This is a genomic window from uncultured Parolsenella sp., from assembly GCF_934660935.1.
In the GTDB taxonomy this organism is placed as follows: Bacteria; Actinomycetota; Coriobacteriia; order Coriobacteriales; family Atopobiaceae; genus Parolsenella.
This window is the reverse complement of sequence record NZ_CAKUIH010000004.1, coordinates 1-57,671: the sequence shown is the minus strand read 5'-3', so window position 1 is coordinate 57,671 and position 57,671 is coordinate 1. Positions and strand designations below refer to the sequence as shown.

Genomic DNA, 57,671 nt, shown 5'->3' with positions numbered 1-57,671 from the left:
GTGAGAAGATCATGCCCGTTGCCGAGGCCGCGTGCGCGCCGGGCGACACCATGGGCAACATGCCGTTCGACGTGACGCCTGACATGGTCGCCGATGCCATCCTCGGCGCCGACGCGCTAGGCCACTATTATCTTGACTAGGCGTCAGGACGCATAGGAAAGATTGGGCGCGCTGGCCATATGGCTAGCGCGCCTTTTTTCAGGGAGGATGCCATGGAGATCAAGTCGATCATGTGTTGCTGCGGCGGAGGCGTGGGCAGCTCCTTCATGGTGCAGCTCAACGTGCAGAGCCTGCTCAAGAAGCACGGCATCGAGGGCGTGAGTGTCGACCACGTCTCCGTGTCCGAGATCTCCATGGTGCCGGTCGACCTCTATGTGGTGGGGAGCGACCTCGCGCCGTTCTTGAAGGACAAGCCCCGTGTCATCGAGCTGGACAACATCGTGTCCATGCCGGAGCTCGAGGAGAAGCTCCTCGCCGCCTTCGAGAAGGCACGGAACGAGTAGGGTGTCGAAACGCGAGAGAACGCGGAACGAATAGCGCGACGAGGCGCGAGGCAGCGCGTTAAAACATGAGGAGGGCCGACGTGGCGTCCGCGTCGGCCCTCCCTTTTATGTGGCGCTCTGTGTCGTTGCTGGCGCTGCCGTCGTCATCGTGCGTCGGCGGCGGTTCCGTCCACTAGTTCCCGCTTGAGACCATCGGAGCGATTGCCGCGGCGAGGCTTGAGATGGGCATCGTCTGGAGCCAGATGCGGCCTGGGCCGGTGAGCACGGTGTTGAACATGCCCTCGCCGCCGAGCAGGATGTTCTTGGCGCCCTTGACCATCTGGGCCTCGATGGAGACGCTCTCCTCGAAGCCAGCGACGTTGCCGGTGTCGACGACCATCTGCTGGCCTGCCGCGAGCTGGTACTCGACCAGGTCGCCGTCAATCTCCGCAAAGGCGATGCCGTTGCCGGTGAGCCTCTGCATGACGAAGCCTTCGCCGCCGAAGATGCCGGTCTTGGCGCTCTTGTTGAAGTGAACGCTGAGCTCGACGCCGCGCTCAGCGGCCAGGAACGCCCGCTTCTGGAGGATCCAACTCTGACCGGGGGCAATCTGGATCGGCATGATGCGGCCGGGGAAGCTCGAGCCAAAGGCAATCATTGCGTTGCCACGAGCAGTCCAGATGTTCTGGAACAAGCTCTCGCCGGAAACGGCCTTCGAGAACATCTTGCCGATGCCGCCGCCCGTGGTGCTCATCTCCATGTTGGGCGTCATCCATACCATGGAACCGCCCTCGGTGATCATGGACTCGCCGTCCGCGAGGGTGCACGTGACGACCGGGAAGGTCCCTCCGATGATGTTGTACTGCATAGCGAGCTCCTCTCTTCCCCTGGGGGAGTCGACCTGGATGTTAGGGTGTACGAGCGCCCTACCAGCTCTTTTATCGAGTCTTAGCAGTCGCGCCCGGAATCTGACTCAAGCATACGCGAGGGGTTCGAATTCGATGGACGGAATGTCGGCGCCATCGGCGGACGGTTGGCTCGTTCTGCGGGCGCCGGCTTCCTAGCGCGGGCGTCGGCCTCACGTTGGCGGACGGTTGGCTCGCCGCTCGGGTGCCGACCTCCTATTGGCGGGCACGTGACCTGTCGCGCAGGCGTTGCCTCGCTACAAGAAAAGGGCCCGCCGCCGGATGGCGACGAGCCCAAGTGTGCTCAGAATCTGCGAGTGGCCACTAGGCGCTCGGGCAGATCTTCTTGAAGAGGGCGACGACGTCGTCGTGGTTGGCCTCACGCGGGTTGCCCGGGAAGCAGGCGTCGGCCATGGCGTCGGTGGCGAGCTGGTCGATCTCGTCGGCCTTCATAGCCTCGCAGACGTGCGGGATGTTGACGTCGGCGGAGAGCTGCTTGACGGCGGCGATGGCGGCGTCGGCGGCCTCGTCATCGCTCATGCCCGTGGTGTCGACGCCCATGGCGACGGCGACCTCGGCCAGGCGCTTGGTCACGACGGGCTTGTTGAACTCCATCGCGATCGGGAGGAGCATGGCGCAGGCGACGCCGTGCGGGGTGTCATAGTGAGCGGAGAGGGTGTGCGCCATGGAGTGGTCGATGCCCAGGCCCACGTTGGAGAAGCCCATGCCGGCGACGTACTGGCCAAGGGCCATGCCCTCGCGGCCGCTGCCGGGCTTGCCGCTCTTGGCCTCGGCGACGGCGTCGCGGAGGTTCTGGGAGATGAGCTGGATGGCCTTGAAGTGGAACATGTCGGAGAGCTCCCAGGCACCCTTGGTGGTGTAGCCCTCGATGGCGTGGGTGAGGGCGTCCATGCCGGTGGCGGCGGTGAGGCCGGCGGGCATGGTGGCCATCATCTCAGGGTCGACGACGGCGACGTCGGGGATGTCGTTGACGTCGACGCAGACGAACTTGCGGACCTTCTCCGGGTCAGTGATGACGTAGTTGATTGTGACCTCGGCAGCGGTGCCGGCGGTGGTGGGAACGGCGATGGTGAAGGTGGCGTGCTTCTTGGTGTCAGCGACGCCCTCGAGGGAGACGACGTCGGCGAACTCGGGGTTCTCGACGATGATGCCGATGCCCTTGCAGGTGTCCATGGAGGAGCCGCCGCCGATGGCGATCATCATGTCAGCACCGGAAGCCTTGAAGGCCTCGACGCCGTTCTTGACGTTCTGGATGGTGGGGTTGGGCTTGATCTCGCTGTAGAGGGTCCAGGGGATGCCGGCGGCATCGAGCTCGTCGGTGACCTTGGCGGTGACGCCGAACTTCACGAGGTCGGGGTCGGAGCAAACGAAGGCCTTCTTGTAGCCGCGACGCTGAATCTCGCCGGGAATCTCCTTGATGGCGCCGGCGCCGTGATAGGAGATGTTGTTGAGGACGAAGCGATTGACTGCCATATTTACCCTCCTAGGGTGTTGGTGATCCGGAGCAAGCCCCCTTGCCGCGGATCAGCGCGCCCGGCCGTATGCCGTGCTTTTCAAGCAAAAAGGATACCCAGCGTCAAGCGCTTTTAGCGCATCAATTGGGTGAGCGGTAGAAAAATGGAACATCGTTCGTATTGACGAACACTCGTCTCGTGCGGCCGTGGCCGTCTTGTGCGAGAAGCGCGGCGAGCGGCGCTGGCTACCGCGTCCGATCGCCTAAAACGGTGCCTTCGTGACGCGATGGAGGCGGATCTCGTCGCAGACGGCGTCCGTGCGGTGGCAGAGCAGGTACTCGACCGCGTCCGCCATGTCGTCCGGCACGATCATCGGCGTGCCGACGAGGTCCGGGCGCGTGATGGCGACCATGTCCGTGAGGACTCCGCCAGGCGCGATGACGTGGACGCGGACACCGTCGTCGTACACCTCGTTCGCGAAGGACTTGGAGAGGCCGTACAGCGCGTGCTTGCTGGCGACGTAGGCACTCTGGTTGGGGTAGCCCTCATGGGCGACGACCGAGCAGATGTTCACGATCTCCGCCGCCTTCGAGGCGCGGAGGAGCGGGAGCGTTTCGCGCATGAGGATGAACGGCGCGCGGACGTTCGTCGCCATGACGGCGTCAAACTCGTCCGTGGCGACGCCCTCGAGCGGGCCTGCCTGGACGATGGCCGCGTTGTTCACGAGGATGTCGAGACCACCCTGTTCCTTGAGCGCTTCGACGAGGGCGAGGATGGAGGCCTCGTCCTTGAGGTCGCAGGCGCGGACGACGGCGTGGGTGTCGAAGCCTGCCTCAGCCGCGGCCTCGTCGCAGGCCTTCGCCGTCTCGACCAAGCGCGCCTCGGTGCGGCCCACGACCGTGACGATGCAGCCGAGCGCCGCCAGCCTCTTGGCAATCGCGGCGCCAATGCCCGTGCCCGCCCCCGTGACCAGCGCCCTCTCGCCCTCGATGCTCGTCCTCATACGATCCCCTTTCGCTTGAGTCCTGCGTGCTGTCGCGCGTGCTACCGCCCAAGATACAACTGTCTGGTCCTCGTCACGGCGCCGAGGCGGAACTCGCTGAGCCCGGACCCGTCTGTGCCCGTCGCGTCACTGCGACGGTCCCGTCTGAGCTCACCTCGTCGCTGAGCCCGGACCCGTCTGTGCTCAGCGCGCCGGGGCTCGCCCGCACGCGCTTCGCAATTGTGAAAAATCCGTTTCCCATCTGTCTTGAAAACGAGAAGTGCGAGTATCATATGCTCGTTAGTTAAGTTGTTAAGTAAGCGGGTATGACCGCTTTCGCAACGACAACGGACGCGACAGAGAGGTGTTTCGCATGGTCAAGGCATTGGTTGTCTGCCGTGCTGGCGTTGGCTCCAGCATGCTGCTCCAGACCAAGATCGAGCAGATCTGTGCCAAGCGCGGCTACAAGATTGAGGTCAACCACGGTAAGCTCGACGATCTCGTCGGCTTCGACGGTGACGTCATCGTTACGATGAGCGACCTCGCCTCGGAGATCGAGGGCAAGTTCCCGCACATCGTGAGCATCTTTGATATCACCAACGAAGAGGAGATTGGTCAGAAGATGGGTGAGTTCATCAACGCCTATGACGGCATGCCTTCCGCTGCCGACGACAAGGCCCGTGTCGATGTCTTCCTGGGCATCATGCAGGAGCAGGTCAAGGCCTTCATTGACAGCATTGACTACGACTCCATCACCGCTGCCAAGCGCCTGATCCAGGATGCCGAGGCCAAGGGTGGCCGTCTGCATGTCACCGGCATCGGCAAGCCCGGCCACGTCTCCGGCTATGCCGCCTCGCTCTTCTCCTCCACTGGCACCCCCACCTACGAGCTTCACGGCACCGAGTGCGTCCATGGCTCCGCTGGCCAGGTCATGCCGGGCGACGTCGTCATCGCCATCTCCAACTCGGGCAACACCTCCGAGCTCAAGGCCACCGTCACCTGCCTCAAGGGCAACGGCGTGAAGATCATCTCCCTCACCGGCAACCCCGACAGCTGGCTGGCCAAGGAGGGCGACGTCACCCTCATCGCCGGCGTGAAGGAGGAGGGCGACCCGATGAACAAGCCGCCCCGTGCCTCCATCATCGTCGAGATCCTCATGCTCCAGAGCCTGTCCATCCTGCTCCAGGAGGACTTCGGCCTCGACCCGAAGCAGTATGTGAAGTGGCACCCGGGCGGATCCCTCGGCGCTTCCATCCGCGAGGGCAAGTAGCTCGACATTTGGCTTTCGTGCCCGGTTGCGTAAGACGCGGCTCCGCGTGAGGGCCGGCGTTCGCTTCGTGACGGCACGGCGCAGTCGAAGAACGTAAGACGAGAGACCCGTGGCGCTAGGGCGGCGCTACGGGTCTCTTTTTCGCCCATCCGCCGACAGGTGTGGTTGTGCGGAGTTCGCCGGGATACACTTGAACATATGAGTAACGAGCGCCCGACAGTTTCGCTGTCGTGTGCCGAGAAAAAGGGGGAGCACGCAATGGACGACAAGATCGCTGTCACCGCGCAGCTTTGGAAGGACAACGTCACCGAGCCTGATCTCGCGGCCGAGCTCGACGAACTCATGGCAGATCCCGATCCCGAGAAGCTCTCGGATGCGTTCTATCGGAGCCTCGCCTTTGGCACCGCGGGCCTGCGCGGCACGCTGGGCGTTGGCACGAACCGCATGAACGTCTACACGGTGTCGCAGGCCAGCCAGGGCCTCGCCACGTACCTCAACGCCCACTATGAGAACCCCACCGTCGCCATCGCGCGCGATTCCCGCAACAAGGGCGAGGACTTCGTGAAGGCCGCCGCCGGCGTTCTCGCCGCCAACGGCATCAAGTCCTACGTCTATCCGCGCATCGAGCCGGTGCCGACGCTCTCCTTCGCCACGCGCGACCTCAAGTGCTCCGCGGGCATCTGCGTTACCGCCAGCCACAACCCGGCGCCGTACAACGGTTACAAGGTCTACGGCGAGGATGGTTGCCAGATCGCGAACGAGGCTGCTGACGAGATCCAGAACACCATCAACGAGACCGACATCTTCACCGGCGTGAAGCACATGGACTTCGACGAGGCCGTGGCCAAGGGCCTCGTGGAGTGGACTCCGGACGAGGTCCTCGACCGCTTCATCGACGCCGTCGCGTCCCAGTCCATCGGCGCCAAGCCCAATCCGGACTTCTCCGTTGTCTACACGCCGCTCAACGGCACGGGCATCGAGTGCATGAACAAGATCCTCGCGCGCGTTGGCATCACCAACGTCACTGTGGTTCCCGAGCAGGCCGAGCCGGATGGCAACTTCCCGACCTGCCCCTATCCCAACCCCGAGTTCCGCGAAGCGCTCGAGAAGGGTCTTGAGCTCTGCGATAAGGTCCACCCTGACCTCATGCTCGCGACTGACCCCGACGCGGACCGCATGGGCGTCGCCGTGCCGCACGACGGCGACTACAAGCTGCTCACGGGCAACGAGATGGGCATCCTTCTCATCGACTGGCTCGCACGCATGAAGGCCGAGGCGGGCGAGGACGTGAGCCGCAAGGTCGTCGTCACCACGATCGTCTCCACCGCCATGCCGGACGCCTTGGCCAAGCACTATGGCTTCGAGGTCCGTCGCGTGCTGACCGGCTTCAAGAACATCGGCGGCCAGATGGACCAGCTCGTCGAGGCCGGCGAGCCCGAGCGCTTCCTCATGGGCTTCGAGGAGAGCTATGGCTACCTCGTTGGCCTTCACGCTCGCGACAAGGACGCCATCGTGGCGAGCATGCTCACCTGCGAGATGGCCGCTTGGTACGCCGAGCGCGGTATGGACCTGTACGAGGCCATGGAGGCCCTCTACCAGGAGTATGGCTACTACCTGAACGGCGTCGTGAACGTGAGCTTCCCGGGTGCCGCAGGTGCGGATAAGATGGCCGCCATCATGAGCGGTCTGCGCGAGAACCCGCCCGCCGAGATTGCCGGCATGCCCGTCGAGGGCTTCGTTGACTACAAGGCCGACGTCGAGATGGCTGTTGCCGGTGGCGATGGTAGCTGCCCCAAGCAGCTGCTTCCCAAGAGCAACGTGCTCGAGTTCCAGCTGGGCGAGGGCGTCAAGGTTATCGTTCGCCCGTCTGGCACCGAGCCGAAGATTAAGGCCTACCTGTTCAGCAACGGTGCTACGCGCGAGGAGTCGCAGGCGCTTAACGACAAGCTCGCCGAGGTCGCGAAGACGCAGCTCCTGGCCTAGCCTGCGCAGACGCTGCCTTTCGTTCGCTCATTGAGCTAACTGTCAAGAAGGTGCGGGACGTCAACATGGCGTCCCGCGCCTTTTCGTTGTTTGGGCGCTTGAGGTCAGGTATTGGCGGCTCGAATGCTCCCGTTAGCGCTTCAATTGCTGCCTAGAAATAGGGGATAGCGACAGTGAGCAGCCAAACCAATCTCGCCGAAGTAGTCCCCCTATTACGCACATTGCTGACCTGTGGTTTTGCAAATCCGAAGGCGGGGTCTACTCGGACGAAGGCCAATTGGCTGCTCACAGTCGCTATCCCTAAATAAAATGACCGGTTTGAGAGGCCGAAAGAGAGCTATTTGAAGCGAGATTTGCCAATCGAGAGCCTCGGACGCCCAGAATGGAATGCCGTCGGGAGCCTTGGGCACTCGGATTCGCGTACTGGCGAGAGCCTCGGATACCCAGAATGGCGGGCGCTGGGTGCAAAGACCAGGTGCTTTTCTCCAGATTATGTGAACCGGCAAGCTACGGGTCTATCCTCTTGGATGAAAAACCGAGTGATGCGCATATTTGGGAGTGTGGCATGAAGGGTCTTATCGAGCAGTTCCTTAAGTTCGGCGTGGTGGGAGCCATCGCGTTCCTCATCGATTACGGCGTGCTCATGCTGCTCTCCCAGGTCATCGGCATGGATCCGGTCATTTCGGCGAGCATCTCGTTCGTCGTGTCCGTGGTGTTCAACTACGCGGCGAGCATGCACTATGTCTTCACACGCCGCGACGACATCAGCCGTCGCCGCGAGTTCACGATCTTCGTGATCCTCTCCGCGATTGGCCTTGTCATCAACGAGGTCATCATGGTGATCGGCGTGAACGTGCTGGGTAACTCCGCGCTGATGGTTACCGTCACCAAGCTCGTCGCGACGGCGATCGTCATGGTCTGGAACTTCGTCTCGCGCAAGAAGTGGCTCGACGCCGGCGACTCCGCGGAGTAGGGGCTGCCTGAGCCGGTCTTGGCCGAGCGTAAAGCGCAAGAAACAACGCGCCCGCCGAACATGTCTCTCATGGGAGAGCTGAGTTCGGCGGGCGCGCTTTTGTGTGTCGTGGCTGCTATTGGATTGCTTGGCGAGTGATACCTGGCGTGGCGGCTGCTGAGTGGCCCGGCGTCCGCCCTACTCCTCCTCGCCCTTCTCCCAGGTGCGCTCGGAGATGACGTAGCGGGGCCTGTGCTTGCTCTCGAGGTAGATCTTGCCGACGTACTCGCCGATCACGCCGAGCGACAGCATCTGGACGCCGCCCATGAAGCACACCGCGGCGGTGGTGGAGGCCCAGCCGGCGACGGTCGCGCCGGCGGCGTGGGCGACGAGCACCCACACGATGGCCACCAGGCTCGCGAGCGCCACGGCGAGGCCCGTCCACGTGATCAGGCGGATCGGCTTGACCGACAGGCTCGTGATGCCGTTGACGGCGAGCGCCAGCATCTTGGAGAGCGGGTAGTGCGACTCGCCCGCCATGCGCTCGTGGCGCTCGTAGTAGACGCTCGTGCTCCTGAAGCCCACGAGCGGCACCATGCCGCGCAGGAACAGGTTGACCTCGCGGAACTCGGCGAGCGCGTCGAGGGCGCGGGCGCCCAGGAGGCGGTAGTCGGCGTGGTTGTAGACGCACTCCACGCCCATCGAGGAGAGCAGGCGGTAGAAGGACTGCGCGGTGAAGCGCTTGAAGAACGTGTCCGTCTCGCGGCTCGAGCGCACGCCGTAGACGACGTCGCAGCCGTCGAGGTAGGCGTCGACCATGGCCTCCATCGTCGCGATGTCGTCCTGGCCGTCGCAGTCGATCGAGATGGTGGCGTCGCAGCGGCCGCGCGCCTCCATGAGGCCGCCGAGCAGGGCGTTCTGGTGGCCGCGGTTGCGGGAGAGCGAGCAGCCGCGGAACGCCGGGTCCGAGGCCGCAAGGCCCTCGATGAGCTCCCAGGTGCGGTCCCTCGAGCCGTCGTTGACGAGCAGGACGTGGCTCGCCGGGTCGACCTTGCCCTTGGCGACGAGGTCCTCGAGCTCGGCCTTGAACAGGCCGCTCGTGATCGGCAGGACCTCCTCCTCGTTGTAGCAGGGGATGACGATGGCTAGGACAGGCGGCTTGCGCATGGGTGCTCCATTGGTTGCGTGTTGTTGTGGGCGCGGGGTTCGTGCGTCCGACGGCTAATTGTACCCGTCGACGTCAATGTTCCATCTGCGGCCGGTAAGTCTCCAGTCAGAGAAGTCATTGGCGTCGCCGTCAACCTCGTACTCGAGGAAGCTCAGGTCATGTTTGCCGTCGTGGTTGTTCCAGAAGAAGTAGCGGGGGCGCGGGTCGTCGGAGACCATGAAGACGGGCGTGCTGCCCGCGAGGACAGATGAGTTTCCGCAGGCACCGTCCGTGTCGGTTTCGTCCCAGGCACCCACGGCCCACTCGAGCGTGGCCGGCAGGTCGACGTGACCGGTGGGGACCTCGCTGATGGCGAGCGGCTGCGAGGCGTCCGCGCCGGCGGGCTTCACGAGTAGGATCGGCGAGGTGGTCTTCGTGAGCTCTTCGTGTCCCCAGGGCCAGACGCCGTGGTCCGCAGTGATGACGATGGTGGTCTGGTCATACACGCCGAGCTCCTTGAGCTGCTCGATGTACTCCTCGACGATGTCGAGCGAGCCGCGACCCTGCGCGATCATGGACGCGTGGTCCTGCGTGGTCGTGACGGTGTTGCCGTTCTCGTCCATGGTGTAGGGCCAGTGGGTGCCCTGGCAGTGAATGACGCGGTAAGCGCCGCCGGCGGAGTCGTCGGTGGCGGTGAGGCAGGGCTCGGAGAGGAGCGCGTGCATGCCCTTGTCATCGAAGACGTAGGGCGTCTTATCTGCGGATTCGGTGTCAGAGGGTGCGATGGCCTCGTTGAGCTGGTCCGTCGTGAACCAGAGGAACGGCTTCAGAGCGTAGGGGAGATCGCGGTAGAGGCCGCATCCGCCAAGGGCCTTGGCGCAGCTCAGGAAGTTGGCGATGTAGGGCTCGACGGTGTGCACGTTCATCGTCTTGCTCGCGAGGGCGTTCGCGCCGTAGGACACGGAGTCCGAGTAGACGCCCACGGAATAGCCCTGCTCGGCTGCGACGTCGAGGAGATTGCGGTCCGAGAACCAGGACTCGAGGTCCGCCGTGGTGAACTCGTCCAGCGAGGGGTCGAAGTCATGGCCGGTGACGATGAAGGGAACGCCATAGCGCGTGGGGGTGACGGAACCGAGGGAGTTGCGGTACCAGGTGAATCCACCGAGGTCATCCGCGGCGTCCGGGTACTGCTCCATGACGTCGTCCATGTCCTTGGTGTCGAACATGTCGAGGACGAACACCACGACGTTGCTCTTGGTCGAGACGGTGGTGAGGCCCTCCTTGGTCACCGTTGGGCGAGTTAAGGCCTCGGCGTTCTGGAAGCCGAGGGCGCAGAGGGCGACGCTCTGGGTGATGACGATGACGAGGCAGCACGTCACGGCGGTGACGCGGCTTGCGAGGGGTCGCTTCCAGGCGAGGAGCGCCGCCGCCGCGAGAATGACGATCCAGGCGATGCTCGAGATCGTTGTCCTGCGGTGATAGGAGGCCCAGTCGACGGGCGAGCCGTCAGCCGTGGGAAGCGACTTATTGAGCACGAGTTCCTGGAGCAGGGCACAGAGGCAGATGGCTGCGACGATGGTGAGGACGACGTCGAATGCGCGGCCGCGGGTAAGCGAGGTGGCGAGCGCAAGCGCCGTGCCCGTCAGCGCCACGAGCGCGATGAGCGGCAGCCAGACGTTGGCCAGGGTGAACGAGAGAGACTGGAAGCCGGGGATGACCACCTCGAGGGGCGACACGAAGAAGAGGCAGTACGTAAGCGAGAGCGAAACGATGAGCGCGAGCATGAGGCGAGCGCGCCAGGAGAGGGTGGGCGCGGGGTGCTCGACGCGTGCGGAGAGCATGGCGCGGGCGCGTTCGTCAGCGGAGACGAGGGATGCCTGGTCCGAGCAGGCGTGCGCCTCGGCCTCGACGCACTTGCCCGTGTTCTCGTCGACGTGGAGGGCGCGCAGCAGCGCGCGGCGGGCGCGACGCCACACCACGCCGAGAACGGCGGAGAGTGCGACGGCGACGCCGGCGAGCGCCTGGATGGTGTAGGTCATGACACTCGGGTCGACATAGGCGAGCGCGGGGGTTGCGAGCGCGAGCCAGACGAGGGCGCATGCGGCGAACGCGAAGCAGGCGTCGAACACGGCGACGGTGGCGCGTCTCGAGGCGGGCATGCAGCGGGCGGGGGAGTGGCTCATGCGGGCTGCGTGAGAGGGGCTGAACTCCAAGTGAGGTCCAATCGGCGGAACGGCGACAAACAAACCTTAATGATAGCCATTGCCGCTACGTGGACCGCTTGGGATGGGTCCCGCGCCCCGTCTCGCCATCCCGGCTACGCAAAACCCATCGGGCGCTTGATCGGGTTTGCCAAGGCGTCCTCGGCGAGGGCCGCCTCGAGCGCCGCGTCGGTGAGCGTGTCTCCCGCGCCGAGGGTCGCCTGCTTGATGAGCCAGCGCTCGAACAGAGTCCTGGCGCTGCGAGCGTTGGCGTAGTCGTCTGAGCGGGTGAGGGCGCGGCAGGCGCCGGCGAGGCGCGGCAGCGCATCCGGCGCGACCTGCACGCCGCGCTGACGGGCGAAGACGTCGACGAGTATGTGCCCGAGGGCCTCGGCGTCGTAGTCATCGAAGTCGAGACGAAGGGAGAAGCGCGAGGTGAGGCCGGGGTTGATATCGAGGAAGCGAGACATCTGGGTGGGGTATCCCGCTGCCACCACCATGACATCGCCTCGCCCCGCCTCCATGAGCTCTACCAGGGCGTTGATGGCCTCAAGGCCAAACTCGGCAGTGTCTGCCAGCTTGTAGGCCTCGTCGATGAAGAGCGTGCCGCCGCGAGCGCGCTGCCATGCCGCGCGGACGAGGTTGGCCGTGTGGCCCACGTAGCGGGCCACGAGATCGTCGGCGCGCGCCTCGACGAACTCGCCGTCGAGCACCTTCTCGGCACGGCCGAACTCGTGCAGCTCGCGGGCGAAGGTGGTCTTGCCGGATCCGGGGTTGCCGAGCAGCATCGTGTGGAGGCAGATGGCGTCGCGGCCGTATGCCTTGGCGGCGCACATGCGCTCGACGACGCGGTGGACTTGGCTGTCCATGCCCGCAAGGCGCGAGAAGGGCTTGGAGAACGCCTCGTTTTCCGGCGTAATCTCTGACATCGAGATGGCACGGCATTCCTTTGCAAGCTCGAGCTCGCGCGCGATCTCGAGGGATGCCTTGTCCTTGACGTTGGGGTTAATGGGGCGCGCCTCGAGCGTGGCGCCCTTGAAGACCTCCTCCACCTCCTCGATGGTGGGGCAATCGCTGCCAAGGACGAGGCCCTTCTTCTTGCCCTGGCACTTGAAGGCGAGCGGGAGGGCGGCCTGTCCGCCCTCCACCTTCGCGTGGCCCACCACGAGCGGGCAGTTCTTCGAGGCGAGCAGGTTGAGGGCGTCGAGGACTGCCTCGAACTGCTCCTCCGTGAAGTTGAGCCTGCCGCCGTAGTAGGCCGCCATGCTAGTCCTCCTTTTCCATGAGGTTGTCGATGCTGTAGGGGTTGTTGACGTTCTCGCCGCGCTCGGCCGCCACGGCGACGTACTGGTTGATGACGGGGAGGAGGCGGCGCGCGGCCGCGATGTGGCGCTCTATGACGGACTTGAGCTCTTCGGCGCTGTCGTATTCGAGAGCGCTGGTGAGGAGGGTCTCGCCGTCGACCGGATCGGCGGAGAAGTCGAAGTTCTCTGGCATCTCCTGCACGGCGAAGAGCAGGTCGATGGCGCTGGTGCCGGGAACTACCTGTGGGAGGTTCATGACTACGTGGAGCTGGCCCTTCTTGTCGCCGTCGTCATAGGCGTTGACGGTGACGGGATAGGTCTCGCCATCGATCTCGATCAGGGTGCCCATGCTGTCGCCGTCGTAGGGGACGAAGGCATAGTCGCTGGAATTGAAGGCGAAGCCGAGGCGGTCGAAGTTGGGGTTCTCGCAGAGCATGGTGGTCCTTTCGTTTGGATGCTTGTGGGTGTTGCGCCGAGCTCGTGGCGTCGTGGCAGGTCTCGCGAACGATCTCGCGACTGGCTAGTCGCTTTCGCCGGAGAAGAGCTCCGACATGAAGGCGAACTTCATGCGGCGCTTCGTGTTCTCGAGCCAGACGTCGTGGACGCTCTTCTCGCCGTTGCGGATGTCGAGGGCGTCGCGCAGGGACGAGCACAGGGTGTGGTTCGTGACGGTGATGAGGCGATCCAGGTCGAGGTTGTCAGTGACGGCGTGATGGATGACGGAGGCGAAGGGCTCGCCGGGCATGGCGCGCCTGAAGCCGCGAATCTTGTAGTTTGCCTGGCGGAGCATCTGGAAGACGCGAAGAGCGGCGACGTTCTCCTCGTTGACGCCGATGGGCACGCTCGCCTCGACCTCGACCATACCGTCCACGAGGGAGACGGTCGTGGTCACGGGCTTGCCGAGGTGGTTCTCGTGGGCGGCCCAACGGTTCTCTCCTACCGGGTAGAAGGTGAACTCCTCGTTCTCAGAGAGGACGTTGCGAATCCAGGCCACGGGGTCTTCCGTGGGGCTGATGCCAGGGTTGGATGCCGGACGCTCGTCGTTGTCGTTGCTGGTGCCAAAGAGCTCGTCGATCTTGCCGAAGTCCATGTGTTGTCCCTTCTCTCGGGTGGGCGGCCATCTGTTGGGCTGGCTGCCCGGTTGGATGGGCTTGTCAGCCCGCTGGGCTGGCTGCCCGCTTGGATGGGCCTCCGTCCTGCTGGGCCGGCTGCCCGCTTGCTGACAAACACAATGACCGAGACGACAGCGGCCCCCGGGGGTATGCCGGGGGCCGCTTCAGGGATTGATTGGGGATTCGGTTTGTCGCGTTACTCGAGCGTGCGATTCTTCAGATGCGCCCTGCTGCAGGCGACGTCGAAACGCTGGCGAATGAGCTCGCGCGTCTCCTCGTCGTCAGCCTGTCGGTAGGCGATCTCATAGGCGTCGAGCAGCTGTGTCACCTTGGTCTCGTTGCCAAAGCCGTCGGCGTATTCGCGCTGGTTCGATATCTCGGAGTCGAGCGCGAAGGCCTCGTAGAGGAGAAACGCGCTGGCGCTTGCGCTCTGATGGTTCTGCGCGAGGCTGGCGTATCCGCGCCTGGCAACGTCGCCGATCTTCCTCGCGGCAACCGTAGAGCCAAATAGCTGCAGGTAGGTCATGCAGCACTGGGAGGCGGGCATGAGGGTCATGCTCTTGTCGATGGGCGTGCGCTGGGGCGAGAAGATCGCGTCCTCGAGCTCCTCGGCCGCCTCGGCCATGTGGTTGGCGGCAGCGAGGACCTCCGCCTTCTGGTTGCGCACGCGTTCGTCGAAGGCGTGGCATGCCTCGTAGGAGTTGAGGATGTCGACGGCCTTCGAGACGAGCGCCTCGCACTCGTCGTCGGGGAGGGAGTCGAGCGCGTACTTGAAGAAGGACGCAACCCAAACGACGAGGTACCAGTCCCAGCGATCCATGCGAATCTCGAGCGCCTGGTTGACGAACGCCATACCCTCCTCGACGTGGCCGAGTCTGGCGCAGGCCTGGACGGCGTCCGCCAGATGGGTGACGGACCTCGGGAAACGGTCAAGGCCGAGCTTCGCGAGGTTAAGGGCGTACTCGAAGTCATGGCTCGTGAGGAAGACGTTCGTGAGGTTGTGGAGGCTGACGCTGTCAATCGAGATGTCGTCGAAGTTGAGGACGAGATCGGCGATGGAGCGCCTCAGCCCGCCGGAGCTTGCCCCCTCGACGAGGGCGAGCGCCTCCGTGGTCGACACGATGGGGAGCCCTCCGTACCAGCTGCCGTCTTCTTCCTCGGGCTCGCAGTCCTGATCGGCGGCGTTCTGGCCGTCAGCGTCGGTCTCGTCGTAGGACATCTTGTCTTCTTCGAGCATGTGGTTCCCTTCTTCGCGGGTGGGAGGAGCGTAGCCGTGAACTTGCGGTGCGGGTTGCGTCTGTGGCGCGGGTCGTGCGGGCGCGTGATCGTGCGGGCGTGAGGCCTGCGGAGCAAAGCGCCCGCTTGCTAGAGGTTGGTCTGGGCGATCTTCGGGAGACCCTCGAACGATGCCGTGCCGAGAAGCGCGAGGGCGAGCAGAAGCACGAGCGCGAGCGGAGCGTCGTCTGTCGATGCGCGCGAGATGGCAAAAATAGCTCGTTTGAGCTCGCCATTCGTTGATGACTTAAGACCTGCGATCATAGCCCACGTCGCGTCGGGATCAATCCCCGGAAGCGTCGCGAGCTGCTCGCGCCATCGGCCGAGGGCGAGGCCATTCGATGCCGTGAGTGCGTTGCGTGCCGCCTGGCGCTCGATGGGCGAGAGGGCTCCGGAGAGCACGCGCTCGCGGCCATCCTCATCGGCGGGCAGCGCCTTGATCAGCGCTGCCGGGAAGAGGGCGTCGAGCGCCTCCGTCTCGCTCCAGGCGCGGACGCCGAGAGGGGAGGAGGGACCGCCCGCAAGCAGGGCAAGCAACGTGCGAAGCGAGGGCGCATCTGACGGCGTGGCATCGGCACCTGCCGGCGCGTTGGCGTCTGCGTTTTTGATAGGGCTCGCTGTGGGGGCGCCCTTCGCCTGCGGCTCCAGCTCCTCGGAGGGCTTGCGCTCTGCGCGCGCGAAGAGGAGCCTGCCCAGGGCGAGCGTCGTCAGGCCTGCAGTCTTCTCGTCAGCGTTCTTGCAGCGGCGGATGGCTTCGTCGATGTCGTCGCGTGCGATGCCGCGCTCCGCCAGCGTGGCGGCGATCTTGTCGAGGCGGCTCGCGCGGTTGCGTTGATCGGCAAAGCTGCCCAGCACCGTCTGAAAAGCGGTCGCGTAGGCGTTCTCGTTGAACCAGGCGTCTTGCTCGGCGAGGACGTCGTCATAGCTCAGACGGGGCGTTTTCGTGCGCGGCAGGTACTGGGTCTTCGTGCGCTTCACGTATTTGAAGGGGTCCTCGTTGACGACGAGGCACATATAGTCACGCTCGGTGTTGCGGTCGAGATTGACGGAATCATCCTTGCTGCGGACGGGATCTCCGTAGGCGTCGAGCAGGGGTCGGCCCTTGTTCTCGAAGAGGTGGCGCAGCATCGCGTCGTTGTTGTATGGAGTGCCCGCGGCAGCGATGGCGAGGAGCTTGAGAAGGATGTCTGCCGAATAGGCCGTGCCTGCCATGCGCCCTCCTGACGTCTGCCGCCGCGATAGCGAGGGCGTGGTTTTGAGCCAGCGGCCGGCACTTAGCCGCCGCGATTTCCCGCACGAGAGCCATCGCGCTGTGCCTTGGGCGGCTTTGGCCGCGAGTGGTCTCTAGAGTCAAATGTAACACGCGTGTCAAGGGTGACGGAGTGCCGCCCAGAGAGCTGAGTAGCGCTATCTACCTGGGATTGCGTGAGGTGGTGAACGCGGTGCCCGCACCATCGCAATCGGTGGCCGGCGATGCCTCCCTGCCGCTTTGGGCGGATCCGGGTGCCGCTTCCATCAAACCCTAAACAATCCCCGCCGCTGCCCCGAGCGACCCCTCGAGGCGGCGATGCCCCCGCGGTTGAATGTGTGACAACGAGCGGGGACAAGCCCGCTCGCCCAAGGTTTTGCCGGATTTGGCGAAACGTAAGGATGCGACGAAAGGAACTGCCATGATGTGCTGGGGATGGGCCTCTTACGATGTCGACGCGAGCGACGAGAACGGCAACTCCTACGAGGGCCACGAGAACGACTCCGACTACACGAGCTATACCGAGGTCTACGACAACGGTCGCATGAGCCACTACGACGCCGAGGACGGCAACTGGGACAACGGTCACTCCCACTACGGCTATGGCTCCATGGATGACTACATGAGCGGCGACGCTCGCGACTGGAGCCGCGAGGCGGGAGACCCCGACAACTCCAACCATGACTGGACGAGCCCGTTCTAGGGTCGAGGGCTCCGGGGCATTGTCTGCGTGCCAGCCCCGTGGTCCCGGCGAGGCTTCTCGACGAAGCTCTCAGATTGTCGTTGTCGGGTGCCGGCTCCGCCCGCCTGGCTTCGATGGCAGAAGGCCGTCTGCCCTCACGCGGGGCGAGGCGGCCTCCTGCTATGCTCCGAGTGCCTTGTCGGCCGGATAGGGGCTGCGGTCTCCCAGGCCTTTGCCCTTACAAGTGCAGCCAAACACGACGTCGCCGGGGCGTTCGACCGCCTGACGGCCGCAGGCGTTGCAGCGGACGACCATGAGGTCGTCGCCCTCGCGGGTGCCGTGGATGAGGCCAACGAGCTTGTAGCCGTGCTCGCTCGCGAGCTTGTCGGCGGCCGCCCAATCGAGGCTATGTCTGGGGGAGGCGAAGCCGGAGTCGAGAAGGAAGTCGAGCTCGTAGCCCTCGTCGAGATGCTTCTGGATGATCTTTGCCTGGAGGTCATGGCAGTCGTCGTACCAGCCCGGCCAGTAGCAGGCGCGGCAGACGGGTTCTCCGACCTCGCCCTTCTCGATGATGTAGCTGAGACGGTAGTGAGCCACGACGCCGCAGCGCTTGCAGCGCGTGAGGAGCCAGTCGCCCTTGCGGTAGCTGCAGCGCGGGTTGTGAGGCTGGGCGAGCTCGAGGTCTCTGCTTGCGAGAAGTTCGTCGAGCTCTTCGTCTGTGAGTTTCATCGGTTTCCTCCAAATGACGATGTGACGCTAACGATGTGGCGCTTGCGACGTGGTGCCTGGCACAGGGCCTGCGGCCTAGGCACCGCATTTCTTACAGCGTGGCGCTGGGTAGCTTGGCACCGCAGTAACAGCAGAACTTGGTGCCTGGGGAGAACGCGTTGCCGCAGTTGGGACAGAACCGCGGCGTCATCTTGACCGCGGCCGGCCGAACCGCGCTATCCGCGCGGACGCCGACGCTCGCCGCGGATAACGTATCTACCGAGGGCTTCGGGCGCGATGCGGGCCTCGTGCTCGCCTGGCGCGTCGTGCCCGTCACGCGCCTGGGCCTTGCGGCGGGCACATGCGCGACGCCTTCCGCGCGGGTGCTGGCACGAGCCACGCCCTCGTCATCGATGTCGAGTCCCGACTCGCGAGCCTCTGCCATCTCGCGCTCGACCTGGGCTGCGAGCTCGGGGTTCTCCGCCTTGATGCGCTCGATCTCCTCCTCGATGATCTTGCCCATACCCTTGTCGTCCACGGCGATGTCCTGCTCCGCGGCAGCGGCTGCCGCGGAGGACTTGTCCGCGAAGGCGTCGAAGATCTTCTGCTTGTCACGGATGATCTGGAGGATGCGCTCGTCGACCGTGTTCTCGCACAGCAGACGGAAGGCAAGGACGCTGCGCGTCTGGCCCATGCGATACGCACGCGAGACCGCCTGGTTCTCGATCGAGGGTTTGTACTGCGGCTCGCAGAAGACGACGACGCTCGCGCACTGGATGTTCATGCCGGTTCCGCCCGACTGGATCTGCGCCACCAGCACCGATCCGGGCTCCGCGGCGTCAAACTCCTCGACGATCTCCTGCCTTCTCGCGGGAGGGATGGAGCCGTTGATCATGCCGACGCACTTGTCGCCCAGTAGGTTTGCGATGCCGTAGGCGGTGTTGAGGAAGAATGTGAAGACGAGGACCTTCCTGCTGTCGTCCGCGGCGCTGTCGATGATCTCGAGCAGTCTCTTCGCCTTGGAGGAGTCCTCCTCGAGGTTGGCGACGTTCCACGAGACCTGGCGCGACGCCATGATTGACCTCCTGAGGACGGCGCGCTCGTATGCTTCCTTCTCGACCTCGCCGAGAGTGCACCACTCCTCGCTCTCGATGAGCTCCGGGAGCTCCGTGAGCACGTCCTCCCTCTTGCGGCGGTAGTAGACGGGGGCGACCTCGTCCCTGAAACGCTGGGCGCCCGACATGAAGGCGAGGGGTCTGGCGCGCCTCGCGATGTCCGGGCGAAGATAGCCGATTAAGGTCAGCATCTCGTCGACCTTGTTCTCGAGCGCGGTGCCCGTCATGAGGAGGACCCTGTTGGCGTTCCTGAGGAGCCTCAGGGTGTTCTTCGAGCGCGCTGCCTCGGGGTTCTTAATGTAGTGCGCCTCGTCGACCACGGCGAGGCCATAGGTGGAGCCTTCGGCGAGTTTCAGCTTTCCGGTGGTCTCGTAGGTGGTGACGGCGACGCCGCCGGTCCTGGTCCAGTCTTCGAAGGCCGTGCGGCAGTTGCGTCCGTGCACCTTCGTCACGCGGAGCTTGCTGTGCTTCTTGACCTCCCTGCACCAGTTCTCGAGCACGCTCGCGGGGCAAACCACAAGGAACTTCGCCTCTCCAACGTTCTTGAGCGATACCATCGCCGCGATGGCCTGGACGGTCTTTCCCAGGCCCATCTCGTCGCCGAGTAGGGTCTTGCCCTGGTGGAGGATGTACTTCACGCCCCACTCCTGGTAGCGGCGCAGGGTGCAGAGGAGACCGTCCGGGAAGAAGGCCTCGTCTTGGATCTCGCGGGCGAGTTCCTCGGGGAGGCCGAAGAGCGTGTCGTCGTTGCCAAGGGCCTCCGGTACGACGTCTTCCAGGACGTTGATGATCGCGACGGGGTTTGCGGTGAACTCCGCCCAGGCCTGGTCGGCGGGCACGGTGTTTTGCTCGAGCTTGTACATACGCTTGAGCGTGGCGTTGGCCTTCAGGGCGGTTTCGCTCACGAGGAAGGCGTTGAGGCTGTTATACGCGCCCGTTGCCTTCTCGCGCTCCTCCGAGGTGGAGAAGAGCCAGGCCATCGGCTTCCTCGCGACGCTGAGCTCGGCGAGTGGCGCGCTGGTCTTCTCGGTGGCCATGCTTAGGAGGGTGCCACACTCACGGGAGAGCTCCCCCCACTCTTTAAGCGCGGAGGCGGCGCAGAGGATGCGGGTCGCCTCGGGCGTCTTGTTGTCTGCCGAGAGACGGAGTTTGAGGCCCTTCTCAACCTCGCCCGCAAACTCCGTCGCCGCCTTCTTGATGTCACAAGCGCCGGAGTAGGAGATGCCATGTACGCTCTCTAGCTCGGTCTTTGTTGCAGTGTAGACGTCCGCGATGGTCTCGAAGCCCGCGTCCCTGAGCGACTTGACTCGAATGCCACGCCCGGTGCGGGCGAGCTCCTCGATGGGGACGGTCTTGAGGGTGCTGAGCACGTCTCCCGCGAAGCTCTTGCTGACGGCCCTGCGAATCTGGCTCTCCAGGGAGGCCGGGCTGGCATCAGACTTCTCCGAGAGCCGCGCTCCGTAGTCTGAGACCTCGCCCGAAAGCTTCTTCGCATCTGAGGAGAGGAACTGCCAGTCGTCAGTCCCGACCACTGACGGGGAGACCGTGCCGACCTCGCGAAGCGCGTCTTCCCGGTTCGAGGAGAACCACGCCCACGCGGCGTCTTGCGAGATGTTGGGAAGCGAGTTGAGCGTGTCGAGGGCGGTTGATGCGGCGGGGTCGAGACGCTGGTCTATCAGGGCTTTTAGCTCGAGGTAGGACCTCTCTGCCTCGTCCTTCTTGTCGCGGGAAGCGAACAGCCTCTTGAACGTGCCGCTGCCCGCCTCGACCTTCTCGACGAGGGCCTGAACATGCGGTCCGTAGGCATCTGCAGCGTGCTTGCAGATCACTGCGGGCTCATGAGAATTTGCGGAGACAAAGGCGGCATGGAGCACCGCGTTTGCAGCGGCGTCATGGCGGCCGTCGAGGTTGATGCGCGTTCCCTCGAACGCTCGCTGCTGACACTCCGCGAGGGTGTGCGTCTCAAGCCCGTCAGTAATTTGTACGAGGGAAGGGTTTTCGATGCCGTTCAGCTGGTCGAGGGTAATGGCCCCCAAGGGGTTGATGTCGAGTACTTCGAAGGTGTTCTCTCCCGCTTGTCGAATCACGACATCCGAAAAACGGGCATCGACCTTCCTGCTGCGTGTCTCCCGCACGACTTGGGCAAGTTCCGCGTGACGCGTTTCTGACAGCTGAGCGGCAGCGTTGAACTCCTCCAGCAGGGCGTTGGAGCGCTCGATCAAGTCTCTTGCTTCGCTGTTGGTGAATCCTCTAGCCATCAAAAGCCCTATCTCAAGACATTAATTGCGGACCATTCATTCTCCTACACGCCCGCCGAGGTGGCGGGTCTATTCGTTGAACGGCCGCGCGCCGCCGAGAGCCGAGGCGCGGGCATGGATGGCCGAGCCGCTGCCCGCCGAGCCCGCCCATGACGTCCGCGCCTTCGCTACTGTGCCCGCCGAGCCAGCCCATAGCGCCCGCGCCTGTCACTGCTCGCCTTCGCCATCTCCCATGAGCTGCATGGCGAGCTGCTTCACGTCCTCGTCGCCGGTGAGCTCGTAGAGGTCTATGGCTGCCCGCGTTGCCGTCTGCGCGTCATCGTGCTTAAGGGCGATGCCGATGATCGATGACAACGCGGCGAGCGTGCCCTCGTCAGGGAGATAGGCCTCTTCGGATCTCTCGAGGATTGTCGCCGCCTCGTCTACGGTCATGTCCGTGAAGTCCGCGCCGCACTCCCTCTTGAGGTACATGAGTTCGCTGCCAACGAGGTTGCTGTTCTCGAATACCGTGCTGAAGACCAGGTACGCGGCGGCAAGCTCGTAGTTGCCCGTCTCGACGAGGTAGAAGGCCTTTTCCCTGTGGAACTTGGCCATGCCGGCAGCGTCGCGAACGTACGGATGGGCCGCGTCGAGGGCCTCGTCCAGGGCTTTCATGTCCCCGAGCTTCTTGTAGTTCTCGCCAACCTCGAAGCGAAGATTTGCGTCCGAGGGATTCCACCTGATGGCCTTTTCCTCGGCGGCGATGGCGGCCTCATGCTGGCCGGTCTCATAGAGGCAGGCGCTGTAGAGAGCGTAGACGTGGCTGAAGGGCTCCGGACAGACGCGTACGATCCGCGACTCGTCAGTGTGCACCCTCCAGACGATCTCCTCGATGGGCGAGGTGAAGTCGAAATAGACGCTCTCCTTGTCGTCGCGGTAGCACCCTGCGGTAATCATTTCGTCAAAGCTCTGAACGAGGGGCTCGATAAGACGGAGGGCCTTCTCTGGCTCGCCGGTCTTCAGGCAGAAGACGACCTCCTTGAGGACTGATTCTGTTCCGTCCGCATGGTTGTCGACGAGCTTCTGGAACTCATCCTTCTTGTCATCAGGCAGGGCATCGAAGACCATCCTGCCGATCGCGCGAAGGATTTCCCTGCTCTGAGGGTGCTCTCGGTACTCTTCTGCCTTGCTCGTGAGGTAGGGGATGTCATGCTCGGCGTCGCGCTCGAGCCCCATTGCGATTTCCGCCATTACTTGATCGAAGGTGCGCTCATTCATGGTGTCGCCTTTCAGGCCTATCTTGTGCTAGTAGCTGTGGGTGATCTCTGCCGGCATGGTGACGTTGCCGATGAAGAGGGGAGTGCCGTTGCGGGATACGAGGGCAACGTAGAAGGGCCTGTCGAGGATGATCCTGCGCGGTTCGGGGAGGTCAAACGGGGCCGCTCCCGCGAGCGCGATCATCATCGTGTAGGCGCCCGCCTCAATTCCCTGCTCGTCGAGGGAGAGCTTCGCGCCATGGACGATTTGGGTGGAGGCAGCCGCCTCGCCAACCATGGGACGAGCTCCATCGCATGTGCGGTGCTAACGCCCGCGGCCGTCAGGAGCGAATCCAGGCTTGAAACGGTTGTCTCGCATTCGAATCGCGGAATGCTGAGGTCGATGTCCTCCTGGTTGCCTTCCCCTCGAGAGAGCTGCTCAAGGAAGGGAAGCGCGTCTTCAAACCTGCTGGAGTCGCCGTTTGGGAGGGCGAAGAGCATGGAGGCGCCCTGGCTGAGCCTGAGCTCGAACGCGGTGAAACCGTTCTTCTCGATCACCTTGCTGGAGCAGATTCCGTTCATGTATGCAACCTGGGTGTCGCCGTCCGGCGCGTGGAATGCGCCCGTCTCGGTCTCGTCTTCATAGAACGGATCTTCCCAGGCGTCCTTTAAGTAGAGCGCGCTTACGAGGCAGGCGAGCGCTTGCGGCGAGAGGTCGACGCTGGGGGATAAGAGGCCGCGTGTCTGCTCCGAGATCCAGCCGCTTATCTCGCGCCCTGCCTGCGGATTACCCAGGTCTGCGATCGAGACGTGGACGTCGCAATCAGCGCATCTACGGAGGAAGGCATCCGAGGGGTTCGCTGCGTTAGAGGTCCACGCGGCGACTGCCATGCTTGCGGCATAGTCCTTGTATCCCCAACTGCCAAGGGGTTTGAGCTCGAACGGATCATCCTTCTCCAGGAAGTTGCCGGTGCCGAGACAGCTGTCAGCGCCGAGCAGCGCGTCAAGCTCGCGCCTCGTGGTGCCGGAGGCACCTTCCCACGCGACCGCGAGAAGGCTCGCGACGCAGGCGGGAGACCAGACAGCGTTGGCGTTCTGGCTAATGAGTTCCTGCCCCAGGGCCCGCGCGACCCTCCATGACTGCTGGCTTGCCATGCTTGACGTGTTGGTCATGCTCAGCTCCCATCTCTTGTCGATGGAACCATTGTCACAGACCTTCTGGACACTAATTACAGTACGTCTGAGCTGGTGTTTAGTGGGGTTGCTTTGGAGAAGTGAGGGTACGACTCGTGCCTTCTGTTTCTATCGTTCTGCTCCCGTCTTCTCTGCGTAGAGCTTGAACAGGTGGGCAACGATTTGTGGTCGCCATCGCCTTCGGGCTCGGAAGTAAGGGGATGTTTCGCTGTCTCATAGATGCCTGCGCGTGAGGGCGATGCCGACTAATGAACCGCAGGAAAGTGTCATAACCTCTCGCGGGCAAGAAGGAGGACGTTTGGGGAAATACCGGCGGCACCCATCCTGTCTGCCATGGCCTCAGCCGGGCTTTCCCACGGTCACCCCTCGCGCGCCAGGAACACTTTGCTACACGAGACGAGGAACTACTCGCGCAACAATAAGCCTATACCAAGGGTGCAACCCTCTCACCTCTTCTTGCGGAGAACGAACAAGTACTTGCTGTCATCTTCCATTCCCGTGCGTGAAACTAGGATTACACCCGTCAAAATACGGATTATTTAATTTCTGTCCCGTCCTATCATTAAAGGACAATTCAAACCACAGACTCGCTTCGAAGGCCACCGCCAATGACTGACCTGGAAAATGGGATCTTAAAGATGCTCAAGGCCGAGGGCACAGCCTGCCCGCCGGCCCTGTTGGCCTTCAGGATGCCGACGTACAGCTTCAACAAAATCGTTGCCTCCATCAGACGCCTTGAGTCGCAAGGCGTGCTTCGTGTCGGATCTACCGGTGTCGAACTCGTGGTCGACTCAAATGCTGCGGATGAATGTCGTAGTGCAGGCGAGGTAAAGCCGGATACCGTCAAGAACGATATTGAAACTCGGGATGCAAAAGCCGCCTCCAACGAAGATGAGATTATCGCTGAGTCCGAACTCCAAGAGGATAAAGACATTTTCGAGGCTTCGGAGGCAATGGAGCCTGCTAAGTCCAATGAGGCTCTTGATCTAAACGACAGGATTGTCGACCTGCTTAAAAAATCGGGGAGTCCGACCCCGCCGAGTTTCATTGCTTTCCAGCTTCCAGGGGTTCAGTTCCAGGAGGTTGCCCAAGCCGTCAGTGAGCTCAAAGCTCAAGGTGTCGTCGAGGTCATATCCGAAGGCGTACAACTGGCCAAAGCAACAGGACGAAACGGTGTAAACGGCAGTACCGGAATCGAGGGAGCTATCACCGCGGAGCCACCATCGGTCAAAATTCAGCCTCATGTTAACCGCTCTGCCACCATCAGCTCGGAGCCGAAGCCCAAACAAATGCAAGTGCCGTCGCCCATACTGGGGACGACGGAAGAAGAACACCATCAGTGTTCCTTCGTTAACATGTCAAATAGCGAAATCGATTCTATCTTCGAGACGCTACAGTCAAATATGACTGCGCATTCAACTACATACAGTGATACAACGGAGGTCCTGCTAGGCAACCGTTACGTCGAGCAGGAGCCGAGCACAAGCGAACCAGCTGAAGAAGAATCCGACGGGCCGCAGAGCTTCCGCCCGCTGCGTTACAGCGATAGCATCAATCTTCTCGGTCTTTCCACTAGAACGGTCAACGTACTCGGCAACAACGAATTCTTGACCATTCTGGACCTCGCCCTCTGTGAATCGCCGGGCACCGTCAAGGGTCTCGGCCGGCTTGGCATTGAGGAAATCCGTTCGAGCCTCAAGAAGCATGCCGTGATCCTTAGCGAGGCGGAGCATGATCGCTTGGCATCTTGGTACCAAGAGAGCATCCCTACAGATGGCCTCATCTTTGATCAGTTTGGAACTCTTCGCTCGATTGCAAGAGGCGCTAATCAACTAGAGAGTGACCGCCAAGGCGGCGAATGCTCGTCTGACGCACGAGAGCAGTCGACCAAATCACTTGGCCTGTCGGATTCCACCCTCGCATCATTGAGAAGGGCCGGAGTCCTGACCGCCGGTAAGCTTTGCACGTACTCAGAGAACGACCTCGTGCACTTGTTTAAGCTGTCGCGCCGGCAAACGGCAGAGGTTGTCGAGGTTCTATTACGCTATGGAGCGCACCTGGCCCCAAAGCACAGATGCGGTGACGAAGAACCTGATGTCTTCATCAATACCCCCAGACAAATTGCAACGCTCGGCTCAAGCGCCTGGACGGCGGCAAAGTCGCTCGAAGAACAACAGGTGCCGCTTTACGAACCCATGTCATCGCTCTGGCTTAACTGCGAGTTCGATGGTATTGAAGCCAGTTCCGAGAGTATCGAGAAACACCTTGATACTCTGCTAAATGTCCTCTCGTCAAGTATCCAGGTTGCTTGCGAGTCAGTGATTTCATGCTGGGTAGCGGAGTGTCGCACCAAGATGGAGGACGGACATGCCGAATCCCAGACGCGCATCATCCCCTCTACCGGCTGGTGGCAAAACGCTGCAACTACGGCTGGGCGCGAAACGTCTGAGCTCCAGTACCTTCCCGGCGAGAACAGGCTGCTGTTCAGTCCGTCGACCCTACACGACTGGATTGAGTCCCTGCCCGACGACAATGCGGCCAACGCCTTGAAGAAGCGTCTCGACGGCCTCACTCTCGAGGAGGCAGGAAGCGAGCTTGGTGTCACTCGTGAGGGAGTGCGTCAGCTGCAAGAGAGACTCCTGAATAAGGCTCCTGTCCTCCGCGAGGACATATATGCTCCGCTTTTTGAGAAATACAAGGTTGACCAGGCTCTCTTCTGTAAAATCGCAAACTGTGGGCCCGAGGTTTACCGCTACTTGGAGCTCAGGCACCATGGCAGGCGCCGCCAAACTTCACATATCGCCGCGGCCCAGCAAGACACTTCGGTCCCGGAAAGCGCGCGTGAGGCTATCAGTGCCTATCTCGTCACAAAGAGCCACAAGGGAATGGTACAGATAGACGGCGTCTACGTCAGAGCTGATCGCAGGTCAGCCGTTCTCTACGCGATGAAGCGCCTAACCTCCTTAGGGTCCGAGGTCCTGGACACCGAAACCCTCTACTCTGAACTAGAGGGCTTCGTCAAAGAATACGACTTCCCGAAGAGCATGTTGCCGGCAAGCAGCCGCAACCTGTTCGCGTGGATACAACGCACCGGCTTCATCATGGCGCCGATGCAAAAGCACCTGCGCCTGCACGACTTTAGTGACTACGAATACGACGACCTCCGCGACTGCCTTGAGGTCATGGCTGAGCTGAACATTGAATGCTCCGCGCAGCTCATCTTCGAGACGTGGCCTGACGTCATGTTCGATCTTGATATCCGCGACTGCAACGAGCTCCATTACACCATCAAGACCCAGCTCGGCGACAAGTGCCAAGGCGTCTACTCCCTGGGTCGAAACCCAATGGTGACGCTCGGCGAGGCAGACAGATCGGAGCAAATCAAAGAACTTATCGAAGAGATGGCACCTGTCTCGCGCAACGACTTGGCCGAGGAGTATAACCGACGCTACAAGGTCTCGCAGGCGAGCTTCCTTGCTTCGTTCCTTGGCGACTTCCAACAGTACCGCTCGGGCAACATCTATTCGATCAAGTCCATGGGTTTCACCAACGACGAACGAGACTACGTGCTCAGTATCCTCGATTGCTGTGACTATTTTTCGCTCAGCCTTGCACGCCAACAGTTCAGGGGCACCTTCCCTGCTTCGAAGGCGGCCATATGCGACGAGTCGCTCCAGCCTCTGGGCTACTCAATTACGCAGAGCCTGGTGGTAAAGGACGGCGTCAACATCCGACAGGCGTTTGTCAAGATGATTGAGGGTCTTGACAAGTTCAAGGAGGGCGACGATGGATTCTCTCCGGACGTGTTCGCCCACTCCCAGCTCGCCTCCGAGCTGAACATGAGGCTCCGGAGCCTTTCTCTCGTCGAATGTGGACCGCGGCAATACGTTAAAACCGAGTATCTCACGAAGATGTACGACGTCACGAAGGCCGACATCGAGCAGTTCATCCATGTAGTGTCTAGCTCTATCCCTGCGGGCGAACCCTTCACCGTCCAGCGGTTGCGCGGGATGGGCCTCTCTCACAAGGTGGACAACGCCCTCGTCACCGGCGAGTTCGACGACGGTCTTCTTCAAGGAATGCTCTCCGCTGGACCGACGATCACGGGCTTCCGTACGAGCTCCATCGGTAACGTGACCCTATTCTGCTCGGGCGTGAACTCCATCGACGCTCCGCGCTACATCGAGAGCGTGATCCAGCGGGAGGGTGCACTCGAGCTGGAAGACCTGCTCGACATTCTGGATCGAGAGGACGGCATCGCGACCACGGCGCCAATCCTGAGGCAGCTCATCCAAAGGTCAACCCTCTTTTGCGTCCCCTCACTCGACGAGATGGTCTTCTCGTCCGAGAATGATTACAACGACTACATAAATGACCTGCTTAACGGATAACCAGCAAATTGGAGGACAATATGCCCAGACTCTTGGACCAAACCGAGAACACCGTCAAGATGACTATGCTTTCCAAGAAACTCAACGTGGACGGCAAGACCAGCGCCTACCCCATCTACCAGATTCGCCTCGATCAACTGCGCTACAACACCCAGAACGATCGCGTGGCCACCTGGGTTAGCGAGTATCAGGAGGAGCACGGTGAGGGTTCGCTCGACGCTCTGAGCACCGAGGAACTCAACGAGATTATCGAGGGTTACATCGTCTCCAGCGATCCGGAAAAGCTCAACGCCACCAAGAAGAGCATTCGAGAGGACGAGCAGCAGGAGCCCGGCGTCGTCCTGAGCAACGGCATCGTAATCGACGGTAACCGCCGCTTCACATGTCTACGCCAGCTCGCTAAAGAGAACGACAAGTTCAACTGGTTTGAGGCGGCCATTCTCCCCGACGACATCGGCCAGGACAAGTGTGCCATCAAGTGCCTTGAGCTTGCGCAACAGTTCGGACGCGAGGAGAGAGTCGGCTACGACCCGGTGGATCGTCTCGTCGGTGTCTATCGCAGCCTCATCGACCCCGAGACCCGCATCGAAGGCCTCAGTCCCGAGCGCTACGCCCGCAGCGCAGGCATGGACATTAGCCGTCTTAATAGCATGATGGCGCGCGCCAATCTCATGGTTGAATATCTTGACTTTATCCGCTCGCCCAAGCATTTCTCGCTCGCTCGCTCCCTCAAGGTTGACGGCCCACTCGGTGACCTTGAGAAGGCTCTCAAGCGTTGCGACAACGCTGATGCCAGGGAGATCTTGAAGCGCGCTGCCTTCGCCAACATGCTTGTCGAGCCAAAAAAGGACATGACCCGCTTCGTGAGAGACCTCGGCCGTGCCGTTAACTCGGCAGGTAGCGAGGAGCTCCTCGATAGGGAGCTCGATCTCGCTGAGGAGGTCGTCGAGAAGATTAATGCTTGCCCCGAGGTTACCGTCGAAACCATCCGCGACGACATCAGGTCCGATCTTGACCTGAAGGAACGCATGAGTGATGTCGTAGACGCTGGAAAGCGCCGCGCGCAGCAGAGCAGCCTCACGCAGCTTCCCGCCAAGGCGCTTAAGGATGCAAAAAAGGATGCCGCCCAAGCGACCAACCCAACGCTGCTCGCGAGCCTCGATGATGCACAGAGGGAAGAAGTTCTTTGCCTCGTCCAGGAGCTGCGCCAGTTGCTCGACGACGTCGAGTCCGCGCTAGACTAACCCGTTCAGAGGACAGGTAGAATAGATGGCCATCAGCACCGCCAACTTATCTTTCCGGGTCGACCACGGCGAGCGTCTTGTCGTCACCATCATGGGTATGGACATGGATGACTTCCTTGTCAGCGCGGTCTGGAAGGCCCGTCTCTACGGCGCTAACCGCGAGGGATTTCGCCCTCAGGTCGAGGGACAAGATCTCGTGTACAGCTCCGAACTCGCCGCTTCCCAGTGCCGGCACATCGTCGAGTGCTTCCAGAAACTCGAGAGGCGTGGCATCCAAACCATCTGTCTCCCGGGCTACTTATCCTTCATCGCCGAAGCCGACACTCACGTGGCCGAGCGTGCCAGTGCCGGCATGGCCATAAAGACCGAGGACCCATCAGTTTTGGACGAGTTCCGGGCCTTCCGCTCCGTTATCGACGGTGCAATGGAGCGACGTCTGAGGGACAAGCAGGCATGGGATGCCTTCTACATGGCAAGCATGCAGAAATCGGCCAACTTCTCGGTCCCGGGATCCGGCAAGACGGCCGCCGTTCTCGGTGCCTTTGCCTTCCTCAGGGACCGCGGACTCGCTCACCGCGTCCTTGTCATATCGCCCAAAAACGCTTTCAAATCATGGGAGGACGAGTGGACGGCAAGCTTTGGCGGGCTCCTTTCCTGCCGTCCGCTCTCGTTTCACGAGGGCGCCTTCAGGCAGATGACATCCGTCCAAAAGCGTCATGAGCTCGAACTCAACGCGGGCCGCTACAACCTCATCATGGTCAACTACGAGGCCTGCAGTAACTTTGAGAAGCAACTTGCGGACATTGCCGACTCGGACACCCTGCTTGTCTTCGACGAGGTCCACAAGGTCAAGAGAATTGGCGGCATTCGTGCCTCTAGCGCCCTGGCCATCGCGCGCGATGCCAAGTTCGTGGCTGCGCTCACCGGTACCCCGATTCCCAACTCGTACAGCGACATCTACAACCTGCTGCACATTCTCTACCCCCACGACTACGACGACTTCTTCGGCTTCAGCAAGGCGACCCTCGCCTCTCCCAACCCCATGGATGTCGAGAGAATCAATCGGGTCGTGCAACCATTCTTCTGCCGAACCAATAAGAACATGCTCGACGTACCTCGGGCAAACGGCGACTCCATCATCCGGGTCGAGGCCACGTCTGAGGAAAACGAGCTCCTCGAGCTGCTGCTCGCTGCGCTTAGGAGTAACAGTCTCGCCCTCATCGTACGCATTATGCAGGTTGAATCGGATCCGCGTGCCCTCTACGGCATACCGGCGCTCGATGAGATCGGGGGTCTCTATGACGGCGATCTTCCCCCCGGACTTAATCTCGGCGAAGCGCTCGCGGAAACGAGTTCCGCCGGAGCTCTCATATCAAACGCCATCCCCACATCCAAGATGAGCGCCTGCGTGGAACTCGTCGATGACCTCGTCGCCGAGGGCAAGTCGGTCATCGTCTGGTGCGTCTTCATCCGCTCCATCGAGGGCGTCGCTGAGCAACTCGGGCAGCGTGGCCTCAGCGTCGGCGTCATCACAGGCGCCACGGACTTCGAGGAGCGTGCCGCCATCCTCGATGATTTCCGGGCAAAGAATATAGGCGTCCTCATCACCAATCCGCACACTCTGGCGGAATCCGTATCGTTGCACTCCGTGTGTCACGATGCCGTGTACTTCGAGTACAGCTACAACCTTATCCATCTCCTGCAGTCCAAGGACAGGATTCATCGTCTGGGTCTGCCCGAGGGCCAGTACACGCAGTATCACTTCCTGCAGACGGGGTTTATCGTGGACGGCCGTCCTTGGTCGCTTGACGAGAATATCTACAACCGTCTGATGGAAAAGGAGCAAACCATGCTCGAGGCTATCGACCGCGGCGTCCTGGAACCCGGGTCTGTCGACGAGGATGATTTGGAAATCGTCTTTAGGGGTCTGTTCTCGCCAACGTATGATGGAAAGGTCGCCTCTCCAGACAACGCAGTCGACTGCCAGCGCAACGCGTAGATAAAGGACCGGCTTGGATGAGATGCACCGCGAATATCTTAATGACAATTTGCCTCACAAACGAACGAGGCTACCTGTGTCCCCGTAACGTTCTAAATGTGTTCATGACTCAATCTGTAGCATCCCGGACAAAAAGCAGGGACTCTCATGGGTCCCTACAGGGAGTTTTATTGACGCGGGGGCGGGATTAAAACCTGCGACCTTCTGGTAACTCCAGACATGCCTTGGCTATCGGCTGCCTCCAGCGAGTTGTGCCTCTAGGTGTCCCACTTTTAGTCGTTGCCGGGCGAAAATATATGGGCCGACAACAACCGGAATGCAGGCTAGGAAGACGGCTTTCCGTTCAGCATACTTTATTCATAGAGCTTCGTTATCAAGTTGCATTCTCGTCTCTCCTCCCGTCCGAGTACGGGTTCATTGCCCTTTTGCGCCGTTATGGCCCTACTTTTGGACATTAATATGCGGCGTACAGTGTTTGCGCTGCGAACTGCATTTCTAGCGGGGTTTTCCTGTACTGTAGGCGGTCCACGCCGTAGTTATCAGACAAATCGAGGGGCGATCTACGAGACTCTTCGATGGGATTTAGCTGGTTCGGATGCCTTCAAGACGGGATCTCACCTTCGGGAAACCCGAGGCAATAAAAATAGGGTCTCACATGGCGTAGATAGAAAAAGGGTCGGAAGTAATGCTTCCGACTTGAGTGGATGGACGGCGCTTCGGTGGATGGCCGTTCGCGGAGACTTCCTATTTTTGTCCGGTCGGGATGGGATAATCGTTTCGTCTATCGAAGGGAGTCCCTAATGCTTTCAGTCACTCAGCGTGTCAACGGCGTATCTCATGCCGGCATTTCGCCGGTCAAGCAGCCTCGAGGCGGTTATATCAACCCGAAGCGTCTTGCTGTCGTTGAACTCGAAGGGCCGAAGCCCGCTCTCGAACAGAAGAAGGAGAGCGTTTCGGCGAATCTTGTCGGCAGTGCTGTCGATTACCTTACGCGCTTCATGGAGGGCGCTTCGGTCAAAGAGGCGTTTAAGATCAGCTTTCTCGGTGCCTCCATCGTTGGCGAATCAGCGAACGCGATTCACCTTGCTGAGGGCATTGCAGGGCTTGATGACGCTTCCATCGCGAATGCCTGTAAGCTTGTTGGGTATGATTCGGTACGCCGCGCCGGAGCCATGGCGTTCCGTCCCGTGGAAGACATCGAGGCTGATGGGCCGACGTGCGAGAACATTCGCACAATGGTCAACTTGAGCCTGGAGTTCTTTCGGGAGTACGGCCCTGTCACACGCGACGGCATTACGTTCGAGGGCGGCTATACCGATCTCGTGAATACCGGCGATGGTGATTTTATGTCCGCCGATACTGTATGGGACTTCAAGGTCAGTGTGAAACCGCCGACCAACAAGCATACGTTGCAAATCGTAATGTATTGGCTGCTTGGCATGCACTCGGTTTACGCAGAGGACTACAAGGCCGTAAGGCGACTCGGCTTCTTTAACCCACGCCTTGGCATGGTCTATACCATCGATGTGGCCGACCTTGACCGCGAGATGCTTCGCGAAATCGAAGTCAAGGTTATCGGTTATGACTCGGAGAAAGCCATCTTCTAGAATTAATAGCCTGTGATGCTTGTTTGAAGCTGAGCTGAGGGCTGAATATCTTACGTGCATATGCGGCTTCCATCTGTTGGGGGCCGCATGTCTATTCCCGTCCGAAGAACGATATGAGCACGTTTCTGCCTGTGATTTCGGCGATGCTTGTGCTACAGGCTAATATCAAAAAAAGGTCGGAAGCGATGCTTCCGACCCTGAACGTTTGGTCGCGGGGGGCAGGATTTGAACCTACGACCTTCGGGTTATGAGCCCGACGAGCTGCCAGACTGCTCCTACCGACGCAGACGGTAGCGCCGCTTGGGGCTATTGGCCGTCCCAATCCCCTCGACAATTCCCTCTTCCATAAGCGCAGACAAATATCTGCGCACGGTTTTCACCGACATCCCCGACGCTTTCGCAAGTTCCGACGTGCTTACGCTCTCGCGATCAGTGATGTAACCCAGAATGGCAGTCTTCACGTTTTCCTTTGTGTATGAGCGGTCTTCCTGATCCGTCATACGCCGATGCCTCATGATCAAAACAAACTCATCGAGAGTGCTTTTGGCAATCGGTGCAGGCATCAAGGCTTGTTCGAGCTCCCTATTAATTGTCGGATAACCTGAGCCTCGATTCTCGACAACACGACCGACCCTGCCATCAATATCGGAATACGGCACATCTTCGAGAATTCGAGCTAGAAACTGGTTCCTCGAAGCCGTTGCGCCTCGTTGCCCCAAGCGCTCGACCGTCAACGAGCCAAACAAGCCACCGGGGTTGGACAACTCCATGCGATCGGGATAAAGGTCGACCATTACGGGGGTGCCCAACGCGTCGGGAGAATAATCCCTATGCATCAATGCGTTGGCAACAGCCTCACGGACTGCAGCCAACGGGTAGTCCGGCACGTTTTCCCTCAATGCGCCTCTTACGATTGCGCCATGCTTCATGTTTCGCGATGCAGCCCGCACCGCATCAACCACCATGATGGGTATTGGCCCGTCGATATCGACCGAATCAGAGAAGCGTTCCCCGACTCTCCCCACCTCGCCCTTCTTCGATGTCGGATACGCTGTGAATACAACATTGGCTCGAGGGAAAAACTGCTGCGGACAAAAACCCAACGCCATAATGCCGGCGACGGTCGGTCTCAAGACCCCTTCAGTATCAGGAGATACCACGCGTCGATTCGCCATAAGCTCCTCGTCGCTTAAGGCGGCGGACCTGCCCAGCGTTGTTGCTCTCACACGCGAGAGCCATCCCGCAAGCAAATCTTGGTCAAAGTCATCCATCGTTGCACCCTCAACGACAATGGCATCGTTGCGCGCGCTCCGGTATTGATTCTCAATGTATCGATCGATTTCGTAAGATGACATCTTGTGATCGCCATCGCCCGTTCTTATGTATGAGCCAAGGCGTTGACCGAGCTTTTTGACATAGCACGGCTTCTCTCGCGGCGAAGCCTCGGGGACATTGACCACAACGACAGGCTTTGACTCAAACTCCAAAACCATGATGTCTACCATCTGAGGAGGCTCAATGAGCTCCCTCGCCGCCTGAGCGCTATGTGCCTGAATCACCTTCACATCGATGTCCACCGAATGGAAGCCGTCCCTTTCACTGATACCGAAAACGATCGTTCCGCCAGCTCCATTAGCAAAAGCGGAAATTGAATCCGGCATCGTCTTGGGAAAACCGCCTGCCGCCGTTTTGAGTTCGTATTCGGCAAGATCCGTCCCCGCGGCCCTCATATGCTCAACCGCAGCGGCCAACTCGATATCATTCGTAATGAACATAGCTGCCCTTCGATTGAATCATTAGTCAATCCCCACTATACCTCAGTCATTCCTTAGTTCCTCAGTAAAGTTCCCTAGTACCAAAGTAAAGTTCCTTAGTACCAAAGTAAAGTTCCCTAGTTCCCCAGTAGAGTTCCCCAGTTTGCACTCTGCTGGTTTGTGTCAGATTGGGTATGCAGTGCCGCCCTGTCCAAACGTCTCGTCCTGTAACACCTGGTCGACCAAATCGGGTCTACCTGTTACAGATCGAGATTTTGTTTGGGAAGTTGAGGGCCGAGTCGACAACACAGTCCCGGAATAACAAAAAGCTCGCAGGCTAGGCCGACGAGCTACAAGTTCTTGGTCGCGGAGGACAGGATTTGAACCTGCGACCTTCGGTTATTTGAGACAGCTCTATGGTTCGATGCGTATGATTGTCGACATTATTCAGTGAAAAGAGAGGCTCCCATAGTCTCGATCAAGACAGGCCCAGATCGATTTGCTTGCGCGGTTAATCCATCTTTCCTAGCGTGGGCATTCGCATCCAAGTGCTGTCATCATTCACCTTGATTCCCCAATGCCTCTCGTAGGTATCAACAAACTTGAGCACGACAGCCTTGAATACCTCGGTGTTTACGCGCGTATCTCCGGACCCGCAGTCGAATGTGCAAAGGGGAGGGTCGCAGCCGCGGTTGTCCCACGAGAGCTCAATCAGTCCATCTTTGAGCTCGAAATAGATGTTGGAGAGGACGGCTCCGCCGCTTTCATGGCTCCAGGTGTGTTCCCATGTCCATGGGTCAAGCAAGTCGTAGTAGGAGTAGGCGTCGAATTCCTGCATGTCATCGGTATCGAATTCGCGGGCATTGCTGTCTTTTTGCGCCGCGAACCCCCTTCGATTTGGAGCGGGTATGGATCTTCCCGCATAGTGAGGGCAAAAGTTTTAATCCAGGCTATGAGGTCTTCGAGATGAGGTCAGCGGGTTGTGTAATGCTTGCCGTTCTCCGTGAGGCCCAGCAGGTTTATGTTCTTCGCGAATGGCGCGAGGACGGCGAACCCGTCGTTGCCAAGGAGCTTATAGCAATGCCGAGCTCAGACGGATTGCCCATAATGCGATCGATGCCATTGCGGACCATCTCGACGTTTTGCTCGTTTGCAGGCTTAATCGTCGATATCTGCTATTCCTTCCTCTTTCCTTTTTCCTTGCGTTGCTTCTGCTACTCGGCATCGGTAATCTTATTGTCGTCACGCATCTTTCGCAGAATTCTTGCGGGGATATCGGGAAACCCGTCTATCTGATACACAAAAAGGGCCGGAAGCGATGCTTCCGACCCTGAACGTTTGGTCGCGGGGGCAGGATTTGAACCTACGACCTTCGGGTTATGAGCCCGACGAGCTACCAGACTGCTCCACCCCGCAATATGTGATGCGCCTTAAGCGCAAGAAAGAACTATACGCAGCTTCCCTAGGCCCGTCAAGAATGTGGAGAAAGCTCCACAATTGGGTCCTGACGGGGGGCGGACGAGGGGGCTCGAACGCGGTCCTAGTGAGGACTCGGACGCCGCCCTGGACGCTGCCCCGAGCCCTCTGCGTCCTACCCCAGCAGCGGGCTGAGCTCGCCCTGGGACAGCAGCGTCACCTTGTGCATCGCGCGCGAGATCGCGGTGTAGAGACGCCGGCGCGCGAGGGGCGTGTCGGGGTAGGTCTCGACGCTCGCGTCCGGGATGATCACGTGGTCGAACTCGAGGCCCTTCGCCAAGCGCAGCGACATGATGACCACGCCCGTCGCCGGGAGCTCGCGGTCGCGGCTGATGACCTCGGCCGCATCCCCCAGCTGCTTGGAGAGCCAGCTCACGGCACCGTTGTCGGCGGCGACGATGGCGGTGAGGCCCTCGTCCTCGCTCGCGCCGGCAACGACCTCCCTGAGGGCGGCGAGGAACTCGTCGCGCCCGGGTAGGGCCTCGATGCGCGGAGCCACGCCGGCGCGGTGGACGCTCGCGAGCTTGACGGGGGAGTCATGCTCGACAAGGCCGCTGAACAGCGACGTGATCTCGGGGCTCGAGCGGTAGCTCGTGAGGAGGCGGCACTCGTCGACGCTGCCGTGGCTCTGCGCGAACAGCTCGCGGATCTCGTCGAAGCTCGCGGTGCCCTCGCGGATTGCCTGGTGCTCGTCGCCCAGCATGAGGAAGTGTGCGCGGCTGAAGAAGCGCGCGAGCACCATGAGCTGGGCGAGCGAGTAGTCCTGGACCTCGTCGATCATGACGTAGCGCGCGTTGGTGTCGCCGCGGCCGGTCACGAGCAGGCGCAGGTACAGCCACTCGCTCGAGCTCACGCTCTGGGTCCCCAGCAGGCGCATGGCGATGCGGTCGAGGCGCAGCCACGAGAGGCGCTCGATCTCGTCCTCCACGCCGGCGTAGCGCTGCTCGAGCCAGCGGCGCGTGAGCTCGAAGGTCTCATCCTCGGTGTCGGGGCTCACGGTCTCGCCGAAGAAGCGCACCTGGTCGTCGACGTCGAGACCGAGCATCTCCTCCTGGTACTCCATGTTGCGGGCCATGCTGGCAATGCGGCGGCTCACGCCCTTGAGCAGCTCGTCCTTGACGAGGGCACAGAGGCGCGGGCCCACGCCGAACTTCGCGAACTTGGCGACGGCCGCCTCGACCTGGTTCGCCTTGAGCATGACCGTATCTCCACAGCGCACCTCGCGCAGGTCCGCCACGGTGAGCTCGAGGCCGGGTAGGCCCTTCTCGAGACGCCTGAGGTTCTCCGGGTCCGTGTCGACGCCCAGGCCTCGGCCACCCGTGCCCTGTGCCTCGCAGAAGTCGCGCCAGGTGTAGACCTGCGGGTTCGCCTCGCCCATGGAGGGCAGGACGTTGTCGATGTAGTGCTCGAACACGGCATTGGGCCCGAAGAGGTGGACCTGGCTCGGGCTCAGCGTCTCGCGCTCGCGGTAGAGGAGAAACGCGATGCGCTGGAGCATGACGGAGGTCTTGCCCGATCCCGCGATGCCGTTGACGAGCAACACGGGGACGTCCTCGTGGCGCACGACCTTGTTCTGCTCGCGCTGGATGGTCGCCGTGATGTCGCGGAGCTTCTCGGAGTGGTGGCTGCGAAGCGCGCCGAGCAGAAGCGAGTCCTCGATGGCGACCGTGGTGTCGAAGTACATGTTGAGGTGGTCGCGCGTGATGTCGAACTGGCGGCGCAGCTCGAGCTCGACGGTCTTGGTGCGCCCGTTGACGGTATAGGAGGTCTGGCCGTTGTCCTGGTTGTAGTAGGTCTCGGCGACGGGGTTTCGCCAGTCGACGATGAGGGGACGGCTGCGGTTGTCGGTCATGCCGGCGGCGCCGATGTAGACGTCGCGCGCGGGGCGGTCCGGCGCCATCTTGAGGCGAACCTTCGCGAAGTAGGGCTGGCGCAGCAGGAGCAGGAGCCTGCGGAGCTTGTCGACGGAGAAGTCGTGGTACTGGTTGTAGGCGTCGATGACGGCGTTGAGCGTCTCGATGGCGGCGAGCGTCTCCATCGTCTCGTCCGCGCCTCCGAAGTCCGGGCGGATCTCGTCGGAGAGCTCGCGCAGGTCTGCCGCGGCGCCCTCGTGGCCGTGCTCGAGCTCCTCCGCGAGCTCGTCGCGCATGGCGAGGAGCTTTGCGTAGATCTCGGTCAGGTGCGCCTGCTCCTCGGCGAGGATCGGGTCGTCCGACGCGGCGGTCTCGATGTCTGTGGGTTCGACGCTCATGCTGCTCCCTGTGGTCGCGGAGTGGCGACGCCGCCGATGCGCCGGCGCCGTCGCGTGCGGAATTTCGAATGATTAACTCTACCGCAAGGGGCGGGTGCGGGGGAGCGTCGTCGGAGCGCGGCTACCCGCGCGGCTTGGCGACCTTGGGGCCGCGGACATACCAGAGCACGTCGCCCTCGGGGACTTGCGCACGCGGGGAGCCCGGTAGCGTGACGGCGGCGACGGACCCGGGGGTGAACGAGATGCACTCGCCCGTGAGGCGTTCGAGGACGTCCTCCATGAAGGGGATGTGGCCGACGGCGACTATCACCGAGTCTTCCGGCGTGTCCTCGATGTCGTCAAAGAAGGCCTCCTGGTCCTGGTAGAAGAGGTAGTCGCGCTCCTCCGTGGCATACGAGACGCCGTTCGCGTCGAGCGCCGCCGCGACCTCCTCCGCCGTCTGGCACGCGCGGAGCGCCGGGCTCACCCAGACACGCGCGGTCTCATCGCCGGCGTCGAGAAGGGCGAACGCGCGCGGCAATGCCTCCGCCAGGGCCTCGGCGGCGCCCGGCGCGAGGGGCCGCTCGGAGTCCGAGAGGCCCGGCCTCGCCCCCTGCGCCTTGCCGTGCCTGACAAGAACGATCGTGCGTGCCATGCTGCCTCCAGTCTCCGTGTCCACCTATCCATTATTACGCGAATCGCGTGCTCGGGATGGGTGAAATCGCAAGTGGAGCGGGGCGTGGGGCCGTCCGGCGCGTGTCCCTCTCGCCTGTTTGCTACCCCGGGATGTCCCTTTCGCGACGGTGGCTTGGGGCCTCGGATAGTGTCCGGAAGAGCCTGTATACTCGGAGGGCAACGACGAAGGGGGAGACCATGGCGGCGGAGGAAAAGCAGAATCGGGCGCCCGAGCCTGAGGCAGCCGTGCGCACGGACGAGACGCGTTCGCGCGTGCTCCAGGCGGCGGAGGTGAGCGAGGCTCGTGCCGCGAGCTCGGTGGCGGTGTCGGCGGCAACCGGTGGCCAGCAGATGCGCGCCCGCGAGCTTGCCGCGCGCGTTCCGGACGTCGTGGTCATCACGGGCATGTCCGGCTCTGGCCGCACGCAGGCCATGCACGTCTTCGAGGACATGGGCTACTTCTGCATCGACAACCTGCCTCCGCGCCTCATCCTGCAGCTCGCGCAGCTCGTGGGCATTAATACCGGCGTCGGCCGCCACCTTGCCGTCACGTGTGACCTGCGCAGCCAGGGCCTCTTCGATGAGATCTCTGATTCTCTCGTCCAGCTTCGCGAGCATGAGATCTCCTGCAAGGTGCTCTTCCTCGACGCGGCGGACAGCGTCCTCATCCGCCGCTATGACGAGAACCGCCGTCGCCACCCGCTGGCGCAGCCCGGCGAGTCGCTCACCAGCGCCATCGCGCGCGAGCGTCGCCAACTTGCCTCGGTCCGCGACGCGAGCGACCTCGTGATTGACACGAGCTACCTCAAGGTCCGCGACCTGCGCGTCCGCCTGCGCCGCGCCTTCTCGGAGTTGACGGATCAGCAGCTCATGGAGGTGTCCGTCTTCTCCTTTGGCTTCAAGCACGGCATGCCCGTCGAGGCAGACCTCATGATCGACGTCCGCTTCCTGCCCAACCCCTTCTATGACCCGAAGATGCGCTCGCTCACCGGCAACGACAAGCTCGTGAGCGACTTTGTCCTCGGCAACCCCGTGACGGAGAACTTCCTCGACGCCTGGTACAACCTGCTCGACGTCGCCATGCCGGGTTACGTAGCGGAGGGCAAGAGCCACCTCTCCATTGCCGTCGGCTGCACAGGTGGTCAGCACAGGAGCGTCGCGATCGCCAATGCCACCGCTGCTTACCTCGAGCGGGGCGGCTACCACGTGAGCCTCTCCCACAGAGACCTCGCCCTAGCCAACGTCAGGAATAGCTAAATGTCATTCACCGCCGAGGTAAAAGACGAGCTCGCTCGCGTGGGCGGCTCGTGCCCGGAGTGCGACGTCGCGGAACTCGCGGCGCTTGTCCGCGTCTGCGGCGCGCTGTCGTTCCATGGCTCGGGCGCCTACTCTATCCGCGTCTCAACGGAGACGGGCGCTGTGGCGCGCACCGTCATCCGCCTCGCGCACGAGGTGTTCGATCTCGACACATCTCTTACCGTGCGTCGCTCGAACCTCCATAGGTCGCGCAACTACCTGATTGAGATCCCGGAGCAGGAGGGCCTCGAGCAGGCGCTCATTCGCATGGGCGTCCTCATTCTAGGTCGCGGCCTCTCGAGCGGCATCGCGGCGCGCGTCGTCGCCCGCCCGTGCTGCCGCGCGGCGTACTTGCGCGGCGCCTTCATGGCCGGCGGCTTCATCGCTGACCCGCGCGGAGACTTCCACCTCGAGATAGCGGTCACAGGTGACGAGTTCGCCGATGACCTCCTGGAGCTCCTCGATGACGAGGGCATCACCGCGCGCGTGAACCGTCGCCGCGGCTCCTATGCCATCTACCTCAAGAGCTTCGATGACATCGCCGCCCTCCTCGGCGTCGTGGGGGCGGAGCGCACGGCACGCGCCGTCAAGAACATCCGCGTCATGAAGTCCGTCAAGAATGACGTCAACCGGCGTGTCAACGCGGAGCTTGCCAACCAGGCTCGTTCGACCGGTGCCTCGGCAGACCAGCTCGCCCTCATCGACCGCGTCGAGCGCGAGATCGGCTTCGACGCCCTGCCGCCCGCGCTCTTGCAGTTCTGCGTGGCGAGACGCGAGCATCCGGAGCTCTCGCTCCGTGACCTTGGGGCCCAGATGATGCCGCCACTCTCCAAGAGCGCGCTCTATCACCGCGTCCTTCGCCTGGAGAAGCTCCTCGAGTAGGCGACGGGGATCCTCGCTTTCTCGTCATGTGGCCCGGGCTGCGCGTCGGCGTGCCCCAATTGCATGAGCGATCTCCAATGCGGGGCACGTAACAAAATGGAAACATGATGACCACACGAGTATCACCTCTGGCGGCCATCGTCCATAACCTAATGACTACCTGCGGCAAGGACTCCGGGCATGCGCTCGTTTGGTGGTGTGGTTGTACATAGAACTATAGACAACTCGCAGGTAAACGGCACAATTTAGGAAATCTAATCATCTGTTAACCGTATAGCCGCAGCGATTTAGCGGTATTATCACCAATGGTGTTTCCAACGTGGCCCGCACGGCGCAAGGGGCGCCCGTGGGGTCTTCGAAAGGAGAAAGCATGGCAGTTAAGGTTGCTATCAATGGCTTTGGTCGCATCGGTCGTCTGGCCTTCCGTCAGATGTTCGGCCACGAGGGCTCCGAGATCGTCGCCATCAACGACCTCACCTCTCCGGATATGCTCGCCTACCTTCTGAAGTACGACTCCACGCAGGGCAACTACAGCCGCGACCACAAGGTTGAGTCCACCGAGGACTCCATCATCGTCGATGGCAAGGAGATCAAGATCTACAAGGAGGCCGACGCCAACAACCTGCCTTGGGGCGAGCTCGACGTCGACGTCGTCCTCGAGTGCACCGGCTTCTACACCAGCAAGGAGAAGGCTCAGGCCCACATCAACGCTGGCGCCAAGAAGGTCGTCATCTCCGCTCCGGCCGGCAAGGACCTCCCGACCATCGTCTACAACGTGAACCACGAGCAGCTCACCGCTGATGACAACATCATCTCCGCTGCTTCCTGCACCACCAACTGCCTCGCCCCGATGGCCAAGGGTCTCAACGACTTCGCTCCCATCGTCTCCGGCATCATGACGACCATCCACGCTTACACCGGCGACCAGATGCCGCTCGACGGCCCGCAGCGCAAGGGCAACAAGCGTCGTTCCCGCGCTTGCGGCGAGAACATCGTCCCGAACTCCACGGGTGCCGCCAAGGCCATCGGCCTGGTTCTCCCGGAGCTCAACGGCAAGCTGATCGGTGCCGCCCAGCGCGTCCCGACGCCCACCGGCTCCCTCACCAACCTCTACGCCGTCGTTGATAAGGTCGTCACCGTCGAGGAGGTCAACGCTGCCATGAAGGCCTACGCCGAGACCATCCCCGAGACCTTCGGCTACAACGAGGACGAGATCGTCTCCCGCGACATCGTCGGCGAGACCCACGGCTCCATCTTCGACGCCACCCAGACCATGGTCCAGGACCTCGGCAACGGCCAGTCCCTCGTCCAGGTCACCTCTTGGTACGACAACGAGAACTCCTACACCTCCCAGATGGTCCGCACCATCAAGTACTTCGAGAAGTTCGTCGCCTAAGCGTCAGCTTCCGTAGGTAGCTCCGAGGGGCGCGGTCGCAGCTTTCGGGCCGCGCCGCGCCCCTTTCGTTCTTCACGTAGGCGGGACGGTCACACCGCCCGCCGCAACCCTGAAAGGAACGACATGGCTTTCACCAAGAAGACCGTCCGTGACATCGATGTCGACGGCAAGCGCGTCCTTTGCCGCGTCGACTTCAACGTCCCCATCAAGGACGGCGTCGTGGGCGACACCACGCGCATCTCCGCCGCGCTCCCCACGATCAAGTACCTCGTTGAGCACAACGCTCGCGTCATCCTCATGAGCCACCTCGGCCGTCCCGAGGGCACCGGCTTCCAGCCCGAGCTCTCCCTCAAGCCGGTCGCCGAGAAGCTCGCCGAGATGAGCGGCCTCGACGTCGCCTTCGTCGCCGACACCTACGGTGACGAGGCCAAGGCCGCTGTCGACGCCCTCGAGCCGGGCCACGTCCTCGTTCTCGAGAACGTCCGCTTCGACAAGCGCGAGAAGAAGAACGATCCGGAGATCGCCCAGCGCCTCGCCTCCTACGGCGACGTCTTCGTCCTCGACGCCTTCGGCACCGCCCATCGCGCCCAGGGCTCCGTCGTCGGCCCGGCCGCCTACATCCCGGCCGTCGCTGGCTTCCTCCTCGAGAAGGAGGTCGACACCCTGACCGGCATCTTCGCCGAGCCCGAGCGTCCGTTCGTCGCCATCGTCGGTGGCTCCAAGGTCTCCAGCAAGATCGGCGTCCTCGATCACCTCATCGACTCCGCTGACACCCTCATCATCGGTGGCGGCATGGCCTACACCTTCTTCCTCGCTCAGGGCATGACCGTCGGTCAGTCCCTCAAGGAGGAGGACTGGGTCGAGCGCGCTGCCGAGATGCTCAAGAAGGCCGAGGACAAGGGTGTCAAGATCCTGCTCCCCGTCGACAACCGCGTTGCCGATCACTTCGGCGAGGACGCCGTGCCGGAGGTCGTCGCCTCTGACGCCATCCCCGATGACCGCGAGGGCATGGACATCGGTCCCAAGACCGAGGAGCTCTACGCCGAGGCCATCAAGGGCGCCAAGACCGTCTTCTGGAACGGCCCCATGGGCGTCTTCGAGTTCGACAACTTCGCCCACGGCACCGAGGCCGTCTGCCGCGCCGTGGCTGACGCCGACTGCACGTCCATCATCGGTGGCGGCGACTCCGTCGCGGCCGTCAACAAGTTTGGCCTGGCCGACAAGATGAGCTGGATCTCCACCGGTGGTGGCGCTTCCATGGAGCTCGTCGAGGGCAAGGCTCTTCCGGGAGTGGAGGCTCTTCTCGATGCGTAACCTCATGATTGCTGGCAACTGGAAGATGAACAAGAACTACACCGAGGGCGTCGAGCTCGCCCAGGGTCTCGCCGACGCTCTCGCCGGCAAGGATCTCAACGGTGTGGAGGTCGTCGTTTGCCCGCCGACCGTCGACCTCAAGGGCGTCTCCGAGGTCATCGACCAGACCAACGCCCAGTTCGCTCTGGGTGCCCAGAACGTCTACTTCGAGGAGTCCGGCGCCTTCACTGGCGAGACCGCTCCCTCCATGCTCGAGGCCGTGAACGCCACCTACTGCATCATCGGCCACTCCGAGCGTCGTGGCTACTTCGGCGAGACCGACGAGGACATCAACAAGAAGGCCAAGGCCCTTATGGCCCATGGCATCGTGCCCATCAGCTGCTGTGGTGAGCCCCTCGAGGTCCGCGAGGCTGGCAAGCACGTCGAGTTCGTCGTCGATCAGATCAAGGCCGACACCGAGGGCCTCGAGATCACCGACCCGTCGAAGTACGTCATCGCCTACGAGCCCATCTGGGCCATCGGCACCGGCAAGACCGCCACTGCCGACGACGCTCAGGAGGTCTGCGGCGCCATCCGCGAGACCCTCGCCGAGATCTTCGGCCAGGAGACCGCTGACGGCATCCGCGTCCTCTACGGCGGCTCCGCCAAGCCCGGCAACATCGCTGAGCTCGTCGCTAAGCCCGACGTCGACGGCGCCCTCGTGGGCGGCGCTTCGCTCAAGGCCGAGGACTTCTCCCAGATGGTCATCAAGGCGGGGGAGTAATAGCAATGTCTGAGCGTCACCTTCCTGCCCTTCTCGTCATTATGGACGGCTGTGGCCTGGCTCCCGCTAACGACGAGAACGCCGTCACGAGCGCCAGCCACCCGTTCCTCGACAGCCTCTATGCCAAGTACCCGCACACCACGCTGGGTGCCTCCGGCGAGGACGTCGGCCTTCCCGACGGCCAGATGGGCAACTCCGAGGTGGGCCACCTGAACATCGGTGCCGGCCGCATCGTGTTCCAGGAGCTCTCGCGCATCAACAACGCCATCAAGGACGGCTCCATCGCCGAGAACGAGGTCTTCGTTCGCGCTATGGACGACGTCAAGGCCGAAGGCAAGACCCTCCACCTCATGGGCCTCATGAGCCCCGGCGGCGTCCACTCCCACATGAACCACGTCGAGGCCCTCGCCAAGATGGCCGCCGAGCGTGGCGTCAAGACGATCCGCGTGCACGCCTTCATGGACGGCCGCGACGTCGATCCGCAGTCCGGTGCCGGCTACATGGCCGAGTTCTGCGACTACCTCAAGGAGCTCTCCGAGCGCTGCGGCGTTGACGCCCGCGTTGCCACGGTCTCCGGCCGCTACTGGGCCATGGACCGCGACAACCGCTGGGAGCGCATCCAGCGTGCGTATGACGTCATCGTCAATGCCTCCGATGCCGAGACCTGCCCGGTCGAGGGCATCAAGGCCTACTACGAGAAGGACCCGCGCGGCGACGAGTTCGTCGAGCCGTTCGCTTGCCACAACGAGGGCGTCAACGCCGGCGACGCGGTCATCTTCTTCAACTTCCGCCCTGATCGCGCTCGTCAGATGACCCGCGTGTTCACGGACAAGGAGTTCGACGGTTTCGAGCGCGAGCAGATCAAGCTCTCGCACTTCGTCACGATGACCGAGTACGACCCGAACTTCGACGTCGAGGTCGCGTTCCCCAAGTCCTTCCCGCAGGAGGTCCTGGCCGACGTCATCGCCGAGAACGGCCTGAAGCAACTCCACACCGCCGAGACCGAGAAGTACGCCCACGTGACGTTCTTCCTGAACGGCGGCATCGAAGACCCGAAGCCGGGCGAGGAGCGCGTGCTCGTCCCGTCGCCGAAGGTCGCCACGTATGACCTCAAGCCCGAGATGAGCGCCCCCGAGGTCACAGAGAAGCTTGTCGAGGCCATCAACGAGGACCGCGCCGACTTCTATATCGTGAACTTCGCCAACTGCGACATGGTTGGTCACACGGGCGTCTTCGAGGCCGCGGTCAAGGCCGTCGAGGCTGTTGACACCGCGCTTTCCAAGGTCATCCCGGCCATCGAGGCCAAGGGCGGCTTCGCTCTCATCACGGCTGACCACGGCAACGCGGACCACATGTTTGACGTTGACGGCGAGGGCCACAAGCACCCGTTCACGGCTCACACCACGAACCGCGTGCCCCTCATCGTCGCCGACGACAAGGCCAAGCTCGTGGGCATCGAGGACGGTCGCCTGTCCGACATTGCCCCGACGATGCTCACCCTTGCTGGCCTCGAGCCCTCCAAGGAGATGACGGGCCGCGTGCTCGCCGTCGAGGAGTAGCTTGGGCCTGCCGCCTGCCTTGCGCCGTGCGTGAGACTGGGCCGCGATTGGACAGCGCGCGAGAAAGCGCGCCGCGCGCGGGAATGCGCCATTCGCGAGCTTGTGCGTACGCGCGGATAAGCGCGCCAAACGTCCCTGAGAGGGGCGCCCGTCAGCCATCCGGCCGGCGGGCGCCCTTGTTCGTGCGGAGCTCGTGCGGGGGAGGGACGGCGCTTTGCTACGGCTCCGGGCCGCCGTTTTGCTACGGCTCCGGGCCGCCGCGCTACCTGCCCTTGCGTTGCCTACCCTCGCGGCCCGCCCTTCGCCGAAACATGCACGTATTCGAGATGTGCGCCCAAAAACGTCCCGATAGCTCGAATAACTGCATGTCTCGAGAGAGCTCCTCCTCCCAAAACCTACCTCTTGTAAGGTTTCGGGGCCAATTTCGGGATCGAAACGTTACAAGAGGTAGGTTTTGCCGCCCGCGCCGCCCGCGCTGCCCGCGCCGCCCGCTGCGCGCGGCCTGCGTCCGAGCGCGTGGCGAGAGTGTGCCGCGGGAAGAGTCCCTAGCAGCAGCGAGGTTGCGGCACAGAGTTGTGGTATCCTCTTCTGCTGTATGTTTGCATCTGCTTAAGGAGCATCACGTGGGTCCTCTAAATACGATTCTGCTGGTGGCTTGGGCCATCTCCGCTGTCGCCCTCATCATTCTCGTGCTCATGCACTCCGGTAAGGGTACCGGCGTCTCTGACATGATCGCCTCCTCTATGTACAACGCCAACGCTGGCAGCGGCGTCTGGGAGAAGAACCTCGACCGTCTTACCGTGATTGCCGCCGTGGTTTTCTTTGCGACCATCGTCATCTTCATGCTCACCTACCCGCTGGGCACCATCGGCGCCTAACTGCGAGCTAAATCGTACTGACCAAACGGCCGCCTGCGTCTTCTGGCGCGGTGGCCGTTTTGCTATGAGTGGCGAGCGCTTCGTGAGACGTCCGCATGTTGCGCGGCGTGAGCTATGCGGTGTCATATGCCACGCGAAACGCGGTCCGCAACAGGGGCGGCGCGCAGAATATGGCGCGCAACAGGGGCGGCGCGCAGAATATGGCGCGCAACAGGGTTGGCGCGCAACGAGCGTGTCAGGCTGTGCGCTGCGCGACGCATCTCGTCCTACGCATCACTTTTGAATAACGCGCTAGCCCGCCCCTCCGGAGCTCTCTGCATTCAACACCGCGCAATGTTCGATTTGATACGAATCCGCATGCTATTCATGCATTTTTGCCCGAAACAGCAAACGCTTTGTTAATACATTGTTACGCAGGGCGGCTTTATCTTGGTAAAGAGGGTTTTGAGGTTGCCGCCCTGCGAAATAAAACGGATAATCCTACTTTAAGTTTGCAAGCAGTCTACTTGTTTGTGACCGCAGGACGGTCGTCCTGCGGCATCCGCCTTATGGCAACAGGTTACGCAAGCAAAACTGAGACGTCACGTTACGGGAGGCATTGGGCCTCCTGGCCTGGCGTCGCAAACAAGGGAGGGATTCATGACCACGTCCATGAACCGTCGCACGTTTGTCAAGGGCAGCCTCGCCGCTAGCGCTATGGCAGCTCTTGCCGCCTGCGGCAAGAAGGGCAGCACCGGCGCCGCCGCTTCCGGCGAGGCCACTGGTGGCACGCTCAACTACTACATCAACAACCCCGTCGCCATCGATCCGTATGACCTCGAGGAAGACCAGGGCATGCAGGTCGGCTATCAGCTCTTCGACGCTCTTACCACCTATGACTTTGACAAGGGCGAGCTCATCGGTCTTGCCGCTGAGTCCTGGGATGTTAACGACGCCGCTGATGAGTTCACCTTCCACCTCGTGAAGGGCGCCAAGTTCCACGACGGCACCACCGTTACCTCCAAGTCCTTCAAGCAGGGCTGGGAGCGCATCGTTAGCCCGAAGACCTCCGAGACCCACGCCTCCGGCATCGGCTACCACCTCGCCATGGTCCAGGGCTACTCCGAGCTCTCCGTCGGCGACGCCACCGAACTCACCGGAGTCACCTGCCCGGACGACGACACCCTCGTCGTGAAGCTCGTCCAGTCCTACGCTGACTTCCCGTTCGTCTGCATGCACCCGGCCCTTTCGCCCGTGCCTGACTGCGCTATGGATGACTTCGACACCTTCTTCTTCGCTCCCGTGGGCAACGGCCCCTTCAAGATGGACGGCAAGTGGGAGGACGGCCAGCAGATCAACATCGTCCGCTTCGACGATTACTCCTACGGTGACCCTGCGATCATCGATGGCGTCCACTTCAACATCCAGAAGGACGTCCAGACCGCTTACACCGAGTTCCAGGCTGGCAACCTCGACATGGCTTCCGTTCCCACCACGCAGCTCAAGGATGCCATCTCCCAGTACGGCGAGTCCGAGGACGGCTCCACCGTCACCCCGGGCCATCAGGTCCTGACCGGCGCCGAGCTCTCCGTCTACTACCTCATGCTCAACGTCGCTGACGAGACCCTGAAGGACGTCGACGTCCGCAAGGCCATCTCCCTGGCCATCAACCGCCAGGCCATCTGCGACACCGTCTTCGAGGGCACCCGCGAGCCTGCTGGCGGCATCGTTCCCCCGGGAATCGCCGGCTACGTCGAGAACAGCTGGGAGTTCTCCAAGTACGATCCGGACGCCGCCAAGGCCCTGCTTGACGCCAAGTATCCTGCCAACGCTGACGGCATGCGTGGCATCAACGTCGCTCTGACCTACAACCTCGATGGCGACCACAAGGCCGTCATGGAGATGGTCATGGCTGACCTCAAGGCCATCGGCATCAACGCCACCTCTAACACCGCCGAGTGGAGCTCCATCGTCACCAACACCTACCCGAACGCTGACTTCCAGATCGGCCGCCTCGGCTGGATCGCCGATTACCCGATCATGGACAACTTCCTGTATCCGCTGTTCGCCACTGGTGCTGACAACAACTACGGCAAGTACTCCAACCCTGCCGTCGACAACGCCATCAACGAGGCCCGCGCCATCGCTGACGACAAGGAGCGCGAGGCCAAGTACCAGGAGATCGACAAGACCATCGCTGCCGACATGCCCGTCGTGCCGCTGTTCTACTACAAGCACCAGATGGTCGGTTCCTCTCGCGTTAAGTACCTCCACATCGATCCGCAGAAGCTGATCATGATGGATAAGGTTGAACTCGAGGCCTAGTCCCTTTATTCTTAGGTACCCGCGATCATAGAGATCGTTTGGGCGACGGGGCACCCGTGGCGGTGCCCCGTCGCTGGTAGGGGGCCTTGCAAGTGGCAGCCTCAAGCCGCCTCTTGCAAGGCCCGTCATTACGACAGGAGTTGTACGCATGGGAAAGTACATACTCAAGCGCGTCCTGCAGTTCATCCCGGTCTTCATCGGCGTGACCATGATTCTTTTCGCCATGAAGACCATCGTCCCCGGTGATCCGGTCAAGATCATCACCGGTGGCAAGCAGGTAACGCCTGAGACGGAGCTTCAGATCCGCATCACCAACGGCCTCATCGAGACAGACGAGAACGGCCGCGCCCTCTATGACGAGGACGGCAACACCATCCCCACGCCGATCTGGAAGCAGTACCTCACTTACATGAATGGCCTGCTGCACGGTGACCTCGGCACGTCCTACACCCGCAACATGAAGGTGTCGGACATCTTGGCGAACAAGTACCCATACACCGTGAAGCTCGCCATCGTCGCCATCATCCTTGAGGCGATAGTCGGTATCGGCGCCGGAATGGTCTCCGCGATCAAGCGCTATTCGTTCTGGGACGTCCTTGTCACGCTCATCACCTCGATCCTCGTGGCGATGCCTGCCTTCTGGCTCGGCATGATGCTCCAGCTTTTCTTTGGCGTCTTCATGAAGAAGGCCACCGGCGGTGCCTTCTACCTGCCTATCTCTGGTGCCGGTGGATCGAACTCCGAGTTCGAGAGCTGGGTTCACTACATCCTTCCGGCCGTGACCCTCGCTTCCGTCTCCACCGCCTATGCCGCGCGCATCATGCGCTCGCAGCTGCTTGAGGTTATGAACCAGGACTACATCCGCACCGCGAAGGCCAAGGGTCTCTCGAGGCGCGACATCATTTGGCACCATGCCCTGAAGAATGCCCTCATTCCTGTCGTGACCTACATCGGCATCGACTTCGGCGGCATGCTTGCCGGCGCCATCCTGACCGAGACGGTCTTCAACTGGCCTGGCGTTGGCTACGAGATCTACCGTGCGGTCACCCAACGTGACTGGCCCATCGTTCTGGGCGGCGTCACGGTGGTCGTCGTCGTGGTGATGGTAATCAACCTGTTGGTTGACGTCAGCTATGCGTTCCTGGATCCCAGGATTCGCTTTGGCTCGTCAAAGTCTGAGAACTAGGGAGGTGCGCTGAATGTCTATCGAAGAGCAGAAGAACGCAGCTGACGAGACCATCGAGTCCGCGGCTCAGGCTCCCGAGAAGAGCCGCACCCTCTGGAGCGACGCCTGGAAGCGCCTCAAGAAGAACAAGCTCGCCCTCATCGGCGCCGTCTGGATCCTTTTCGTCATCGTCGTGGCGCTCACGGCCGACCTCTGGGCTCCCCAGTGGCTTGGCTCGCCCACGCAGATCGACTCGACGACCGTTGCGCAGACCTCCAAGCTGCCGCCCTCGGCCGAGCACCCCTTCGGCACCGACGCCACTGGCCGCGACCAGCTTTGCCGCGTCATCTATGGCGCTCGCGTGTCTCTGACCGTCGGCGTTATCGCCACGCTCATCTCCACGGCCATCGGCCTCGTCATGGGTGCGCTTGCTGCGTTCTATGGCGGGATTTGGGACACGATAATCATGCGTCTCGCCGATATGTTCCTGGCGATTCCGTACACGCTGTTCGTCATCACGATGCTCGCCGTCATCGGCCAGGGCATCCAGAACGTGTTCATCGCCATCGGCATCCTCGGCTGGCCGTCCATCGCCCGCGTCTTCCGTTCGGCGATCCTCTCCGTCAAGGAGAACGACTACGTCGACGCCGCGCGTGCCATGGGCGCCTCTGACCTGCGCATCGTCGCGCGTCACATCTTCCCCAACTCCGTTGCCTCCATCGTGGTTTACGCCACGATGAACGTGGGCGGCGCCATCCTCACCGAGAGCGCGCTGTCCTACCTTGGCATGGGCGTCACCCCGCCGACCCCTTCCTGGGGCATCATGATTCAGGACGGTCAGACGTTCCTCCAGACCCAGCCCTGGCTCATGATCATGCCCGGCCTGGCGATTCTCTCCACCGTGCTTGCCTTCACCCTTCTCGGTGACGGCCTGCGCGATGCGCTCGACGTCAAGATGAAGGACGCGTGATAGTAATGGCATTCGGTAAGAAGAAGGCTGCCGAGCCCGCGCTCGACCTCAAGAACCAGCCCGTTCCTGAGGGTTGCCACCTTCTCGAGGTCGATGACCTCAAGATGTACTTCCACACTGCCGACGGCGTAGTTAAGGCCGTCGACGGCGTGAGCTATACCCTCGACCGTGGTGAGACCCTCGGCGTCGTCGGCGAGTCCGGCTCGGGCAAGTCCGTCACCGCCATGACCATCATGGGCCTCATCGAGATGCCTCCGGGCAAGATCGAGGGGGGAGACGTCCGTTATCGCGGCCACTCTCTGCTCGAGATGTCCGAGGCCGAGATGCAGCAGATTCGTGGCAATGACATCGCCATGGTCTTCCAGGACCCGATGACCTCGCTGAACCCGGTCTACACCATCGGTCGTCAGCTTGGGGAGGGCCTCCGCCTCCACCGCGGCTATACCAAGGAGCAGGCCACTCAGCGTGCGATTGAGCTCCTCGACATGGTTGGCATTCCCAACCCGGAGCAGCGCGTCAAGGACTATCCGCACCAGTTCTCCGGCGGCATGCGCCAGCGCGTCATGATCGCCATGGCACTCGCCTGCGACCCGGACATCCTCATTGCCGACGAGCCGACCACGGCCCTCGACGTGACGATCCAGGCGCAGATCATCGAGCTCATGCAGGAGATGCAGGAGAAGAACGGCAACGCGATCATCATGATCACGCACGACCTCGGCGTCGTGGCTGACGTGGCAGATAAGATCATGGTCATGTACGCCGGCCGCCCGGTCGAGTTCGGCACTGCCGAGGAGATCTTCTATCACCCGACGCATCCGTACACCTGGGGCCTCATGCGCTCGATTCCCGAGCAGGTCATTGACGAGAAGAAGCCGCTCACCCCGATCAAGGGCAACCCGCCCTCTCTCGTGAACCTGCCGAAGGGCTGCAGCTTTGCGCCGCGCTGCCCGTATGCGACCGATCGCTGCCGCAACGAGCGCCCGGAGACCTACACCTCCGAGACCGGACACTACTCTCGCTGCCACTTTGCCAGCGACCCCGAGTTCATCGCGAAGAACGCGCCCGTTAACTCCCGCACGAAGGGAGGCGAGGCTTAGGATGACCGAGCCCCTGCTTCACGTCGAGCACCTCTCCAAGGAGTTCCCCGTCGACTCCAGCGTCTTCTCCAAGGAGAAGAAGAGCGTCAAGGCGGTCGACGACATTAGCTTCGACATCTTCCCCGGCGAGACCTTCGGCCTCGTTGGCGAGTCCGGCTGTGGCAAGTCCACGACTGGCCGCTGCATCATGCGCCTCACGCACCCCACGGGTGGCAAGGTCCTCTTCAATGGCGAGGACGTCTCCGCCATGCACAAGAAGGACCTGAAGCGCATGCGTCACGACATGCAGTTCATCTTCCAGGACCCCTATGCGAGCCTGAACCCTCGTATGACCATCGGCGAGATCATCTCCGAGCCGCTTGTCATTCACGGCGAGATGCCCGATAAGACCGAGCGCATGAACTATGTGCGTGAGCTGCTCGATGTCGTCGGTCTCAATCCGGAGCACATCAACCGCTATCCGCACGAGTTCTCGGGCGGTCAGCGTCAGCGCGTTGGCATCGCCCGCGCATTCGCGCTCAAGCCGAAGCTGATCATCTGCGACGAGCCCGTCTCCGCGCTTGACGTCTCGATTCAGGCCCAGGTCCTCAACCTCCTCAAGGACCTTCAGAATCAGTACGGAACCGCGTACCTGTTCATCGCTCACGACCTCTCCGTCGTTCAGCACATCTCCGATCGCGTCGCCGTTATGTACCTTGGCAACATGATGGAGGTCTCGGACTGGAAGACCCTCTACGCCGAGCCATACCACCCCTATACGCAGTCGCTGCTTTCGGCCGTGCCTGTTCCTGACCCGGATATGCAGCGTTCGCGTAAGCGCATCATCCTGAAGGGCGATCCGCCTTCTCCGATCGACCCGCCGAGCGGCTGCCGTTTCCACACGCGCTGCCCGATCGCTTGCGAGAAGTGCGCCCAGGAGCGCCCCGAGCTTCGCGAAGTCGCGCCTGGTCACTATTGCGCCTGCCACTTTGCGCAGCCGCACCCCATCAAGGGCTCCTCGATCGAGCTCTAGGGGAGAGTAAAGAGCGTTACTTGGATCCCGCCATCCGTTTGGGTGGCGGGACCTTTTCTTTTCGAGGCGCTTGGGACGCTTTGCTGTCGGTTCCGCAGCGCCCGAGACGGGTATGCGCGTCGACGTCTGGCCTGGCGGCTCCGCAGCGCCCGAGACAGGCATGCGAGGCGTTATCTCGCGAGAATCGTCTGGCACCAGAGTTAATTCCTCAGCATTCATTGTCATCTACCTGCGCTAACGCAAATTAGCCAACTTTTTTTAGAAAAAAGTTTAAATTCACGCTTGCGTCCGCTGGGTCATCGAGGTATATTCTTTCTCGCGCGAAACGCGCACTTGAAAAGTCGGAGTGGCGGAATTGGCAGACGCGCTAGCTTGAGGTGCTAGTGACTGACTAAAAGGTCGTGCGGGTTCAAGTCCCGCCTCCGACACCAGCAAATCTACGGGCCTTCGGGCCCGTTTTTGCTATCTAGGGGCGGCGCGCCCGCGCGCCCGGACGGGAGGCGTCATGCCGGCTAAGCGCGCGCTTGCCAAGGTCGATCACGTCGGTCGTGCCGCCATGCCCGGTGTCCTTGCGGCTCTTATGGCACTTTCGACCGATGCCATTCTGGTGGTCGACGGCGTCGGTCGTATCCTCTCCGCCAATCCCCAGCTAGCCTCTCTTTCTGGCTTGGATGCCAATGAGCTTGTAGGTACCCCTGTGTCGGATATCCTCGAGGACCCGTCGCGTCCTCACGCTCAGGATGCGCCAGCACCCGTTCTCCCGCTTGTCGCCGATGGCTCGCTTGTGAGTCTCTCCCTAAGGCTTGCTGGCGGCGGGGCGGCAATCGTGGGTGCCAGGGCTGACCGCGTGAGTGGCGGCGGCGAGACCTATGTCATCGTCATGCGTCCTGCGGATTCTGCTCTTGCGGCGGAGCGAGAGCACGATCGCCTGCTCGACGAGCTCTCCCTTGCCAATCGACGTCTTTCGGGCACGCTCAAGATCGTGCTCGACACGATTGACTCCCAAGACGTCGAGACCCTCTTCAGCGAGGTGATCGAGCAGATGTGCGACACCCTTGAGGCCTCGGGTGCCCTGCTCTTCCTCGCGGATGACACTGGGTATCGGCTGCGCGCCCGTTCTCACTCGCTTGAAGGCAAGAGGGTTCCGAAGTTCATGACCTATGGCGAGGGCCTCGAGACCGTCGTCTCTCGATCTGGCGGCGCCATGCGGCTGCGTTTGCTCCCTCCCAGCGAGAGGAGCCTTCGCGGGGGCGCACTCACGTCCCGTGAGCTTATGGACGAGGACACCGGCGCTCGTTGTCGCATCCCTGCGCGGCAGACGCCGCCCTTCTCGAGCTTCATCTGCGTTCCCATGTGGTTTAGCGAGCGCGTGATCGCCATCATCGAGCTTGGCTGGACCGAGGTGCACCCAACGCGCCGCGATGACGCGCGCCTTCTCGACACGGTGGCCCAGTACCTCTCGGTCGAGTTCGCCGCCGCCATCTCGACCATGCGAGCCCAGAGGGCTCAGGAACTCGACGCCGTCGCCACTCGAATTCATGCGATGCTCGAAGGCTTCGACGCCCCGACCGACGAGAACCTCCAGAGCTTCTCTCGGGCCCTGACGGAGGAGCTCAATGTCCAAATCGTCCACATTCATGCGTCCGGCCTTTCGGAGGGCTCTCACGTCTCGTTGCCAGGCGTGGGGGAGGTGGAGCTCCCGTATTCGATAGACGACCTCGTCCGTGGGCGCGTCGATGCAGACATAGCCGTCGTTGCGGCATCGAAGGGGTCGAGGCTTGCAAGATGGCTCGAAGAGCAGGGCTTCATGGGCTCTGCGGTCCTTATCGACCTCGGAATGCTCGCGGGCAAGCGTTGGGCCGCGCTGCTTATGCGCGCCCCGGACAAGGAGCCCATAGATGACGCGGAGCTCGACTTGCTCCGTCGCATTGCCATCGACGTTCGCCAAGAGGTTGAGGCGGGCGAGCGTAGGAACAAGGACACGCGCATCGCACAGGCGCTTCAGAGCGGAATGAAGAGCGAGCTCCAGGAGGTCGAGGGCATCACGGCCCATGCGCTCTACTCGTCCGCAACTGCTGCCGCGCTTGTCGGGGGCGATTTCTATGACCTCATTCGTCTGCCCAACCGTCGCGCCTGCGTGATTCTGGGTGATGTCTCGGGTAAGGGAGTCGAGGCGGCGAGCGTCTCCGCCGCCGTGCGCACGGCCCTTGGAGCCTATGCCTGGGAGGGTCAGCCGCCCGCGCGCATGGTGCGCCTGCTTAACGACTTTCTCCTCGGCTTCTCTCGCCTGGAGACTTTCGCCACCCTCTTCGTGGGCGTTGCGGACCTCAAGCATGGCATGCTGACCTATTGCTCTGCCGGGCATCCCCCAGCGCTGCTCCTGCGTGCGGAGACTGGCGAGATGGAGACGCTCGACGAGCAGTCTGGCGTGGTGGGCGCCTTCCGCGGCATGACGTACCACGACGGCCACGTCTCCCTCTCTGAGGGGGATCGCATCTTGCTCTACACGGACGGCGCAACGGAGGCTCGTAACCCGAGTGGCGCCTTCTTCGGAGAGCAGGGACTGCGTGACGCCGTGATGGAGGAGGCCGCGGGCGACTTCGACGGCATGCTTGACCGCCTGCTCGAGCGAATCGATGTCTTTACCGAGCGCAGCCTTGACGACGACGTGGCTATGGTCGTATTGAGGTTCGATCAGCTTGGTGGCTCACGCCAGCGGAAGGCCTAGGCTTGCGGCGACATGGTCCTTACGTTTGCGGAAACCTTGCCGCACGTAGGTATCAACCCCTGCGCGTCTGGGCAAAATTGGGGCATGACATCGACTGGCGACATACTCTTGCTCCCCGTGCGCGGCGACCTGGACGTCGCGAGCGTTCCGCGCGTGCGCGCCTACCTTGATCGTGCGATTGACGGCGGCTGCCGTCGTGTCATCCTCAGCCTTGCGGATACAGACTATGTCGACAGCCTTGGGATGGCGTTGATCCTCGCCTACGCGCGGCGCCTTGCGGAGAAGGGCGGCCTGCTCTCGCTCGTGAACGTGGGCGATAACGTGTACCGGTCGCTTGCGATATGCCGCCTCGTTGACTTCATTCCCGTGATGGGTAGGGCTCCCAAGCCGCCAGTTCCGGCGCTCGACCCCTCCGTGAGGCCCCTTTGGCATGGCACTATGCGGGTGGATGAGGCCCACCTGAGTGCCGCACGCCGCCGCCTCGAGCAACTTCTCTCTCGCACGGACCTCACGAATGACGAGGTGTTCGATCTCACGCTTGCCGGTGGTGAGGCGTTGGGCAATGCGGTTGATCACACCTGTGCGGAAGGCGTCCTGCTCACCGTGTGGGTCTATCCTGATCGCGCCGTGGTCGAAGTGACGGATTGCGGCTCCGGCTTTGAGCTGGATGAAGACGGGGAGGTTCCGCAGGGGGAGGGTGGCGACTGCCTCGAACGCGGTCGCGGCATCAAGCTCATGCGCATGCTCTCCGACTCCGTTGAGATCTGCCGCAAGCCTAGCGGCACGGGAACCGTGGTACGCCTCGTGAAGCTATTCACTCCAATGGCCGCCACCGTATAGGGCGGACGCGGCGTCGTTTTGGGAATCGGGGTGCCGTGGTGGTCCGATTGACTTACTGTCGTTCCTGGGTTCCCGCTTCTTTGGTCGGGTTGCCGGCTTAAAGGCGGGCGATTGAAGCGTGCAGAGCACAAAGCGTTGGGTTGTAACGTCGTCTCTGCTAAAGTTGCAGGTAGCAAGCGAATTCGAAAAAAAGTTGAAATTCACGCTTGCATGAATGCGCAGTCTTGCGTATAGTACTTTCTCGCACGCGGACATGGCTCAGTTGGTAGAGCACCACCTTGCCAAGGTGGGGGTCGCGGGTTCGAACCCCGTTGTCCGCTCCATGAGATTGAGGGGCCGGCCGCCCGGCCGGCCCTTTTTTCTTCGGCGACGTGGCCAAGTGGTAAGGCATGGGCCTGCAAAGCCCCTACCCCCAGTTCGAATCTGGGCGTCGCCTCCAAAGAAATGAGCGGCCTGCTCGTCAGGCCGCAATCATTTCACGTGCGGACATGGCTCAGTTGGTAGAGCACCACCTTGCCAAGGTGGGGGTCGCGGGTTCGAACCCCGTTGTCCGCTCCAT

General features: G+C 62.0%; 43 protein-coding genes and 6 tRNA genes (1 of these 49 running past the window's edge). 28 read left to right on the top strand and 21 right to left on the bottom strand.

The window, feature by feature from the left end:
* Both Q0H23_RS02950 and Q0H23_RS02945 read left to right on the top strand, forming a co-directional pair.
* Nucleotides 1–140: the end of a glycerol dehydrogenase gene (locus tag Q0H23_RS02950; protein ID WP_293835527.1), read on the top strand. 955 nt of this gene lie to the left of the window's left edge; the window shows 140 of its 1,095 coding nt (coding positions 956–1,095); its start codon lies off the left edge, out of view; its stop codon occupies nucleotides 138–140.
* A gap of 72 nt (nucleotides 141–212) precedes the next feature.
* A complete protein-coding gene (locus tag Q0H23_RS02945) occupies nucleotides 213–503 on the top strand; it encodes a PTS sugar transporter subunit IIB (RefSeq protein WP_293835524.1) in 291 nt (96 codons plus the stop codon).
* Nucleotides 504–675: 172 nt separating this feature from the next.
* Here Q0H23_RS02945 and Q0H23_RS02940 read toward each other — a convergent pair whose 3' ends face one another.
* The 3 genes from Q0H23_RS02940 to Q0H23_RS02930 all read right to left on the bottom strand — a co-directional run bounded on the left by Q0H23_RS02940 (nucleotide 676) and on the right by Q0H23_RS02930 (nucleotide 3,865).
* Nucleotides 676–1,350 carry a TIGR00266 family protein gene (locus Q0H23_RS02940; protein WP_293814249.1) on the bottom strand — a complete coding sequence of 225 codons (675 nt, stop codon included), beginning with the start codon at nucleotides 1,348–1,350 and terminating at the stop codon, nucleotides 676–678.
* 361 nt (nucleotides 1,351–1,711) lie between these two features.
* Nucleotides 1,712–2,881, bottom strand: coding sequence for a lactaldehyde reductase (gene fucO, locus Q0H23_RS02935; protein WP_293835521.1), 1,170 nt, complete (start codon nucleotides 2,879–2,881; stop codon nucleotides 1,712–1,714).
* Nucleotides 2,882–3,124: 243 nt separating this feature from the next.
* Nucleotides 3,125–3,865: an SDR family oxidoreductase gene (locus Q0H23_RS02930; RefSeq protein WP_293835519.1), complete on the bottom strand. Its 741-nt coding sequence runs from the start codon at nucleotides 3,863–3,865 to the stop codon at nucleotides 3,125–3,127.
* Between the two features lie 352 nt (nucleotides 3,866–4,217).
* Here Q0H23_RS02930 and Q0H23_RS02925 point away from each other — a divergent pair, with 352 nt between their 5' ends.
* From Q0H23_RS02925 to Q0H23_RS02915, 3 genes are all read left to right on the top strand, one after another.
* A complete protein-coding gene (locus Q0H23_RS02925) occupies nucleotides 4,218–5,114 on the top strand; it encodes an SIS domain-containing protein (protein WP_293835515.1) in 897 nt (298 codons plus the stop codon).
* A 258-nt stretch (nucleotides 5,115–5,372) separates the two neighbouring features.
* A complete protein-coding gene (locus Q0H23_RS02920; protein ID WP_293835512.1) occupies nucleotides 5,373–7,097 on the top strand; it encodes a phospho-sugar mutase in 1,725 nt (574 codons plus the stop codon).
* A 565-nt stretch (nucleotides 7,098–7,662) separates the two neighbouring features.
* A complete protein-coding gene (locus Q0H23_RS02915) occupies nucleotides 7,663–8,070 on the top strand; it encodes a GtrA family protein (RefSeq protein ID WP_293835510.1) in 408 nt (135 codons plus the stop codon).
* Between the two features lie 177 nt (nucleotides 8,071–8,247).
* Here Q0H23_RS02915 and Q0H23_RS02910 read toward each other — a convergent pair whose 3' ends face one another.
* From Q0H23_RS02910 to Q0H23_RS02880, 7 genes are all read right to left on the bottom strand, one after another.
* Nucleotides 8,248–9,216 carry a glycosyltransferase family 2 protein gene (locus Q0H23_RS02910; RefSeq protein WP_293835507.1) on the bottom strand — a complete coding sequence of 323 codons (969 nt, stop codon included), beginning with the start codon at nucleotides 9,214–9,216 and terminating at the stop codon, nucleotides 8,248–8,250.
* A 54-nt stretch (nucleotides 9,217–9,270) separates the two neighbouring features.
* Nucleotides 9,271–11,379 (bottom strand): hypothetical protein, encoded by a 2,109-nt coding sequence (locus tag Q0H23_RS02905; protein WP_293835505.1) that lies wholly within the window; start codon nucleotides 11,377–11,379, stop codon nucleotides 9,271–9,273.
* A 134-nt stretch (nucleotides 11,380–11,513) separates the two neighbouring features.
* Entirely contained in the window at nucleotides 11,514–12,662 is a 1,149-nt protein-coding gene (locus Q0H23_RS02900; RefSeq protein ID WP_293835503.1) for an AAA family ATPase, read from the bottom strand.
* A gap of 1 nt (nucleotide 12,663) precedes the next feature.
* Complete coding sequence (locus Q0H23_RS02895; protein ID WP_293835500.1) at nucleotides 12,664–13,137, bottom strand: hypothetical protein; 474 nt, start codon at nucleotides 13,135–13,137, stop codon at nucleotides 12,664–12,666.
* An 84-nt stretch (nucleotides 13,138–13,221) separates the two neighbouring features.
* Complete coding sequence (locus Q0H23_RS02890) at nucleotides 13,222–13,791, bottom strand: hypothetical protein (RefSeq protein WP_293835497.1); 570 nt, start codon at nucleotides 13,789–13,791, stop codon at nucleotides 13,222–13,224.
* Nucleotides 13,792–14,009: 218 nt separating this feature from the next.
* A complete protein-coding gene (locus tag Q0H23_RS02885) occupies nucleotides 14,010–15,050 on the bottom strand; it encodes a hypothetical protein (RefSeq protein WP_293835495.1) in 1,041 nt (346 codons plus the stop codon).
* A gap of 128 nt (nucleotides 15,051–15,178) precedes the next feature.
* Nucleotides 15,179–16,300 (bottom strand): hypothetical protein, encoded by a 1,122-nt coding sequence (locus Q0H23_RS02880; protein WP_293835493.1) that lies wholly within the window; start codon nucleotides 16,298–16,300, stop codon nucleotides 15,179–15,181.
* Between the two features lie 458 nt (nucleotides 16,301–16,758).
* Between Q0H23_RS02880 and Q0H23_RS02875 the strand changes: the two genes are divergently transcribed.
* Entirely contained in the window at nucleotides 16,759–17,040 is a 282-nt protein-coding gene (locus Q0H23_RS02875) for a hypothetical protein (protein WP_293835491.1), read from the top strand.
* A 159-nt stretch (nucleotides 17,041–17,199) separates the two neighbouring features.
* On the opposite strand, the gene Q0H23_RS02870 is transcribed toward Q0H23_RS02875, so the two are convergent.
* The 5 genes from Q0H23_RS02870 to Q0H23_RS02850 form a co-directional block, all read right to left on the bottom strand.
* A complete protein-coding gene (locus Q0H23_RS02870; RefSeq protein ID WP_293835489.1) occupies nucleotides 17,200–17,748 on the bottom strand; it encodes a hypothetical protein in 549 nt (182 codons plus the stop codon).
* 91 nt (nucleotides 17,749–17,839) lie between these two features.
* Nucleotides 17,840–21,100 carry an SNF2-related protein gene (locus Q0H23_RS02865; RefSeq protein WP_293835487.1) on the bottom strand — a complete coding sequence of 1,087 codons (3,261 nt, stop codon included), beginning with the start codon at nucleotides 21,098–21,100 and terminating at the stop codon, nucleotides 17,840–17,842.
* A 207-nt stretch (nucleotides 21,101–21,307) separates the two neighbouring features.
* A complete protein-coding gene (locus Q0H23_RS02860; protein WP_293835485.1) occupies nucleotides 21,308–22,357 on the bottom strand; it encodes a hypothetical protein in 1,050 nt (349 codons plus the stop codon).
* A gap of 27 nt (nucleotides 22,358–22,384) precedes the next feature.
* On the bottom strand, nucleotides 22,385–22,633 hold the full coding sequence (locus tag Q0H23_RS02855) for a serpin family protein (RefSeq protein WP_293835483.1): 249 nt from the start codon (nucleotides 22,631–22,633) through the stop codon (nucleotides 22,385–22,387).
* Entirely contained in the window at nucleotides 22,540–23,508 is a 969-nt protein-coding gene (locus Q0H23_RS02850) for a serpin family protein (RefSeq protein WP_293835480.1), read from the bottom strand. The genes Q0H23_RS02855 and Q0H23_RS02850 overlap by 94 nt, the downstream gene beginning before the upstream one ends.
* 629 nt (nucleotides 23,509–24,137) lie before the next feature.
* Between Q0H23_RS02850 and Q0H23_RS02845 the strand changes: the two genes are divergently transcribed.
* From Q0H23_RS02845 to Q0H23_RS02830, 4 genes are all read left to right on the top strand, one after another.
* A complete protein-coding gene (locus tag Q0H23_RS02845; protein WP_293835477.1) occupies nucleotides 24,138–27,920 on the top strand; it encodes a hypothetical protein in 3,783 nt (1,260 codons plus the stop codon).
* A 20-nt stretch (nucleotides 27,921–27,940) separates the two neighbouring features.
* On the top strand, nucleotides 27,941–29,164 hold the full coding sequence (locus Q0H23_RS02840) for a hypothetical protein (protein WP_293835474.1): 1,224 nt from the start codon (nucleotides 27,941–27,943) through the stop codon (nucleotides 29,162–29,164).
* Nucleotides 29,165–29,189: 25 nt separating this feature from the next.
* Nucleotides 29,190–31,163 carry a DEAD/DEAH box helicase gene (locus Q0H23_RS02835; protein WP_293835472.1) on the top strand — a complete coding sequence of 658 codons (1,974 nt, stop codon included), beginning with the start codon at nucleotides 29,190–29,192 and terminating at the stop codon, nucleotides 31,161–31,163.
* A gap of 800 nt (nucleotides 31,164–31,963) precedes the next feature.
* Nucleotides 31,964–32,770 (top strand): hypothetical protein, encoded by an 807-nt coding sequence (locus tag Q0H23_RS02830; RefSeq protein ID WP_293835469.1) that lies wholly within the window; start codon nucleotides 31,964–31,966, stop codon nucleotides 32,768–32,770.
* A 210-nt stretch (nucleotides 32,771–32,980) separates the two neighbouring features.
* Here the strand turns inward: Q0H23_RS02830 and Q0H23_RS02825 are convergent.
* From Q0H23_RS02825 to Q0H23_RS02800, 6 genes are all read right to left on the bottom strand, one after another.
* Nucleotides 32,981–33,055 (bottom strand) — tRNA-Met (locus Q0H23_RS02825).
* Complete coding sequence (locus tag Q0H23_RS02820; protein WP_293835466.1) at nucleotides 33,046–34,545, bottom strand: ATP-binding protein; 1,500 nt, start codon at nucleotides 34,543–34,545, stop codon at nucleotides 33,046–33,048. Before Q0H23_RS02820 ends, Q0H23_RS02825 begins: the two co-directional genes overlap by 10 nt.
* Before the next feature lie 490 nt (nucleotides 34,546–35,035).
* The gene (locus tag Q0H23_RS02815) at nucleotides 35,036–35,362 is read right to left on the bottom strand and encodes a hypothetical protein (RefSeq protein WP_293835463.1); all 327 of its coding nucleotides are present in this window, start codon (nucleotides 35,360–35,362) and stop codon (nucleotides 35,036–35,038) included.
* A gap of 501 nt (nucleotides 35,363–35,863) precedes the next feature.
* Nucleotides 35,864–35,940, bottom strand: a tRNA-Met gene (locus tag Q0H23_RS02810).
* Nucleotides 35,941–36,115: 175 nt separating this feature from the next.
* Nucleotides 36,116–38,251: an ATP-binding domain-containing protein gene (locus Q0H23_RS02805; protein ID WP_293835461.1), complete on the bottom strand. Its 2,136-nt coding sequence runs from the start codon at nucleotides 38,249–38,251 to the stop codon at nucleotides 36,116–36,118.
* A 121-nt stretch (nucleotides 38,252–38,372) separates the two neighbouring features.
* Nucleotides 38,373–38,885 (bottom strand): histidine phosphatase family protein, encoded by a 513-nt coding sequence (locus Q0H23_RS02800; protein ID WP_293835459.1) that lies wholly within the window; start codon nucleotides 38,883–38,885, stop codon nucleotides 38,373–38,375.
* 371 nt (nucleotides 38,886–39,256) lie between these two features.
* On the opposite strand from Q0H23_RS02800, the gene rapZ reads away from it, so the two are divergent.
* From rapZ to Q0H23_RS02710, 18 genes are all read left to right on the top strand, one after another.
* Nucleotides 39,257–40,162 carry an RNase adapter RapZ gene (rapZ, locus tag Q0H23_RS02795; RefSeq protein ID WP_293814357.1) on the top strand — a complete coding sequence of 302 codons (906 nt, stop codon included), beginning with the start codon at nucleotides 39,257–39,259 and terminating at the stop codon, nucleotides 40,160–40,162.
* Nucleotides 40,163–41,083 (top strand): DNA-binding protein WhiA, encoded by a 921-nt coding sequence (whiA, locus tag Q0H23_RS02790; protein ID WP_293814228.1) that lies wholly within the window; start codon nucleotides 40,163–40,165, stop codon nucleotides 41,081–41,083.
* Between the two features lie 370 nt (nucleotides 41,084–41,453).
* Nucleotides 41,454–42,479: a type I glyceraldehyde-3-phosphate dehydrogenase gene (gene gap / locus Q0H23_RS02785; RefSeq protein WP_293835456.1), complete on the top strand. Its 1,026-nt coding sequence runs from the start codon at nucleotides 41,454–41,456 to the stop codon at nucleotides 42,477–42,479.
* Nucleotides 42,480–42,602: 123 nt separating this feature from the next.
* Nucleotides 42,603–43,793 (top strand): phosphoglycerate kinase, encoded by a 1,191-nt coding sequence (locus Q0H23_RS02780; protein ID WP_293835453.1) that lies wholly within the window; start codon nucleotides 42,603–42,605, stop codon nucleotides 43,791–43,793.
* Complete coding sequence (tpiA, locus tag Q0H23_RS02775; RefSeq protein WP_293835450.1) at nucleotides 43,786–44,556, top strand: triose-phosphate isomerase; 771 nt, start codon at nucleotides 43,786–43,788, stop codon at nucleotides 44,554–44,556. The genes Q0H23_RS02780 and tpiA overlap by 8 nt, the downstream gene beginning before the upstream one ends.
* A gap of 5 nt (nucleotides 44,557–44,561) precedes the next feature.
* A complete protein-coding gene (gpmI, locus tag Q0H23_RS02770; protein ID WP_293835447.1) occupies nucleotides 44,562–46,115 on the top strand; it encodes a 2,3-bisphosphoglycerate-independent phosphoglycerate mutase in 1,554 nt (517 codons plus the stop codon).
* A 623-nt stretch (nucleotides 46,116–46,738) separates the two neighbouring features.
* The gene (secG, locus tag Q0H23_RS02765) at nucleotides 46,739–46,993 is read left to right on the top strand and encodes a preprotein translocase subunit SecG (protein ID WP_293814223.1); all 255 of its coding nucleotides are present in this window, start codon (nucleotides 46,739–46,741) and stop codon (nucleotides 46,991–46,993) included.
* A gap of 639 nt (nucleotides 46,994–47,632) precedes the next feature.
* Complete coding sequence (locus Q0H23_RS02760; RefSeq protein WP_293835445.1) at nucleotides 47,633–49,297, top strand: ABC transporter substrate-binding protein; 1,665 nt, start codon at nucleotides 47,633–47,635, stop codon at nucleotides 49,295–49,297.
* 148 nt (nucleotides 49,298–49,445) lie between these two features.
* A complete protein-coding gene (locus Q0H23_RS02755) occupies nucleotides 49,446–50,483 on the top strand; it encodes an ABC transporter permease (RefSeq protein ID WP_293814221.1) in 1,038 nt (345 codons plus the stop codon).
* Between the two features lie 13 nt (nucleotides 50,484–50,496).
* Nucleotides 50,497–51,432, top strand: a complete 936-nt coding sequence (locus Q0H23_RS02750) for an ABC transporter permease (RefSeq protein ID WP_293814220.1) — start codon at nucleotides 50,497–50,499, stop codon at nucleotides 51,430–51,432.
* Between the two features lie 5 nt (nucleotides 51,433–51,437).
* Entirely contained in the window at nucleotides 51,438–52,532 is a 1,095-nt protein-coding gene (locus Q0H23_RS02745) for an ABC transporter ATP-binding protein (protein WP_293835442.1), read from the top strand.
* Nucleotide 52,533: 1 nt separating this feature from the next.
* Entirely contained in the window at nucleotides 52,534–53,544 is a 1,011-nt protein-coding gene (locus Q0H23_RS02740) for a dipeptide ABC transporter ATP-binding protein (RefSeq protein WP_293835439.1), read from the top strand.
* Between the two features lie 340 nt (nucleotides 53,545–53,884).
* Nucleotides 53,885–53,975, top strand: a tRNA-Leu gene (locus Q0H23_RS02735).
* Between the two features lie 74 nt (nucleotides 53,976–54,049).
* A complete protein-coding gene (locus Q0H23_RS02730; RefSeq protein ID WP_293835436.1) occupies nucleotides 54,050–56,272 on the top strand; it encodes a SpoIIE family protein phosphatase in 2,223 nt (740 codons plus the stop codon).
* Nucleotides 56,273–56,356: 84 nt separating this feature from the next.
* A complete protein-coding gene (locus Q0H23_RS02725; protein WP_293835434.1) occupies nucleotides 56,357–57,112 on the top strand; it encodes an anti-sigma factor antagonist in 756 nt (251 codons plus the stop codon).
* Nucleotides 57,113–57,359: 247 nt separating this feature from the next.
* A tRNA-Gly gene (locus Q0H23_RS02720) sits at nucleotides 57,360–57,435 on the top strand.
* A gap of 42 nt (nucleotides 57,436–57,477) precedes the next feature.
* Nucleotides 57,478–57,551: transfer RNA gene (locus tag Q0H23_RS02715), tRNA-Cys, on the top strand.
* A 43-nt stretch (nucleotides 57,552–57,594) separates the two neighbouring features.
* Nucleotides 57,595–57,670 (top strand) — tRNA-Gly (locus Q0H23_RS02710).
* Nucleotide 57,671: the final 1 nt, after the last annotated feature.

Coding starts and splice junctions, on each gene's coding strand:
- Q0H23_RS02820 (WP_293835466.1), bottom strand. CDS start 34,545: ATGTTCATTACGAATGATATCGAGTTGGCCGCTGCGGTTGAGCATATG.
- Q0H23_RS02840 (WP_293835474.1), top strand. CDS start 27,941: ATGCCCAGACTCTTGGACCAAACCGAGAACACCGTCAAGATGACTATG.
- Q0H23_RS02730 (WP_293835436.1), top strand. CDS start 54,050: ATGCCGGCTAAGCGCGCGCTTGCCAAGGTCGATCACGTCGGTCGTGCC.
- Q0H23_RS02815 (WP_293835463.1), bottom strand. CDS start 35,362: ATGCAGGAATTCGACGCCTACTCCTACTACGACTTGCTTGACCCATGG.
- Q0H23_RS02745 (WP_293835442.1), top strand. CDS start 51,438: ATGGCATTCGGTAAGAAGAAGGCTGCCGAGCCCGCGCTCGACCTCAAG.
- Q0H23_RS02875 (WP_293835491.1), top strand. CDS start 16,759: ATGATGTGCTGGGGATGGGCCTCTTACGATGTCGACGCGAGCGACGAG.
- Q0H23_RS02870 (WP_293835489.1), bottom strand. CDS start 17,748: ATGAAACTCACAGACGAAGAGCTCGACGAACTTCTCGCAAGCAGAGAC.
- Q0H23_RS02915 (WP_293835510.1), top strand. CDS start 7,663: ATGAAGGGTCTTATCGAGCAGTTCCTTAAGTTCGGCGTGGTGGGAGCC.
- Q0H23_RS02760 (WP_293835445.1), top strand. CDS start 47,633: ATGACCACGTCCATGAACCGTCGCACGTTTGTCAAGGGCAGCCTCGCC.
- Q0H23_RS02860 (WP_293835485.1), bottom strand. CDS start 22,357: ATGAATGAGCGCACCTTCGATCAAGTAATGGCGGAAATCGCAATGGGG.
- Q0H23_RS02885 (WP_293835495.1), bottom strand. CDS start 15,050: ATGCTCGAAGAAGACAAGATGTCCTACGACGAGACCGACGCTGACGGC.
- Q0H23_RS02900 (WP_293835503.1), bottom strand. CDS start 12,662: ATGGCGGCCTACTACGGCGGCAGGCTCAACTTCACGGAGGAGCAGTTC.
- Q0H23_RS02755 (WP_293814221.1), top strand. CDS start 49,446: ATGGGAAAGTACATACTCAAGCGCGTCCTGCAGTTCATCCCGGTCTTC.
- Q0H23_RS02845 (WP_293835477.1), top strand. CDS start 24,138: ATGACTGACCTGGAAAATGGGATCTTAAAGATGCTCAAGGCCGAGGGC.
- Q0H23_RS02890 (WP_293835497.1), bottom strand. CDS start 13,791: ATGGACTTCGGCAAGATCGACGAGCTCTTTGGCACCAGCAACGACAAC.
- Q0H23_RS02930 (WP_293835519.1), bottom strand. CDS start 3,865: ATGAGGACGAGCATCGAGGGCGAGAGGGCGCTGGTCACGGGGGCGGGC.
- Q0H23_RS02780 (WP_293835453.1), top strand. CDS start 42,603: ATGGCTTTCACCAAGAAGACCGTCCGTGACATCGATGTCGACGGCAAG.
- Q0H23_RS02725 (WP_293835434.1), top strand. CDS start 56,357: ATGACATCGACTGGCGACATACTCTTGCTCCCCGTGCGCGGCGACCTG.
- Q0H23_RS02835 (WP_293835472.1), top strand. CDS start 29,190: ATGGCCATCAGCACCGCCAACTTATCTTTCCGGGTCGACCACGGCGAG.
- Q0H23_RS02945 (WP_293835524.1), top strand. CDS start 213: ATGGAGATCAAGTCGATCATGTGTTGCTGCGGCGGAGGCGTGGGCAGC.
- Q0H23_RS02850 (WP_293835480.1), bottom strand. CDS start 23,508: ATGACCAACACGTCAAGCATGGCAAGCCAGCAGTCATGGAGGGTCGCG.
- Q0H23_RS02805 (WP_293835461.1), bottom strand. CDS start 38,251: ATGAGCGTCGAACCCACAGACATCGAGACCGCCGCGTCGGACGACCCG.
- Q0H23_RS02920 (WP_293835512.1), top strand. CDS start 5,373: ATGGACGACAAGATCGCTGTCACCGCGCAGCTTTGGAAGGACAACGTC.
- Q0H23_RS02880 (WP_293835493.1), bottom strand. CDS start 16,300: ATGGCAGGCACGGCCTATTCGGCAGACATCCTTCTCAAGCTCCTCGCC.
- Q0H23_RS02940 (WP_293814249.1), bottom strand. CDS start 1,350: ATGCAGTACAACATCATCGGAGGGACCTTCCCGGTCGTCACGTGCACC.
- Q0H23_RS02800 (WP_293835459.1), bottom strand. CDS start 38,885: ATGGCACGCACGATCGTTCTTGTCAGGCACGGCAAGGCGCAGGGGGCG.
- Q0H23_RS02855 (WP_293835483.1), bottom strand. CDS start 22,633: ATGGTTGGCGAGGCGGCTGCCTCCACCCAAATCGTCCATGGCGCGAAG.
- fucO (WP_293835521.1), bottom strand. CDS start 2,881: ATGGCAGTCAATCGCTTCGTCCTCAACAACATCTCCTATCACGGCGCC.
- Q0H23_RS02925 (WP_293835515.1), top strand. CDS start 4,218: ATGGTCAAGGCATTGGTTGTCTGCCGTGCTGGCGTTGGCTCCAGCATG.
- Q0H23_RS02895 (WP_293835500.1), bottom strand. CDS start 13,137: ATGCTCTGCGAGAACCCCAACTTCGACCGCCTCGGCTTCGCCTTCAAT.
- Q0H23_RS02830 (WP_293835469.1), top strand. CDS start 31,964: ATGCTTTCAGTCACTCAGCGTGTCAACGGCGTATCTCATGCCGGCATT.
- Q0H23_RS02740 (WP_293835439.1), top strand. CDS start 52,534: ATGACCGAGCCCCTGCTTCACGTCGAGCACCTCTCCAAGGAGTTCCCC.
- tpiA (WP_293835450.1), top strand. CDS start 43,786: ATGCGTAACCTCATGATTGCTGGCAACTGGAAGATGAACAAGAACTAC.
- Q0H23_RS02910 (WP_293835507.1), bottom strand. CDS start 9,216: ATGCGCAAGCCGCCTGTCCTAGCCATCGTCATCCCCTGCTACAACGAG.
- Q0H23_RS02750 (WP_293814220.1), top strand. CDS start 50,497: ATGTCTATCGAAGAGCAGAAGAACGCAGCTGACGAGACCATCGAGTCC.
- gpmI (WP_293835447.1), top strand. CDS start 44,562: ATGTCTGAGCGTCACCTTCCTGCCCTTCTCGTCATTATGGACGGCTGT.
- Q0H23_RS02905 (WP_293835505.1), bottom strand. CDS start 11,379: ATGAGCCACTCCCCCGCCCGCTGCATGCCCGCCTCGAGACGCGCCACC.
- gap (WP_293835456.1), top strand. CDS start 41,454: ATGGCAGTTAAGGTTGCTATCAATGGCTTTGGTCGCATCGGTCGTCTG.
- rapZ (WP_293814357.1), top strand. CDS start 39,257: ATGCGCGCCCGCGAGCTTGCCGCGCGCGTTCCGGACGTCGTGGTCATC.
- Q0H23_RS02865 (WP_293835487.1), bottom strand. CDS start 21,100: ATGGCTAGAGGATTCACCAACAGCGAAGCAAGAGACTTGATCGAGCGC.
- whiA (WP_293814228.1), top strand. CDS start 40,163: ATGTCATTCACCGCCGAGGTAAAAGACGAGCTCGCTCGCGTGGGCGGC.